The 57,671-nt window shown below is 38.4% G+C and carries 59 protein-coding genes and 1 riboswitch (2 of these 60 cut by a window edge); of the genes, 12 read left to right on the top strand and 47 right to left on the bottom strand.

Annotation, left to right across the window (positions count from 1 at the left end; all coding sequences use genetic code 11):
• The 3 genes from H3T55_RS10715 to H3T55_RS10705 form a co-directional block, all read right to left on the bottom strand.
• A protein-coding gene (locus tag H3T55_RS10715; RefSeq protein WP_225534457.1) for a DUF916 and DUF3324 domain-containing protein crosses the window boundary here: on the bottom strand, nucleotides 1–213 show its 5' end (the start). The gene continues 840 nt to the left of window position 1, outside the view; the window shows 213 of its 1,053 coding nt (coding positions 1–213); the start codon lies at nucleotides 211–213; the stop codon falls past the left edge of the window.
• Between the two features lie 88 nt (nucleotides 214–301).
• A complete protein-coding gene (locus H3T55_RS10710) occupies nucleotides 302–1,087 on the bottom strand; it encodes a WxL domain-containing protein (protein WP_225534456.1) in 786 nt (261 codons plus the stop codon).
• Between the two features lie 36 nt (nucleotides 1,088–1,123).
• On the bottom strand, nucleotides 1,124–1,915 hold the full coding sequence (locus H3T55_RS10705) for a WxL domain-containing protein (RefSeq protein ID WP_225534455.1): 792 nt from the start codon (nucleotides 1,913–1,915) through the stop codon (nucleotides 1,124–1,126).
• Between the two features lie 356 nt (nucleotides 1,916–2,271).
• On the opposite strand from H3T55_RS10705, the gene H3T55_RS10700 reads away from it, so the two are divergent.
• Complete coding sequence (locus H3T55_RS10700; protein ID WP_225534454.1) at nucleotides 2,272–3,825, top strand: helix-turn-helix domain-containing protein; 1,554 nt, start codon at nucleotides 2,272–2,274, stop codon at nucleotides 3,823–3,825.
• Nucleotides 3,826–3,853: 28 nt separating this feature from the next.
• On the opposite strand, the gene hemW is transcribed toward H3T55_RS10700, so the two are convergent.
• The 11 genes from hemW to rimP all read right to left on the bottom strand — a co-directional run bounded on the left by hemW (nucleotide 3,854) and on the right by rimP (nucleotide 15,908).
• Entirely contained in the window at nucleotides 3,854–5,020 is a 1,167-nt protein-coding gene (gene hemW / locus H3T55_RS10695) for a radical SAM family heme chaperone HemW (RefSeq protein ID WP_225534453.1), read from the bottom strand.
• Nucleotides 5,021–5,077: 57 nt separating this feature from the next.
• Nucleotides 5,078–6,916: a glycerophosphodiester phosphodiesterase family protein gene (locus H3T55_RS10690; protein ID WP_225534452.1), complete on the bottom strand. Its 1,839-nt coding sequence runs from the start codon at nucleotides 6,914–6,916 to the stop codon at nucleotides 5,078–5,080.
• A 172-nt stretch (nucleotides 6,917–7,088) separates the two neighbouring features.
• Complete coding sequence (gene ribF, locus H3T55_RS10685; protein WP_225534451.1) at nucleotides 7,089–8,033, bottom strand: riboflavin biosynthesis protein RibF; 945 nt, start codon at nucleotides 8,031–8,033, stop codon at nucleotides 7,089–7,091.
• Nucleotides 8,034–8,050: 17 nt separating this feature from the next.
• Nucleotides 8,051–8,971 (bottom strand): tRNA pseudouridine(55) synthase TruB, encoded by a 921-nt coding sequence (gene truB, locus H3T55_RS10680; RefSeq protein WP_225534450.1) that lies wholly within the window; start codon nucleotides 8,969–8,971, stop codon nucleotides 8,051–8,053.
• 174 nt (nucleotides 8,972–9,145) lie between these two features.
• Nucleotides 9,146–10,396 (bottom strand): coiled-coil domain-containing protein, encoded by a 1,251-nt coding sequence (locus tag H3T55_RS10675; protein WP_225534449.1) that lies wholly within the window; start codon nucleotides 10,394–10,396, stop codon nucleotides 9,146–9,148.
• A 201-nt stretch (nucleotides 10,397–10,597) separates the two neighbouring features.
• Nucleotides 10,598–10,948: a 30S ribosome-binding factor RbfA gene (gene rbfA / locus H3T55_RS10670; protein WP_087641453.1), complete on the bottom strand. Its 351-nt coding sequence runs from the start codon at nucleotides 10,946–10,948 to the stop codon at nucleotides 10,598–10,600.
• 35 nt (nucleotides 10,949–10,983) lie between these two features.
• Nucleotides 10,984–13,515, bottom strand: a complete 2,532-nt coding sequence (infB, locus tag H3T55_RS10665) for a translation initiation factor IF-2 (RefSeq protein WP_225534448.1) — start codon at nucleotides 13,513–13,515, stop codon at nucleotides 10,984–10,986.
• Between the two features lie 12 nt (nucleotides 13,516–13,527).
• Nucleotides 13,528–13,830, bottom strand: coding sequence for a L7Ae/L30e/S12e/Gadd45 family ribosomal protein (locus H3T55_RS10660; protein ID WP_225534447.1), 303 nt, complete (start codon nucleotides 13,828–13,830; stop codon nucleotides 13,528–13,530).
• The gene (gene rnpM / locus H3T55_RS10655) at nucleotides 13,823–14,119 is read right to left on the bottom strand and encodes an RNase P modulator RnpM (RefSeq protein WP_087641450.1); all 297 of its coding nucleotides are present in this window, start codon (nucleotides 14,117–14,119) and stop codon (nucleotides 13,823–13,825) included. The genes H3T55_RS10660 and rnpM overlap by 8 nt, the downstream gene beginning before the upstream one ends.
• Nucleotides 14,120–14,137: 18 nt before the next feature.
• Nucleotides 14,138–15,316 carry a transcription termination factor NusA gene (gene nusA / locus H3T55_RS10650; RefSeq protein ID WP_225534446.1) on the bottom strand — a complete coding sequence of 393 codons (1,179 nt, stop codon included), beginning with the start codon at nucleotides 15,314–15,316 and terminating at the stop codon, nucleotides 14,138–14,140.
• A gap of 118 nt (nucleotides 15,317–15,434) precedes the next feature.
• On the bottom strand, nucleotides 15,435–15,908 hold the full coding sequence (rimP, locus tag H3T55_RS10645; RefSeq protein WP_225534445.1) for a ribosome maturation factor RimP: 474 nt from the start codon (nucleotides 15,906–15,908) through the stop codon (nucleotides 15,435–15,437).
• A 284-nt stretch (nucleotides 15,909–16,192) separates the two neighbouring features.
• On the opposite strand from rimP, the gene rnhC reads away from it, so the two are divergent.
• Nucleotides 16,193–17,128: a ribonuclease HIII gene (gene rnhC, locus H3T55_RS10640; protein WP_225534444.1), complete on the top strand. Its 936-nt coding sequence runs from the start codon at nucleotides 16,193–16,195 to the stop codon at nucleotides 17,126–17,128.
• Nucleotides 17,129–17,249: 121 nt separating this feature from the next.
• Here rnhC and H3T55_RS10635 read toward each other — a convergent pair whose 3' ends face one another.
• On the bottom strand, nucleotides 17,250–19,469 hold the full coding sequence (locus H3T55_RS10635; RefSeq protein ID WP_225534443.1) for a glycoside hydrolase family 3 protein: 2,220 nt from the start codon (nucleotides 19,467–19,469) through the stop codon (nucleotides 17,250–17,252).
• 342 nt (nucleotides 19,470–19,811) lie between these two features.
• A riboswitch (M-box (ykoK) riboswitch) is annotated at nucleotides 19,812–19,981 on the top strand.
• A gap of 68 nt (nucleotides 19,982–20,049) precedes the next feature.
• Here H3T55_RS10635 and H3T55_RS16640 point away from each other — a divergent pair.
• The 4 genes from H3T55_RS16640 to H3T55_RS10620 are packed head-to-tail and all read left to right on the top strand — an operon-like array spanning nucleotide 20,050 to nucleotide 23,454.
• Nucleotides 20,050–20,184, top strand: a complete 135-nt coding sequence (locus tag H3T55_RS16640) for a hypothetical protein (protein WP_263866780.1) — start codon at nucleotides 20,050–20,052, stop codon at nucleotides 20,182–20,184.
• 2 nt (nucleotides 20,185–20,186) lie between these two features.
• Complete coding sequence (locus H3T55_RS10630) at nucleotides 20,187–21,113, top strand: LCP family protein (RefSeq protein ID WP_225534442.1); 927 nt, start codon at nucleotides 20,187–20,189, stop codon at nucleotides 21,111–21,113.
• A complete protein-coding gene (locus tag H3T55_RS10625) occupies nucleotides 21,110–22,291 on the top strand; it encodes an FtsW/RodA/SpoVE family cell cycle protein (RefSeq protein WP_225534441.1) in 1,182 nt (393 codons plus the stop codon). Before H3T55_RS10630 ends, H3T55_RS10625 begins: the two co-directional genes overlap by 4 nt.
• Complete coding sequence (locus tag H3T55_RS10620; RefSeq protein WP_087641443.1) at nucleotides 22,288–23,454, top strand: FtsW/RodA/SpoVE family cell cycle protein; 1,167 nt, start codon at nucleotides 22,288–22,290, stop codon at nucleotides 23,452–23,454. Before H3T55_RS10625 ends, H3T55_RS10620 begins: the two co-directional genes overlap by 4 nt.
• A 142-nt stretch (nucleotides 23,455–23,596) precedes the next feature.
• On the opposite strand, the gene H3T55_RS10615 is transcribed toward H3T55_RS10620, so the two are convergent.
• The 10 genes from H3T55_RS10615 to H3T55_RS10570 all read right to left on the bottom strand — a co-directional run bounded on the left by H3T55_RS10615 (nucleotide 23,597) and on the right by H3T55_RS10570 (nucleotide 32,453).
• The gene (locus H3T55_RS10615) at nucleotides 23,597–25,321 is read right to left on the bottom strand and encodes a carboxylesterase family protein (RefSeq protein WP_225534440.1); all 1,725 of its coding nucleotides are present in this window, start codon (nucleotides 25,319–25,321) and stop codon (nucleotides 23,597–23,599) included.
• 396 nt (nucleotides 25,322–25,717) lie between these two features.
• Nucleotides 25,718–26,032: a DUF1292 domain-containing protein gene (locus H3T55_RS10610; RefSeq protein WP_087641442.1), complete on the bottom strand. Its 315-nt coding sequence runs from the start codon at nucleotides 26,030–26,032 to the stop codon at nucleotides 25,718–25,720.
• A gap of 46 nt (nucleotides 26,033–26,078) precedes the next feature.
• Nucleotides 26,079–26,507: a Holliday junction resolvase RuvX gene (ruvX, locus tag H3T55_RS10605; protein WP_087641441.1), complete on the bottom strand. Its 429-nt coding sequence runs from the start codon at nucleotides 26,505–26,507 to the stop codon at nucleotides 26,079–26,081.
• Nucleotides 26,504–26,773 (bottom strand): IreB family regulatory phosphoprotein, encoded by a 270-nt coding sequence (locus H3T55_RS10600; protein WP_069662009.1) that lies wholly within the window; start codon nucleotides 26,771–26,773, stop codon nucleotides 26,504–26,506. Before H3T55_RS10600 ends, ruvX begins: the two co-directional genes overlap by 4 nt.
• 396 nt (nucleotides 26,774–27,169) lie before the next feature.
• Entirely contained in the window at nucleotides 27,170–28,102 is a 933-nt protein-coding gene (gene argF, locus H3T55_RS10595; protein WP_225534439.1) for an ornithine carbamoyltransferase, read from the bottom strand.
• Nucleotides 28,095–29,252 carry an acetylornithine transaminase gene (locus H3T55_RS10590; protein ID WP_225534438.1) on the bottom strand — a complete coding sequence of 386 codons (1,158 nt, stop codon included), beginning with the start codon at nucleotides 29,250–29,252 and terminating at the stop codon, nucleotides 28,095–28,097. The genes argF and H3T55_RS10590 overlap by 8 nt, the downstream gene beginning before the upstream one ends.
• A complete protein-coding gene (argB, locus tag H3T55_RS10585; protein ID WP_225534437.1) occupies nucleotides 29,249–30,001 on the bottom strand; it encodes an acetylglutamate kinase in 753 nt (250 codons plus the stop codon). Before argB ends, H3T55_RS10590 begins: the two co-directional genes overlap by 4 nt.
• A 36-nt stretch (nucleotides 30,002–30,037) precedes the next feature.
• Entirely contained in the window at nucleotides 30,038–31,069 is a 1,032-nt protein-coding gene (gene argC, locus H3T55_RS10580) for an N-acetyl-gamma-glutamyl-phosphate reductase (RefSeq protein WP_225534511.1), read from the bottom strand.
• A gap of 210 nt (nucleotides 31,070–31,279) precedes the next feature.
• Nucleotides 31,280–31,669, bottom strand: a complete 390-nt coding sequence (locus tag H3T55_RS10575) for a GyrI-like domain-containing protein (RefSeq protein ID WP_225534436.1) — start codon at nucleotides 31,667–31,669, stop codon at nucleotides 31,280–31,282.
• An 85-nt stretch (nucleotides 31,670–31,754) separates the two neighbouring features.
• Nucleotides 31,755–32,453: a DUF554 domain-containing protein gene (locus H3T55_RS10570; protein ID WP_225534435.1), complete on the bottom strand. Its 699-nt coding sequence runs from the start codon at nucleotides 32,451–32,453 to the stop codon at nucleotides 31,755–31,757.
• Between the two features lie 255 nt (nucleotides 32,454–32,708).
• Between H3T55_RS10570 and H3T55_RS10565 the strand changes: the two genes are divergently transcribed.
• The 3 genes from H3T55_RS10565 to H3T55_RS10555 all read left to right on the top strand — a co-directional run bounded on the left by H3T55_RS10565 (nucleotide 32,709) and on the right by H3T55_RS10555 (nucleotide 34,545).
• Nucleotides 32,709–33,461, top strand: a complete 753-nt coding sequence (locus tag H3T55_RS10565; protein ID WP_225534434.1) for a threonine/serine exporter family protein — start codon at nucleotides 32,709–32,711, stop codon at nucleotides 33,459–33,461.
• A 99-nt stretch (nucleotides 33,462–33,560) separates the two neighbouring features.
• On the top strand, nucleotides 33,561–34,037 hold the full coding sequence (locus tag H3T55_RS10560; protein WP_087641434.1) for a threonine/serine exporter family protein: 477 nt from the start codon (nucleotides 33,561–33,563) through the stop codon (nucleotides 34,035–34,037).
• A gap of 79 nt (nucleotides 34,038–34,116) precedes the next feature.
• Complete coding sequence (locus tag H3T55_RS10555; RefSeq protein WP_225534433.1) at nucleotides 34,117–34,545, top strand: GNAT family N-acetyltransferase; 429 nt, start codon at nucleotides 34,117–34,119, stop codon at nucleotides 34,543–34,545.
• An 86-nt stretch (nucleotides 34,546–34,631) separates the two neighbouring features.
• Here H3T55_RS10555 and H3T55_RS10550 read toward each other — a convergent pair whose 3' ends face one another.
• The 7 genes from H3T55_RS10550 to yycF form a co-directional block, all read right to left on the bottom strand.
• Nucleotides 34,632–35,480: a TIGR03943 family putative permease subunit gene (locus H3T55_RS10550; protein ID WP_225534432.1), complete on the bottom strand. Its 849-nt coding sequence runs from the start codon at nucleotides 35,478–35,480 to the stop codon at nucleotides 34,632–34,634.
• An 850-nt stretch (nucleotides 35,481–36,330) separates the two neighbouring features.
• Nucleotides 36,331–37,239: a permease gene (locus H3T55_RS10545; protein WP_087641431.1), complete on the bottom strand. Its 909-nt coding sequence runs from the start codon at nucleotides 37,237–37,239 to the stop codon at nucleotides 36,331–36,333.
• Between the two features lie 199 nt (nucleotides 37,240–37,438).
• The gene (locus H3T55_RS10540) at nucleotides 37,439–38,245 is read right to left on the bottom strand and encodes an MBL fold metallo-hydrolase (RefSeq protein WP_225534431.1); all 807 of its coding nucleotides are present in this window, start codon (nucleotides 38,243–38,245) and stop codon (nucleotides 37,439–37,441) included.
• A 54-nt stretch (nucleotides 38,246–38,299) separates the two neighbouring features.
• Entirely contained in the window at nucleotides 38,300–39,181 is an 882-nt protein-coding gene (locus H3T55_RS10535; RefSeq protein ID WP_087641429.1) for a two-component system regulatory protein YycI, read from the bottom strand.
• A complete protein-coding gene (locus tag H3T55_RS10530) occupies nucleotides 39,181–40,491 on the bottom strand; it encodes a YycH family regulatory protein (RefSeq protein WP_225534430.1) in 1,311 nt (436 codons plus the stop codon). Before H3T55_RS10530 ends, H3T55_RS10535 begins: the two co-directional genes overlap by 1 nt.
• On the bottom strand, nucleotides 40,488–42,311 hold the full coding sequence (gene walK, locus H3T55_RS10525) for a cell wall metabolism sensor histidine kinase WalK (protein ID WP_087641427.1): 1,824 nt from the start codon (nucleotides 42,309–42,311) through the stop codon (nucleotides 40,488–40,490). The genes H3T55_RS10530 and walK overlap by 4 nt, the downstream gene beginning before the upstream one ends.
• 6 nt (nucleotides 42,312–42,317) lie before the next feature.
• Nucleotides 42,318–43,022, bottom strand: a complete 705-nt coding sequence (gene yycF / locus H3T55_RS10520) for a response regulator YycF (RefSeq protein ID WP_087641426.1) — start codon at nucleotides 43,020–43,022, stop codon at nucleotides 42,318–42,320.
• Nucleotides 43,023–43,207: 185 nt separating this feature from the next.
• Between yycF and H3T55_RS10515 the strand changes: the two genes are divergently transcribed.
• Nucleotides 43,208–44,167, top strand: a complete 960-nt coding sequence (locus tag H3T55_RS10515) for a S66 peptidase family protein (RefSeq protein WP_225534429.1) — start codon at nucleotides 43,208–43,210, stop codon at nucleotides 44,165–44,167.
• A 52-nt stretch (nucleotides 44,168–44,219) separates the two neighbouring features.
• Here the strand turns inward: H3T55_RS10515 and H3T55_RS10510 are convergent, their stop codons facing one another.
• A complete protein-coding gene (locus tag H3T55_RS10510) occupies nucleotides 44,220–44,594 on the bottom strand; it encodes a MerR family transcriptional regulator (protein ID WP_225534428.1) in 375 nt (124 codons plus the stop codon).
• Nucleotides 44,595–44,680: 86 nt separating this feature from the next.
• Between H3T55_RS10510 and H3T55_RS10505 the strand changes: the two genes are divergently transcribed.
• The gene (locus H3T55_RS10505; RefSeq protein ID WP_225534427.1) at nucleotides 44,681–45,448 is read left to right on the top strand and encodes an SDR family NAD(P)-dependent oxidoreductase; all 768 of its coding nucleotides are present in this window, start codon (nucleotides 44,681–44,683) and stop codon (nucleotides 45,446–45,448) included.
• 45 nt (nucleotides 45,449–45,493) lie between these two features.
• On the opposite strand, the gene H3T55_RS10500 is transcribed toward H3T55_RS10505, so the two are convergent.
• The 8 genes from H3T55_RS10500 to H3T55_RS10465 form a co-directional block, all read right to left on the bottom strand.
• Nucleotides 45,494–46,159, bottom strand: a complete 666-nt coding sequence (locus tag H3T55_RS10500; RefSeq protein ID WP_225534426.1) for an MIP family channel protein — start codon at nucleotides 46,157–46,159, stop codon at nucleotides 45,494–45,496.
• Between the two features lie 197 nt (nucleotides 46,160–46,356).
• Entirely contained in the window at nucleotides 46,357–47,214 is an 858-nt protein-coding gene (locus H3T55_RS10495) for a DegV family protein (protein ID WP_225534425.1), read from the bottom strand.
• Nucleotides 47,207–47,776 carry a DUF1836 domain-containing protein gene (locus H3T55_RS10490; RefSeq protein WP_087641421.1) on the bottom strand — a complete coding sequence of 190 codons (570 nt, stop codon included), beginning with the start codon at nucleotides 47,774–47,776 and terminating at the stop codon, nucleotides 47,207–47,209. The genes H3T55_RS10495 and H3T55_RS10490 overlap by 8 nt, the downstream gene beginning before the upstream one ends.
• 424 nt (nucleotides 47,777–48,200) lie before the next feature.
• Nucleotides 48,201–48,830: a MarR family winged helix-turn-helix transcriptional regulator gene (locus tag H3T55_RS10485; RefSeq protein WP_225534424.1), complete on the bottom strand. Its 630-nt coding sequence runs from the start codon at nucleotides 48,828–48,830 to the stop codon at nucleotides 48,201–48,203.
• A gap of 173 nt (nucleotides 48,831–49,003) precedes the next feature.
• Complete coding sequence (locus H3T55_RS10480; protein ID WP_318652971.1) at nucleotides 49,004–49,651, bottom strand: TIGR01906 family membrane protein; 648 nt, start codon at nucleotides 49,649–49,651, stop codon at nucleotides 49,004–49,006.
• Between the two features lies 1 nt (nucleotide 49,652).
• The gene (locus H3T55_RS10475; protein ID WP_225534422.1) at nucleotides 49,653–50,423 is read right to left on the bottom strand and encodes a TIGR01457 family HAD-type hydrolase; all 771 of its coding nucleotides are present in this window, start codon (nucleotides 50,421–50,423) and stop codon (nucleotides 49,653–49,655) included.
• A gap of 6 nt (nucleotides 50,424–50,429) precedes the next feature.
• Nucleotides 50,430–51,083: a YutD family protein gene (locus tag H3T55_RS10470; protein WP_087641416.1), complete on the bottom strand. Its 654-nt coding sequence runs from the start codon at nucleotides 51,081–51,083 to the stop codon at nucleotides 50,430–50,432.
• Between the two features lie 34 nt (nucleotides 51,084–51,117).
• On the bottom strand, nucleotides 51,118–52,497 hold the full coding sequence (locus H3T55_RS10465) for a bifunctional metallophosphatase/5'-nucleotidase (RefSeq protein WP_225534421.1): 1,380 nt from the start codon (nucleotides 52,495–52,497) through the stop codon (nucleotides 51,118–51,120).
• Between the two features lie 93 nt (nucleotides 52,498–52,590).
• Between H3T55_RS10465 and H3T55_RS10460 the strand changes: the two genes are divergently transcribed.
• Nucleotides 52,591–53,049 (top strand): methylated-DNA--[protein]-cysteine S-methyltransferase, encoded by a 459-nt coding sequence (locus H3T55_RS10460; RefSeq protein ID WP_225534420.1) that lies wholly within the window; start codon nucleotides 52,591–52,593, stop codon nucleotides 53,047–53,049.
• A gap of 64 nt (nucleotides 53,050–53,113) precedes the next feature.
• Here H3T55_RS10460 and H3T55_RS10455 read toward each other — a convergent pair whose 3' ends face one another.
• The 6 genes from H3T55_RS10455 to dapA all read right to left on the bottom strand — a co-directional run.
• Nucleotides 53,114–53,539 carry an Asp23/Gls24 family envelope stress response protein gene (locus tag H3T55_RS10455; protein WP_225534419.1) on the bottom strand — a complete coding sequence of 142 codons (426 nt, stop codon included), beginning with the start codon at nucleotides 53,537–53,539 and terminating at the stop codon, nucleotides 53,114–53,116.
• Nucleotides 53,540–53,569: 30 nt separating this feature from the next.
• Nucleotides 53,570–53,803: a DUF2273 domain-containing protein gene (locus H3T55_RS10450; protein ID WP_225534418.1), complete on the bottom strand. Its 234-nt coding sequence runs from the start codon at nucleotides 53,801–53,803 to the stop codon at nucleotides 53,570–53,572.
• A gap of 12 nt (nucleotides 53,804–53,815) precedes the next feature.
• Nucleotides 53,816–54,379 carry an alkaline shock response membrane anchor protein AmaP gene (gene amaP, locus H3T55_RS10445; RefSeq protein WP_225534417.1) on the bottom strand — a complete coding sequence of 188 codons (564 nt, stop codon included), beginning with the start codon at nucleotides 54,377–54,379 and terminating at the stop codon, nucleotides 53,816–53,818.
• A gap of 158 nt (nucleotides 54,380–54,537) precedes the next feature.
• Nucleotides 54,538–55,719, bottom strand: a complete 1,182-nt coding sequence (locus H3T55_RS10440; RefSeq protein WP_225534416.1) for an AI-2E family transporter — start codon at nucleotides 55,717–55,719, stop codon at nucleotides 54,538–54,540.
• 216 nt (nucleotides 55,720–55,935) lie between these two features.
• Nucleotides 55,936–57,624 (bottom strand): ribonuclease J, encoded by a 1,689-nt coding sequence (locus H3T55_RS10435; RefSeq protein WP_225534415.1) that lies wholly within the window; start codon nucleotides 57,622–57,624, stop codon nucleotides 55,936–55,938.
• 31 nt (nucleotides 57,625–57,655) lie between these two features.
• On the bottom strand, nucleotides 57,656–57,671 hold the 3' portion of the coding sequence (gene dapA, locus H3T55_RS10430) for a 4-hydroxy-tetrahydrodipicolinate synthase (protein WP_225534414.1). 857 nt of this gene lie beyond the right edge of the window; only the last 16 of its 873 coding nucleotides appear in the window; its start codon lies beyond the right edge, outside the window; it ends in the stop codon at nucleotides 57,656–57,658.

Genomic DNA, 57,671 nt, shown 5'->3' with positions numbered 1-57,671 from the left:
AAGCTCGATCGTTTCTTTTTGTCCGGGGATCATTTTTAAATCAAAATAAGTTTTACTTTTATCCACTTGATTCTCAGGTAAGTTCGGTTTCACTGCAAAACGCATATTGTCAGCAGATGCTGTAATTCCTAATGAAAGTGAGATTATTCCTACAAATAAAATGGAAGTGATTATTTGTATACAAATCAGTGATTTATTTTTGATACTTTTCATTATGTGGTTCCTCATTTCTTTCGATTCGATCTATGTATAGAGGGAAAGTCTAAAAGGACTCTCCACTCTATAAAACCATTGATTTCTCTTATACTTCTGCTGCAGCTAATGTCCAGGTAATGTTAGACGTATATTCTTTGTCCGCAATTTTCTTAGCAGTTCCTGGAACTTTCAATGTCACATCATTATTCACTGCAGTTGGATCAGTTGACGCTGCATCATTACTTATTGGTTGACCAAATGAATAAGACCATGTCGCCATCCCTTGATTTTCCGCTGCAGTCATTACAGTCGCTGCTGAGCCGACCGGAATAGTGACCGTTTGCTGCACCACGCCTGGCGTTGTTTCTGCGGGCATATCTGAAATGGAAACGACTTCTCCATTTGTAATGACTAATTCTGCACCTGTCAGTACCTCATTTTCAGTAGTAGCAAACTCTGAACGTTCGACAGAAAGTGTCCAACCTTCATTAGAACCACGGTTATCCGTAACTTGAATAAAGTGAGGGATGTAAATTGATGTCGCATCCTCAAAATTCCATTTGACTAATGTTGGATGATACTCTTTTGAACTACCAGAGATTTTTTGTTCGCCAAAGCGAAGATTTGATACATAGTCAACTCGAAGCGGACCTTTGCTTCCACCTCCACCTGGTTCTGGATCCGGCTCCCCTGGGTTCGGATCTGGATCCGGTTCACCTGGATTTACTGGCGGTGTTGTTTCGCCATCATCTTCTTTAAATGTCACTTTTGCATCAGATTTTGCTGTTACTTCAACTGGCTCGTCTGCTGCCAAAGCTGTCGGAGCATACGCACCTAAAACCAATGCACTAAGCGTTAGTGTTCCTAAAAGGGATTTTTTTGATAATTTCATTTTGATTTCTCCTTATTGTTTTATGATTTCTATTGCTTAAATTTCTGTTTGGGACAATGTCCATGTTAACTCAGAAACATAAGTTGCTTGATCATTTTTCTTTGATTTTCCGGGCACCTCTAATGTAACACTGCTATTTTTAGCATCAGCTGTTCCATATTCTTGCGCTCCAAAAGCAATCGTATTTGTTCCCATGCCTTTATCTTGAACGGGATTGACAATTGTTTGATCGGTTCCTTGTCCATTTAATACAATCGAACCTTTTGCACTTACTTTGTGATCTGATCCGTTGTCATTTTGAGTATACACTTGATTTTTAGCACCCAAAGTCAGTACAGCACCTTCTAATATATCTCCTGTTACAGCATCTTTAAATTGAGTATTAGAAATTTCCAGTTTCCAACCATCATTTTTTCCACGATCATCTGTTACTTGTACAAAACTAGGCAAGTATAATGTTGTTCCCTCTTCATTTAAATATTCATTATAAGAAGCATGATAGACTTGTGTACTACCAGAAATTTTTCTTTTACCAAAATCAATTTTTGAAACAAAGTCGATCGTTAACGGTCCGTCAATGTCTCCGCCGCCATTTCCGCCACCATCAGGAATTTCAACATCTGGATTTGTCGGATCAACCGGATCGATTATTCCACCGCCTTCGCCGCCATCTCCACCATCTCCATCATCACTGCTGAACTTTATAGTACCTTCAGAATTCGTTTTCCCGCCAACTATCGTTTCTTCTGCAGAAGTCGGTACAGCGTTCGATAGTGCAAATATTGTTAGTACCACGCTTGAAAGTAGATACATTTTTTTAGCTTTCATAATTTCCCCAATCCTTTCATGACCTTCTTAGAAATCCTTCACTTTTTTATAAGGAATGAAAGGAAGCTTATTACTCCCTCTCAACCACAATAAAAAGCATTTTGCAACCAGCACTTCCAACTGTTGCTTCTTGATTATACAAGGTCAATTTTTAGCTTTTTTCCATTTTTTCAGAAATCCTCCCTATTTTTGAAAACAATTTCTATCTAATTTATAATTTTTGGAAAAAATATCATTTTTTTATAAGATAGATTTATTCAGATTTTTCAGTATTTGTACTATAATATCAGGTACTAAGACACAGTAGCCATACATAGAAACACTGCGATAAAATGACATAAAAAGGGGATTTAGTTATGAAGGAATTTATGGATAAATCTTTACTTAGACGGTATCAAACATTAGAATTGATTAACGATGCACCTGACCAGACGCTGCATTCTGATTTACTTTTAGACAAGTTAGGTATTTCTGTCGGCACATTATACAAAGTCATTTCTTCGATCGAAAACGACTTTATTCAATATGATTGTACAGATTCTATCAAGCTGATTTATTTGGAATCGATTCATTCTTATAAATTGGAGATCGCAGAGGATTTCTTTATTCAATTTATTCGTTTGTTCTATTATGAAAATTCGTTAAACTTCAAATTATTAAAGGGACTTCTTTTAAATAATTTAGATGATATCACAGAAACTGCTCAGCGCTTTTTCATCACCTACTCCTCCTTAAGAAGAGAATTATACACTTTAAAGAAAGAGTTTGAAAAATATGGACTGGAGCTTCAATTGAAAAAGAAGATCCATTTAACTGGAAATGAACTGCATATTCGATTATTCTACGCAGTGTTATGTTTGAACTCTTATGGAGGTTATTCATGGCCATTCCATTCAATCCACTTACACGATACGAATGAAATACTTCGGCACATGCCAAAAGAATTTTTTAATTCTGATAGTTTAGATAAAAAAATTCTAGTTGATTATTTTACAGCGGTTTCTCTAGTAAGGGGCCGCTTGAACTTTCCACTAACTGAGGAGTGTTTCAAAACCTCCCTGTATCATTCCGATACACCTGAATTTAAGAAAAGCGTAACTGACTTGAATCAGATTTTTAAACGACTGTTACCTGCTACCACAGAAAAAAAGCGAACATTAGAGATTCGAGCTTTGATCAGTTGTGTGCTAGCCTGCGGCTCTTATGCGGGAATCACTCATGCACCACGCTTCTTTTCCCTTGACAAAAAGCTACAGAAAGATCAATTTTTATCTCCACTTTTTCATATTATGGAATCCTTAAAAAAATATTCTCTTTTAAAAGATTCTGATAATGAATATATGAAAATTTTTAATAAACTTGCGACACTTCATTATCGAATTCTACTTTTTAATAATCCAGAATTACAAAATCTTCCTACTTGGTCTCAGCCAAAAAATGAGATTAGAATTTTAAGTGACCAACGTGTAGCACTATTCACTAAGATAATAAAAAAAGAACTAGAACATCCAGTATTCAATCATCTGGAAGAATATAAAGAGTATCTGGCAGGACAATACCATGAAATTTTTCTTTATTCTATTGACTGGTTAAAATATAAACCTGCTATCAATGTCTTGATCGTCTCAAAAGTCAGCAAAGACAAGTTAGATTTCCTCTTAACAACAGCCCTCCGTTCTCTCTATAATTTTCAATGTGTTTTTGAACGAACAGAGGATATAGATTTGGTGGTTAGTGATACGATCCTTTCTGATAATCTCATCCCAGCTCTTGGCTCAGAAGCAAAGCCAGTCGTTTATGTCAATCAAACATTTACTCTTTCAGATTATGACCGTGTCGGCCAAAAGCTAGCGCACCTGACTTGGTCAAAAATAGAAGAAAAGCTAAAAAAAGAAGGACTTTTAGAATAGTATTATTCTAAGAGTCCTTCTTTTAAGTTTATTTTTCATCCAATAAAAAGGCTTCAAATACATCATTCCCTACAAATAAGCCTTGTTCAGTAAGTTGAAGATGCTCATCTTGATCTGCTAATAATCCACGCGCGATAAGCTGCGGAATGACTTCCTTATAGACTTGCTCAATCGGTACACCAAATTTTTCTTCAAACTGCTGTTTAGATACGCCTTTTTTCTTACGTAAACCTAAGAAAAGCTGTTCTTCCATTTGATTGTGGATCGTCAATTTTTCCGATTCTACAACTGGTAATTGCCCATTACGTAAAGGAGTTAGGTAATGCTGAATCGGTCCGTGATTACGGTAACGAGTATGACCTAAATAGCCGCTTGCTCCCGCACCAAAACCATAATAATGTTCATTATCCCAGTAGACTAGATTATGCTGACTCTCTTTCCCAGGCAAAGCAAAATTGCTCACTTCATATTGCCGCCGTCCGCCTTTTTCCATCGCGATGATCGTTTCTTCAAACATCTGCGCCTCAACTTCTTGGTCCGGTAATTGAAGACGGCCTTGTCTCACCCAGTTCATGAACATTGTTTTGTTTTCCAGTATCAATGAATACAAAGAATAATGCGGTAAATCAAGCTCGATCGCACGTTTTAATGTATCTCTAAAGCCATCTAACGTTTGCCCCGGCAGCGCATAGATCAAATCGATACTTACATTGGAGAAATTTTCCTTTTCAAGGAACTTCATTGTCTCATAAACATCCTCCGCTGTATGCTTGCGACCAATTTTTTTCAGCAATTGGTTATCAAAGGTTTGAACCCCCATCGATAAACGATTGACTCCATATTCTTTCATCACATGGAGCTTTTCCTGCGTTAAATCGCCAGGATTGGCCTCTACAGTAAACTCATTTTTAGCGTTGAATGGTAATAATGTACGAACTCCCTCCAGTAAAACAGCAAGCTGCTTAGCAGATAAGGAAGTCGGCGTACCTCCGCCAATATAGATTGTTTCCATTTCTTGGCTAGGAAATCGACTTTTCGTCAAGTCAATTTCTTTTAATAGCGCCTGAATATATTCATCTACCGGCTGCCCTTCAAGAAATACTTTATTGAAATCACAGTAGTAGCAGATATGTTCACAAAATGGAATGTGGATATATGCTGAAATTTTATTATTTCCTTTATTTGTTTCGATCATTGCAGTCCATTCCTTTAAAATCAATATCTGTAGATTTAATTTCGTTTATTCTGTTGGCTAGTCATAATCTGTTGTTAGATTATTGATCCCCAATGCTTCCATCTTCTTGAATTCACTCTGTGGAACTCCCCACAGATTGACGGACAGTCCTTTGTTCTGAGCTAGCGCGATCAAATCAGCACGATCTGCCACACTTTCATACTTGATATCCAAACCAGAATTCCCTCCAAGCTGGCTGACTTGTTCGATCATCTGCTCATCCAGCCTATTTGCCAACAGTTGAACCTGAACATCTGGAAGTCTTCTTTTAACTTCAACTAAATGCTTATAATCGAAAGAAATAACAACTGCTGTATTCGCCAATCCATAATAATTGATCGAATTGACTAAACTATCATAATCAGCAGCGTCTACTTTGTTTGCTTTAATTTCTATAAACGGAATACTTTGTTTTGTATTCATAACAGTTAAAAAGTCTTCCAATGTTGGAACAACCAATTGTTCTTCGGAATAATTTTCTTTATTCGATCCTTGGTCGATTCGCAAAGCGTTGATTTGAGCAAGTGTCAAATCGCTAACCTTCCCTTTACCATTCGTCATTCGATCAACGGACTGATCATGCATGATCACCCATTTTTTATCCTTAGTCAAGCGGATATCGGTCTCAATGCCCCAGCTATTTGACTGTTGAAACGCTGGAAGGGAATTTTCTGGTGCAGCTTTATGATTTCCTCGATGAGCAACATACCGAATATCATCCATCATTTCGCTCACTTCAACATTGTCTGCCGGAATATAGCCCTCTGTCGTTCTGTATATTTTCTTATCATTATTAAAAACGATACCTCTAACATAGGCCATACTATGAGCAGAGAGTTGCCGAACAGCTTTTGACAACTGGCGGTTTTGGTAAAGAGCCGTCTCCTGCATCAATCGGATACGAACAGGACGGCGTAAATTGATTTCTACCGCACCAGCATCGCTCTCAGCTTTTAATCCATTCTTACCAATGAACTCGGTATTTGCATGATAAATGCCATTGATAAAATCAAAATCCTCATAATCCACATGAACCTTATAGGAATTGCCTTCTTGACGTTTAGCATCATATACTTTTTTATCACTCTGATCTTCTTTTGACCAGACAGTTGCCGTTAATTTTTCCGTATCTGATTTGCTTGATACTGAAAGATTGATTTCAAATTGGCCTTTTGAAACCTCTGTACCGTCAATTTCAGATTGAAGAGTCGGCTGATCTACAGTAAAGTTTCCAAATGGAACCGTTTCTATCTCACCATTTTCTCTAGTGATTTTTAGAGTTACTTGATAATCGCCAGCCTCTTGATGATTCTTGATCAAAACATCTGTATCCCACGTATTCGTTTCAGAATGATAAACGGCTTGATAGTTTTTTAGATCGTTCGTTCCATCTATTTCACCAAAAACACTAAATTCAACTGTTTTAAGATGATTTACACTTTCTAAATCTGCACTAAGTCTATAAGTCGTTTGTTTGTTATCCTGATTCAACAAACGAAAAGACGGACGTTCAGGCGGATAGTAGACAGACTTATTTTTCGCTAACCTCTCGATCGATGATTCTGCAAAATCAGGATTTAAACGGCTCCCATCTTCTAGGATCACATCTTCTTTCTGATTATCGACAAGAGTAATGGCTAAAGGCGATGGAGAAAATCGGAATCCTTCATATGATGGATTCGAATGATCTTGATAATCTAAATTTATATAAAACCAAATCAAAAAAGAAACACCGCTCAGAATAATGACGATCAACAAAATCGAAAGAGTTACACGCTTCTTTTTTCTTTTAGCTGTCTGCTCTTTTTTCTTTTGTTTTTTCTTTGACGGCTTCTTCTTATCTTTTTTTTCTGCCATAAACCTCTCCTTGACTATTTTTTATCCATTTTCTACAAAGTATAACGCGTACCTATCCACTCGAGCACAAATTTAGGATAGTTTATAAAAACTTTATACTATCTAATTTTCTCAAGCAAAAAACTGAACGTTCACCACATTTGCCCAAACCGTTTTTAGTTTGGTCGTTGACTCACTTCTCTTGTGAAAAGTAATCAGTTGTATCCTGCTCATCTTGTTTCAATTGCACGATCAAACTATCAGCACCATCGAATTTCACTTGGTCTCTTAAATAATGATTCCAGCTTACAGTCACTTGTTCACCATAAATATCCTGATGAAAATCTAAAATATACACTTCTACAGTCAATTCCCGACCATCACCAAATGTATCATTATGACCGATCGACCCCATTCCAACATACCATCGTTCACCGATCTTGATTTTGACAGCATAGACACCGATCCTTGGCAAACGAACCGTACTTTTTACTTTGATATTCGCTGTTGGAAAGCCCAGCAAACGACCTCTAGCATCTCCATGAACAACCGTCCCATCTGTCTCATAAACATACCCTAATAATTCAGAAGCTTCTTCCATCCGACCTTGTTCCATCAAGGAACGAATTCGAGTGGAACTTATTTTTTCACCGGCTAACTCTTCTTTGCTGACAGTGATCACTTTAAAGCGGTCTTTTGCATAGCCAGGTAGATGAGCCACATCCGCAATGTCTTTAGGACCATAGGTATAATCGAACCCTGAAACAGCTGCTTTTCCATGTAAGCCTACAATATATTGATCAATAAAATCCTGCGGTGCTAAATGAGCAAACGCAGAAGTAAACTCGATCACGTATAAAATATCAACTCCTAAGCGTTCCATCAAACGTTCTTTTTGCTCTAAGCTGCTCAAATATTTCATATTTTCGGGCAATACCTTTTGAAAAACAATCGAAGGATGCTGATTAAACGTCATAACGGCTAATTTTAAGTTGTGTTCTTCGGCGTATTTTTTACCTGTTTCAATCACCTTTTGATGTCCACGATGAACACCATCGAAAAAACCTAATACCATTACTACTTCATCTGACGGAATTTGTTCTGGTTGATAAGGATGTCGAATTGAAATCACTTGCATATTAAAACTTCTTTCTATTAATTATTTCGTAAGACTTTGCTTGGTTTTAAAACATTTGCTTTCGTTGGATGAGCCATATAAAGACTAACCACCTGATCATGATAAAATAAAGCAACTAGTTCCTTTGGCATTTCATCTAATCCTAATTCATTTTTAGTCAATCGAACACCATTTTTGACCTTTTGATAAAGCTCATCTGACAAATCGATCCGCTGAAAATCAGTAATTGCTGTCTCGATCGGTAACAATACTTGATCTATAGCTTCTTGCGCCATTTTTTCTGCGACTTGTTCCAATGTTAAACATTGGCTAGCAGTCAGCCCGCCGCTTGCTGTTCTTGTTAAGTCAGACATATGGGCCGGCACTTCTAAAAGTGCCCCTGTATCGACAGATAGCGTTCGAACATAAGTCCCTTTGCCGCAAACTACTTTAAAGCGCCAGCTCTGTGTACCGTTTATTGAATCAAATACCGGCTCAGAAGTTCGTTCAAATGAATGAATCTGTGCAGTTCGTTTTGGACGCTCTACTTCTTCACCATTTCTTGCATACTCATAAAGACGCTTACCATTTACTTTGACCGCTGAAAACATGGGCGGAATTTGCGTGATAGTACCTGTCATTTGCTGCATTGCGGCATCGATTTCTTTTGTTGTAAAAGGCGCTGCTAATTTATGTTTTTCAACTATTTCTCCACTACTATCTTCAGTTGTTGTAGAAAAACCTAAGGTGATTTCCCCTTCGTAGGTTTTCCCTGAATCAACCATATATTCGATCACTTTGGTTCCTTTTCCGATACAAATCGGCAAGACACCTGAAACATCAGGATCTAAGGTCCCGCCGTGACCAATTTTTTTTGTATGTAAAATTTTCCTTAATTTGAATACGCAGTCATGACTTGTCATTCCACGTTCTTTCCATAAAGGTAAAATACCATCCATCGATTTAGCCTCCTAATACGAAGATTACTAACTTGCTTATTATAACATAGAAGCACATGAAAATTCATTTTTTCAAGGTCAAGTAAGCTAAAGTTTGTACCGATTATTTTATGGTAAAAAAACAGTGCGATCCAAAAATGATTTTGAACCACACTGTTTCGTTATTATTTATTATTAGGCAGAGTGACCAACGATCACATCACCCGCATACCCAAAGCCGACACGTGTCATGCTCGGATTCATTTCCCAATCACGGTGTCCTGTCCCAGATGGTGAAACCATGTTCGTTTCATTATACCAAGCCATGATCACAGAGTTTCCAGGTGCAAACATAAAGGCTATTACTTCATCGCCTCTGTTCCAATGATCCGATGGAATTTGATAGTCCTGCATCATTGATGCTCTAGCTCCAGCAGAAGCAGCTAAACCTGCATCCCAGCTCACTGGATTCAATCCATTTGCAGTCCGCAAAGCATTTAATGCTTGGAAAGTAGCATCTGCAGAAGTCACTGGCGGTGTTGGTGTAGGATCTTTCGGCCCTTCAGATGGTGTTGTATTTCCTTGATCAGTTGAATTACTTTCACTAGGAGTCGTATTAGTTTGTTCAGTGCTGTTTGATTCTGGTACTTCTTCTGATGCAGAAGGCGCTGTTGGTGTTTCGCTCGCCGTTGTTTGAGTCGTCTTTTGCTCTTTGGCGGCTGCAGCTTTTTTATTTTCTGCTTGTTTTGCTTCAGCTGCGAGCTGAGCTTTTAGTGTTTCTTGCTGTTTCTTCACTAATTCATTTTTAGAATTTTCAGCCCCAGCAGTTTCTGAATCGACTTCAGCTTTCAATACATTCAAATCTGCTTGTTTACTTACAAGAGACTCTTTTTCTTGCTCAAGTTGTTTTGTTGCATCTTCCACAGCAACTAGATTTTTTTGAATATTCGCCTTTTTAGTTTCCACTAGTTTTTTATCTTCTTTTTGTTGCTTAACTAGATCATTATTTGCTGTCAAAATCGAAGAAATTGCCTGCACTCGCCCAACAGCATCAGAAATTGATTCTGCATTTAAGATCATATCCAAGATTTGAGCTCCCTGCCCATTCACTTGAACATTTCGTCCTTGATTTTGGATCGCTTCTGTTCGTTTATTGATTCGAACATCCAGTGCTGCAATATCTTTTTTCAACTGTTCTGATTCTTGCGTCAGACTCGTTTTTTGTCTGTTCAATTCTATCCCTTTATCATAAATAGAAGAAATTTCCTCTTCCAAGCTAGCGATTTGAGTGGTTACACTTTTTTGTTTTTCTTTTAATGCAGAGATTTCTTTATCTTGCTGCTCTATTTTTTTATCGGCTGTTTCGGCCATTGCACTGATTGGTGCCAACGCTCCGCCAGCTGTCATTAATCCAACGATCAATAAGGTCAAGCTTTTTTTCTTCACTAATACCCCTCCGATTTCTCAAATAAATCTTATGCTATAAAATAGTACCATATTTCTTCTCTTTATAATCGATAAAAAGATTACAGTTGCTTTCAATCTAGTTACAATGAAATAATTTTGTTACAAAGGAAAAACAAGAGCCATACCTTTACATAGATAATAAAAAAAGATCCGGAAGAAATATCTTCCAGATCTTTTCTATTAATCCCCTTGATTCAATTTGCGGATCAAATCGTCAATATGATTGCCATATTGTACAGATTCATCTCTTTCAAAAATCAGCTCAGGCGTCTTGTATAATGTTAAAGCTTGACCTAGTTCTTTACGAATCAAACCTTTTGCTTTATCTAATCCTTGCTGAGCTTTTTGTTGGTCAGAAGCTAGATCAGATAACAAGCTATAATAGATCGTTGCTTGCTGCAAATCACCTGTTACACGAACATCGGTGATCGTAATATCCTGCACACGAGGGTCTCTTACGCGTTTTCTCAAGATGTCATTGACTTCCCGCATGATTTCTTGACCCACTCGGCGGTCACGATAATTTGCCATACTGTTTCTCCTTCTTTCTTACTAATGAGAACTTTTTATTTTTTTACTTCTTCCATGATAAAGCCTTCGATCACGTCATCAACTTTAAGGTCGTTGAAGTTTTCGATCATCGCTCCACATTCAAAGCCAAGTTTCACTTCTTTTGCATCATCTTTAAAGCGTTTCAAGCTGGCTAATTTGCCTTCAAAGATCACGATGCCGTCACGGATCACACGAACACCACTGTCGCGGCGGATAAATCCTTCTGTAACATAACAGCCGGCGATCGTTCCAACTTTAGATACTTTATACAGCTCACGGACAGCCATTTGACCAGTGATTTTTTCTTCAAACTCTGGATCGAGCATCCCTTTCATCGCTGTTTCGATTTCTTCGATCGCTTTGTAGATGATGCGGTGTAAACGAATATCCACTTCTTCTTGTTCAGCTTGTTGTTTCGCTTGCGGTGTAGGTCGTACATTAAATCCAATGATGATCGCATTACTTGCTGCGGCAAGTGTAACGTCACTTTCATTGATCGCACCTACTGCTGAGTGAACGATTTTCACACGAACGCCTTCAACATCGATTTTTTGTAAGCTTGCAGCTAAGGCTTCAGCAGTTCCTTGTACGTCCGCTTTGATGATCACATTGACATCTTTCAATTCGCCTTCTTTCAGGCTTTCGAATAAGTTGTCTAAAGTAACACGGTTATTAGCTGAACGTTGTTCAAGAACCGCACGTTTACCACGTTCTTCACCTGCTTGACGGGCTGTTTTTTCATCTTCGAAGACGACAAAACGGTCACCTGCTTGCGGTACATCGTTTAACCCTGTGATTTCGACTGGTGTCGCAGGACCTACAGCTTTATCACGACGGCCAATATCATTGGTCATGACACGGACACGTCCAAAGGTATTACCAACAACGATCGGATCTCCGACTTTCAACGTTCCTTGTTGAACAAGCAATGTTGAAACCGGTCCTTTTCCTTTGTCTAAACGAGCTTCGATGACTGTACCGATCGCACGCTGTGTTGGATCTGCTTTAAGGTCTTCGACTTCTGCGATCAACAGAATATTTTCTAATAATTCATCGATATTTTGATTGAATTTCGCAGAAATGTTGACGAAAATCGTATCTCCGCCCCATTCTTCCGGAATCAAGCCATGTTCACTTAGTTCTTGTTTTACATGATCAGGATTAGCTCCTGGTTTATCTACCTTATTGACTGCTACGATGATCGGTACTTCTGCTGCTTTTGCGTGGTTGATCGCTTCGATCGTTTGCGGCATCACACCATCATCTGCTGCGACAACTAAAATTGTGATATCTGTGATACCAGCGCCACGTGCACGCATGCTAGTGAAGGCCGCGTGTCCTGGTGTATCCAAGAATGTGATCGGTTTACCGTCGATATCGATCTGGTACGCTCCGATATGCTGAGTGATCCCGCCTGCTTCCCCAGAAGTCACACGTGAGTTACGTAATGTATCAAGCAATGTTGTTTTCCCGTGGTCAACGTGGCCCATGATCGTCACAACTGGCGGACGAGTCACAAGATTTTCTTCCACTAAAGCTTCTGGTTCAAAGAATTTATCGATATCAGCCACATCAACTTGGACTTTTTCTTGCGGTTCCATTCCATAATCGACCGCTAAAAGTTCAATTGTTTCTTTATCCAATGATTGGTTTTGATTGACCATAACCCCCATCATAAAGAGTTTTTTGATGATTTCTGCTGGTTCGCGGTGAATTTTCTTCGCGATATCTGCTACGTTCATTCCTTCTGTGTATTCTAAAACATCAGGTAATTCACGGAATTTACGTGCTGGCACTGCAGGTTTTGTTGATTCTTGGTATTTCCCTTTTTTGCCTTTTTTGTTGAAACGATTGCGGTTTTGATTGTTGTAACCACCGTTACGATTGCGGTTTTGGCCACCGCCGCCAAAGCTGTTGTTGCGGTTTTGATTATTGTTGCGATTTTGATTGCCTTGGTTGTTACTTTGTCCTTGGTTTGGACGATTTTGGTTTGTATTTTGTGTATTACGTTGTTGTGTATTGTTACGGTTTTGATTATTTTGTTGCCCAGACTGTGCAGGACGATTTTGATTATTGTTTTGTTGTCCTGATTGTGCAGGACGATTTTGGTTATTGTTTTGTTGTCCTGATTGTGCAGGACGGTTTTGATTATTGTTTTGGTGCGGACGTTGTTGCTGTCCTTGGTTTGGACGATTTTGTGTCATATTTTGGCTGCTTCCTTGCGTATTTCGATTTTGGTTATTACGATTTTGTTGTTGCCCTTTATTGTGATTTTGTGTTGGTTTATTGCTATTTTGGTTAGCTGGTTTCGGATTTGCTGGTTTTGTTTGACCGCTTTGTGTTGGTTGCGGTTTTGCTGCTGGTTTTTGTTGTGGTTGTGCAGATTTCTTTCCTCCAAAAGCTTGACGAAGTTTTGATTCATCATCTGAAGAAATTGCGCCCATGTGATTTTTCACATCCATACCTAATGCATGTGCTTTTTCCACGACATCTTTACTCGATTGATTGATTTCTTTCGCTAGTTCATAAATTCTCTTTTTCCCCATGCAATCACCTTCCTAACCTTTGATTAATTCCTTGAACTTTGTCGCAAAGCCCTGATCATTAATCCCAATAATCATGCGCGTTCTGCCAATTGCATGACTGATTTCTGATTGGGTAAACGACTCGTCTGTCGGAATCTTATAATAAGAACATTTGTCCTTGATTTTCTTTCTTGTATTTTCACTAGCATCTGCCGCGACAAAAACAAATTTCGCCTTATTGCTGCGAATATCTGCTAAAGTCAACTCTTCACCAGTCACTAGTTTTCCAGCTCTCATAGCCAAACCTAATAAATTTAAAATCTTTTCTTTATCCATTTCCGAACAACTCTTTACGGGCTTTTTGATGTTCCACATAATCTAACAATTCTTGATAGAATTCGTCAGTCAACGTTGTTTCCAGAACACGATCTAAAATGTGCTTATCCCATGCATCTTGAACTTCTTTTGGTTCAAGAGCGACGTACGCACCTCGCCCCGGCATTTTTCCAGAAGGGTCGATCGATACGACACCTTCTTTAGAACGAGTGATTCGGACTAATTCTTTTTTTGGTTTCATCTCGCCTGAGACAACAGATTTACGCATCGGGACTTTTCTTTTTTTCATTTTGTTCCCTCCAAATCGTTAGACTTGTTCTTCGTCTTCTATTGTTTTTTCTTCAAACGCAATTTCTTCATACTCATCAGCTGTTAAATCAGACTCTACGATCGCTTCATCAAAAACTTCTTCTGCGGCATCTTCTTGTGTTTCTTGTTGAGCGTAGAATTCTTCCATTTCTGATTCTGGTTTGATATCGATTTTGAAGCCTGTCAATTTAGCTGCTAAACGTGCATTTTGACCTCTTTTACCGATAGCAAGTGACAATTGATAATCTGGTACAACAACTGTACAAGCTTTGTTATTGGTAGGATCAAAAATAACATCGACAACTTGTGCTGGATTCAACGCATTGCTGATGAAGATCGCTGGATCTTCATTCCATTCTACGATATCCATATTTTCACCTTTTAATTCATTCACGATCGCTTGAACACGTTGGCCTTTAGGACCTACACACGTACCAACAGGATCGATATTTGGATCTGTTGAACGAACAGAGACTTTTGAGCGGTCTCCTGCTTCACGAGCAATGCTGACGATTTCTACAATTCCATCATACACTTCCGGAATTTCTTGTTCAAACAATCGCTTCAATAAATCTGGATGACTGCGGCTAACAAAAACCTGAGGCCCTTTAGATGTATTTTCAACACGTGATACATACACTTTGATTCGATCATGCGGTTGATAAAATTCATTTGGCATTTGGTCTTGTTTTGATAAGACAGCTTCGATTTTTCCTAAGTTCACATAGATATAACGGCGGTCTTGTCTTTCAACGATTCCTTGCATGATATCATTTTCGTATGCACTGAATTCATTGTAAATAATGTTTCTTTCAGCTTCTCTCACACGTTGTAAAATAACTTGCTTCGCTGTTTGTGCCGCAATCCGGCCAAAGTCTTTTGGTGTCACTTCAAAACGAATTTTATCGCCCAGCTCATACGCCTTATTGACTTCCATCGCTTCTTTTAATGAGACTTCCAATTGGGAATCCATCACTTCTTCAGTGACTTCTTTTACTGCATATACATGGATATTGCCTTTTTTGCCATCGAATTCTACTTCAACGTTTTGGGCCTGTCCATAATGTCTTTTATATGCGGAAACTAATGCTGCTTCCAGCGCATCAATCACGATATCCTTAGAAATACCTTTTTCAGCTTCTAATGCATCCAATGCATTCAACATTTCTTTGCTCATTTTGTTGTCATTTCCTCCTACTTGTTTAAATGAAAGATAAACGGAATGGCTTTTCTTTCGGAAAACACCTTTCCGTAATAAGCAAAAACTAGATTGTTTTGCTCTACGAATGTCTGGGTTAAAACTGGATTGCTAAACGAGCTTTGGCAATGTTTTTCCGTTCAAATGTATACTCTTTGACTCTTGTTTTGATTTTGACCGTCAAGACCAATTGTTCTTTGTCTACAGTTTTTAACGTTCCTTCAAATTGCTTTTCTCCCTCAACTGCTTGATAAAGAGAGATATGGATATATTGGCCAACGGCTTGTTCATAATCGCTTTCTTTTTTCAACGGACGTTCAGCTCCCGGAGAAGAGACTTCCAAAAAGTACGCTTGTGGTATCGGGTCAGGATCCATAGCATCAAGTTTTTCGCTGAGTTGTTCACTGACAAAGGCACATTCCTCAATATCAATGCCGCCGGTTTTATCAATAAAGACACGGAGAAACCAGTTCTTTCCTTCCTTGACAAACTCTACTTCTACAAGTTCAAAATTTTGTTTTTCTAAGATTGGTGTGACTAACTCGGTAACAGTTTCCACAACACTACTCAAAATTTTCGCCTCCTTCAGGAATTATAGAATGAGGACTAGCGTAGAAGTAAAACAGCCGTACTTTTCCTGCCTTACTCCATTAAAAAGAGTGAGCAGAAATCCGCTCACTCCGACTAGTATCATTACTTGTAAAGTATTATATCATAGAGTTTCTGAAAACTCAAATGAAGGTGATTATGAAGCCGTTTCTCATCATCTATTTGCTTCATTTGAGCAGGAAATACGCTTCACTTTTCCAACTTTTTGTTTTACTATAGAAAAGAACTCGCGAAAGGAGCCGTCTAATGTCTCAAACTCAAGTTATCAAAGTATCCAAAGATACCATCAAAAAAATGAAGTCTTTTTATGAGCGCTCACTCTTAAATAAACAGGTTCCGTATACAGAATTCGTGGCAAAATCAGGGACGACAACGATCACTGCCTACACCTCAGGAAAAGTTGTTTTTCAAGGGTTAGAAGCGGAAAAGATCGCTGCAAAGTGGGGCGCACCTAGTTCGAACAAAACTGCTTCCACCTCTAAAGCTAAAACGACAACTTCTACAGCACTGCCAGATAATTTCAGTCAGCTTTCTGTTTTAGGCAGCGATGAAGTTGGTAACGGCAGTTACTTTGGTCCAGTAACAGTTTGTGCTGCTTATGTAGAAAAAACAATGGTAGCAAAATTAAAAGCGCTCGGAGTCAGAGATTCCAAGGAGTTGACTGATCCGCAAATCAGGCAGCTTGCAGCAGTGATCAAAGAATTGATCCCATTCAGATTGCTGATCGTTGAACCGGAAAAATACAATCAGATCCAGCCAAAATATAACGCAGTCCATATGAAAGTTGCACTGCATAACCAAGCTATCCACTTATTATTGGGTGACATCGCACCTGTTAAACCAGAGGCCATTTTGATCGATCAGTTTACTCCTGAAGCTAATTATAAAAAATATGTACGCTCAGAAAAAAATCAGGTACGTGAAAAGCTTTATTTTATAACCAAAGGTGAGCAATATCATGTGGCAGTCGCTGCTGCTTCGATCATTAGCCGAGCAGCTTTTTTAGATGAGCTGGAGAAAGAATCACAAGAATTAGGCTTGAAGGTTCCATCCGGCGCAGGTAGCACTGCCGATCAGATTGCTGCAAAAGTCTTAAAAAAAGGCGGTATCGACTTACTGAGCAAATACGCAAAACTCCATTTTGCGAATACCGAAAAAGCGAAAAAAATCGCGGCAAAATAAACAAAAAGAGAGTCCTACGCAATGTGTAAAGCATGTCTACGTAAGACTCTTTTTTGATCAACATTATAGAACGAATCAATAAACTGATTTTCAGCCCTCAACTCTTGATACATCGCCTTAACTATTCATAAAATTTTCTCCTCTCATCAACGATCGGTTCGTCGAAATCCATGCCAAATCCAAAATCATACATATGTCCAAACTCATCTGAGTAACACTTCATATCAAGAGGGACATCTTCTTGTTGTTTTTCAACTGTTTCCATATCTGCCGGCATTTGGAACGGCAGCAACCCAGAAGGAGTGAAAGCGCCGCTTAGAACACTAAGTATCGCTTGTGTTTGTACACCAAAATCGACAATAATCGCATCGACATACGGCTCGAATTCTGCAACGATCGTTGGGTTTTTCAATGTCAAGCTCACAATGATCGGTACATTAGGATGTTGTTCCTTTAATCGTTGCAGTGTTTCGATATCCTGCCCATTACTTGCCGTATTTTTCTTTCCATGGTAAGAACGATCACCGCCAGCAAGACTTTTTTTTCGGGCAAAGTGTGCAGTGTATGGCTTGTATTGTAAACTGATCGGTAAATAGCCATTGCCACGATCTTCATTCGAATAGCCATATGTTTTAGGCGACTCTAAAAATAGCCAAATCGCATCTGCTTGTTCAGGCGAATCCACAACTTGAAAATATTTCTCGACGAGGCTTCGATTGACAGGATTTTTTTCAAATGCAGGTTGCGGATGACCAAACCAATCCTTTGAAGCACCAATGCGCTGCTTAGGAATATACAATTTAGCCGTCTTTTCTAAAGGCAATAGCCTATGCTTATTTTTTAGCAGTACTAAAGATTTTTGCTGTGCTTTAAATCCTGCTTCCATAAATTGTGGCTGCCCAACGATTTCTTCAGATTTTTCTGATATTAGATATGGATTTTCAAATAAACCTGTTTGAAACAGATTCTTCAACAATCTGCGAGCCGAAACTTGGAACCTTTCTTTCATTGCTTGTGTCCCATATTCTTTAGCGCCCAATTCAAAAGCAGCCAAAACGGGGGCAATTTCATTATTTCCTCCAAACTGATCAACTCCTGCTAACAGTGCTTTGTAATGACGCTGCTCCACAGTCAGCTCCTCTACTCCCCAGCTTTTTCCGCCAAGAAATTGATCGATTTGTACTGGATCAGCTGTGATCGACCAGTCTGTACAGACAACGCCATCATAATGATATTTCTTTCGTAATAGATCATTGAGGATAAATTGGCTAAAACCGTTTCCAACATTTTCTCCATGTTTCTGATCTTGATCATAAGATATCGTATAGTACGGCATGACTGCTGCCGCTTTCTTTGTCCCTTCCTGTAAATCAAATGCTCCTTCTAGAAATGGTTTTAGATGCTCGTTAAAATTATTTCCAGGATAAACGGCATATTTTCCATAACCATAGTGGCCATCTCGTCCAGCCTCACCACTGCCACCCCCCGGCCAATGTTTGACCATCGCATTCACACTTTCCTTGCCCCAACCGTTTGCTTCTTTAGTTGTTTGAAAACCATCACAATAAGCTTGAGCTAAAGCAGTGACTAATTTTACCCCTTCACCAAAGGTACCCGAAAAACGCATCCAGCGCGGTTCAGTGGCCAAATCTATCTGCGGTGACAAAGCGGTCGTAATTCCTAATGCCCGATATTCTTGACTAGCGATTTCTCCAAATCGTTTCACCAGCTCAGGATCAAAAGCTGCTGCTAACCCTAACTGCTCCGGCCACATAGAAATCTCTCCGCCTGCCCCGGCATTGAATTCTGTGTCTGCACTTGTGCTGTGACGCGGATCTGAGCTGATATTTACTGGGATGCCCGAGTCCAAGCTTTCGGCCATCGCCTGAATTTTATTCGTCCATTGTGCGGCTGCTTTTGGTGATTCTACCCTCGTCAAAAGCACATGGCGGATATGATCCTTCGTTAAAAATTCCTTTTGCTGGTCCGTCAATTCAGAAATCGGTCCGTCATAGTCTGCTAGCGCCTTTCCCGCATATGTACCGGAAAACATCTGCACAAAATGATTGTCACTTCTTGATACTGTTTGATGGCGACTATACAACATCAATCCAGCCATTTCTTCCACACTTAATCGTGTAACTAAATCTTCGATTCTCTCTTCAATTGGCAAGCGCCAGTCTTCATATGGATCCAAGCAGCCATTTTTATTCAAATCTTTAAAAGCGAATCCATCCTGCTCAATCAATGTTACTCCCGAATCTGCTGCATAACCTAAGGCTGCTCCTTGATCATTTTCAACGAGTATCCAATTTTCTTGCTGTATTATTCTATAGCTCATTTACCTTCCCCCATTTCTAAAAAATGCAAGCGCATTCTTCTACAATTCTATCTTACTCTGTTTTCAAGTTGGATGCGACATAAAATTTAAAACTTCTCTTAAACAAATGATGCTAGCTGTTATTTTTATTAAAAAAATCTAAAGAAAAGAGGTTCTTGATTTTCTATTAGTAAAGATACTTAAATCAATTTTTTCTTAGTTCTTTTATGAAATGGCTTGATCTAAACGTATTCTCGACCGATCTCGGAAACGATATTCTTTCAACCTTTCTTTTTACTTAGGAAAAAATTAACTTTTGAACGATTGACTTCCGTTATTGAATTGATTATAGTTGTGGCGATCTAAATAACTTGTTAGGTGAGGCTCCTATGAAAACACAGGCTACTGCTCAAAAATGTCGAAAGACAGGCATGGGTAGGACAGGAATTGTCGAATTAAGGCTTTTCACAAAGTAGCTAAAAGCAATGCTTTTTACGTTTCATAGTGCTAAAACTCAACGATGAGAATGATGACCCTTTTTTATGCTGGAATCAATCCCCTTCGCTGAGTCTTTTTCAGCGAAGTTTTTTGTTTTGGATCAGTGAACTATTTGGAGGTGAAAAATCAGCTCGGTCTAAACAACCTAGTCAGCAAGAAAACGGTCATCCCGACGTATATGTCGATTCCTAGCGCCGCAATTTATTTGATGATCAATAAAATGATTAGCGAGGAATAACAATGAATCTAGTAAAAAAGAGTTTGATTTGTATTAGTCTTATCACTGTTTTGATTTTTACTGCTCTTGGCTGTTATGCAGTCATTGGCTTTCATCATGGTAAAAAAACAGCCCAAACACACGTCACTAAACGAAAGAATTTGACTTTTTCTGCAGATGCACAAACAAATTTAAAAGAAATCACGATTCTATTGATCGGTGATGACGGACGCGAAGATGACGAAGACGGTGGACGGGCAGATACGTTGATGGTGGCGCATTATAATAGTGAAACCAAACAACCAAAGCTGCTGTCGATCATGCGGGATTCTTACGTTCAAATACCTGGACATGGAGCAGAAAAAATCAATGCTGCCTACGCTTACGGTGGAGCTGAGCTGACTAAACAAGTCTTGAATAGCTCCTTTGATCTGCCCATCAATTATTATATAGCCGTTGATTTTAACCATTTTATTCGTTTGATCGATGATCTTTACCCCAAAGGTGTCCAAATCAATGCAGAAAAAGAGTTGAACTTAGATAACGTCGATATAAAAAAAGGTAATCAAACAATGGATGGGAATACTTTATTGCAGTACGCCAGATTCCGCATGGATGGCGAAGGAGACTTCGGTCGTATCAGAAGACAGCAGCAAGTCATGGACGCTTTAGCAAAACAAGCTACAAACGCGGTCCCGCTTTTACAGCTGCCTCAAATTGCTGGAGAAGCCGTTGGTTATCTAGACACGAATATTCCAGCCGAACTTCTGATCGATTTAGCCAAGGACTTTTTAGGTGGGAAAGTAAAACCTCTTCAAACCTTATCTGTTCCAGTTGAAGGGAGCTGGGCATTTAACGATTATACGGAGGCAGGCAGTGTTTTAGAAATCGATGAGAAGCAAAATGCACAGGCGATAAATGACTTTTTAACTGACGGGGCAGATGAATGAAGACGCTGCGGAAGCCTTCCAAAATAGTTTATCTAGATTTTTACCTCCTTCTCCCTTATCTTATTTTGTGTGTGATCGGCATTTTAATGGTATATAGCGCTAGTTCTTATCAATTGCTTGATAGCCAATTAAGTCCGGCACATAAAGCATTCAAGCAGACCTCTTATTTTATTTTCAGTCTGGTTTGTTTAGCTATCGTCTATCGGATCAATTTAGCTGTTTTGAGAAAGCCTACGATTATTCACATGTTGCTTGGCCTGACATTTCTTTCCTTAATTCTATTACCAGTCATCGGAACAAGCGTTGGCGGTGCCAAACGTTGGATCAATTTAGGAATTCTTTTGTTTCAGCCTTCAGAGTTGGTCCCATTTATTTTAGTGCTTTATCTGGCTCTTGCATTATCAAAAACAGAAACTGTCACGCCTTTCTCTTTCAAACAGTACAGACAGCCGATAATCGTTTCGATCAGCTTGATGTTTTTCGTTGCTTTACAGCCAAACATCGCTGGTGCTTCCATGATTTTTATTCTAGTATTGATTTTATTTTTGACAAGCGGACTATCACCGTGGTTCATGTCATTTGCTTTGATCGGGTTCGTCATCGCAAAAAAATTGGGAACAATGCTCTTATTATCTTTGCCCACAGAATGGCTGCCGCAAAAATTCAGTTACTTAGTGACACGTTTTGAAGTCATGCAAAATCCTTTTATCGATCCTATGGGCAAAGGCTTTCAAACATCCAATGCCTATTATGCGATCCATAATGGCGGATTTTGGGGCTTAGGTTTAGGAAACAGTATTCAGAAAAAAGGCTTTTTACCTGAGCCTGATACAGATTTTATTTTTGCGATATGTATAGAGGAACTTGGCTTGATTTTTTCTTTGGGCATTCTATTTTTGGTCTTCTTTATGGTCGCCCGCTTGCTTTTATTAGGGATAAAAACGAATCGTCTTTATTATTCTTACCTGTACATTGGCTGCGGTGTCTTATTGCTCTTGCAGGTTTCTGTCAATGTCGGCAGTCTTTTGGGCTATATCCCGATGACTGGACTGACCTTTCCATTTATCAGCTATGGCGGATCTAGTCTATTGATCTTGAGCCTTGTTCTCGGTGTTGCGTTGAATGTTCGCGCAAGCGAGCTGAGAGAAAAACAACGATCACGAGGTGAAAGCCAATGAAACGAATTCGGAACAGATCGAATGAGCTGATCAATTACGGTCTTTTACTCCCAGTTTTGCTACTGATCTTAGTTGGCTTTGTCGCACAATACGGTGCTTTCAAAGCTGATCCTACGATCACTGCTGTCACTCCATTGCTAATAAAACAGCTGTTGTGGACACTCTTAGGAATCATCACTATGTTTTTGACGATGCTGATTCCAATCAAGATTTTATGGAAAGCTGCTCCCTATCTTTATCTTTGTTCCCTGATTTTGATGGGCTTGTTAGTAAAATTCCATGATCCTGTGATGGCTGTTGCTACCGGAACCAAACGCTGGATTCGCCTTGGTCCGCTTGCTTTTCAGCCTTCTGAGTTTGCAAAATTGGGCTATATTCTGATGCTGGCTTATCTCGTGACAAAATATGGTAAGACCTTCTCTTCGCTAAAAGAGGAGCTGTCACTTTTAGGAAAACTATTACTTGTGAGCATCCCCATTTTTGGACTGATGTTTTATCAAAAAGATTTTGGGACTAGTTTAGTTTTTCTATCGATTTTATTTGGTATTCTACTTGTTTCAAGCTGCTCTTGGAAACTTTTGGTTCCTCTTTTTGGCGGTTTGAGTTTGATCGGCATCAGTGCGATCTTGTTGGTTTTAACGGAGCAAGGACAAAAAATACTTGCCTATTTACACTTTAAGCCTTATCAATTCGACCGTATTCACGCTTGGCTGGATCCATTTGCTTATGCGGATTCGATCGCTTTTCAGCAAGCTAGAGGGTTGAGCGCGATTGGGTCAGGAGAATTAGCGGGAAAAGGACTGACCAATTTACAAGTCTACGTCCCAGTTCGGGAATCCGATATGATCTTTACTGTTATCGCTGAAGCCTATGGATTTATCGGAAGTTGTTTCCTGCTTTTACTTTTCTTCTATCTCATATATCAAATGCTGATCTGTACTTTAGCAGCTAAACGAGAATTTTATGCTTATATCACGACTGGGATCATCATGTATTTTTTGTTTCATATCCTAGAAAATATCGGTTCAAATATTGGTTTATTGCCTTTGACTGGTATTCCGTTGCCTTTTATCAGCCAGGGAGGAACTGCTTATCTAGCGAATTTTATTGCTATCGGGTTGATACTTTCCATGTTCTATCAAAATGAAAAACAGGCTCTTTGATTCGCAAATGTTTATACGAATAAAGTGACTTATCAAATTTAGTCTAAACCCGCTAAAAATGATAAGTCACTTTTTTACCGTAAGGTATCGAGATTATTTCCAACGTTTCTCGACCTTATATTTATACCGACAGCAAATCTTTCTATTCTTTATCAAAATCAGAAAGCTGCTCATACTTTTCATCCAGCCGTTTGCTAAACCAGCGGCCATTCATTACTTTGTTCAACAACTCTTGCTTTTGATTCTCTGACACTGTTGTATCCTGATCGATTGCTTCCAAAACTTTTTCATAATCATAGGTTTTATGCCCCATTTTTGCTGATGCTTGTTTTTTGTCCGCATTTACAAATAAGAGATTGTCTTTCGATCCAGCTTGCCATTCTTCCCACTTCGGCAGATCCGAACCATTTGGATCACCGTTTTTAATAAACTCAAATAAATAATTTTGGAATACTTTGCTTAAATCCTTCGCTCCTTCACTATCATAACCTGCTCCAACTAAGCCTGCATAATTTTTACTTTCCGTATCAAGCAATGGGACAAAAACACCATGGAATGCACCAAGTTTAGCCATTTCTTCTCCTACTACAGCTTTATCTGCACCGAATTCGATTTCCATGCCATAGATAGCTGCTTGATAATGCTGATTCATTTTTTCTGCAGACTCTTGAACATTGAACAAGCTGTATAGTTGTCCGCCATAGTTATTAATAAACGCATATTGATTCGCAATTTCAGGATCAGCATCAATTTTTCCGCCTTCTAAATATTGAGAAAAATACGGATCAAAGCGCCCAAATAAGGAGAATTCCTGCTCTCCAGTCAGCATCATCAGAGGAACAGAATGATAGTTTTCTGTGTCAAACCCTTCTTTCGGAAGCACATATCCATCATTAAATAAATGCGGGAACACACTCATCCGAATCCCTGCATTGCTCATCAGTCCAACTAAACGATCTCCATCAAGTGCATACAGATAATCCTTTACCTCTTGATCTGTGCTCAATAGCCAGTCCTTTGCTTGAGTTTCATTTTCTTTTAGACCATCTTCTACAACCAATGGAGCAATTGCCTGCGCATAGACTTCTTGACTTCTTTTTTCATCGGCAATCGTCATTCCTCCGCTAAATGAGATCGCTTTATCGAATTTCCCTTCAAATATTGGTGAAATCAGCATAGCCATCACATCACGCCCGCCAGCAGAAAAGCCACTGACTGTGATATTATTTTGATCTCCACCAAAATTTTCAATATTTTGCTTTACCCAATCTAAAGACTTACTTAAATCCAGCAATGTGTAATTTCCGGAATTCTCTTCTTTGGTTCCATTTTTTAAAGCTGGCAGTGGATTGAATCCAAGTGGACCCAAACGATAATTGACGGAAACGACAATCGCATCATGCCCCGTCACAAAAGAAACGCCGGAGATTTCTTCCGCTGTCCCCGTTTGATTATTCCCACCATGGATATAAACAAGAACCGGTAAGTCTTTCTTATCATTATTAGGACGGTAGATATCCAGATTTAAGCCATCTTCTGAACCTACGATACCATCTGCACTCGTTTGTAAAGCAACACTTCCGGCCTTTGTTGCATCACGTTCGCCTTCCCAAGGCTGTGGATCTGTTGGTGCTTTCCAGCGCGCTTCTTTTGCGGTCTCACCGCCGTATGGGACGCCTAACCATACAAGCGCTTCTTTCTCTTCATACCCTTTCACCTTGCCAAAGGCTGTTTCCCGAACAACAGATGTCTCCTCATTTTTATCAGCATTTGTCTTTTCTGTTTTAGCTGACTGAGTACACCCTCCCAATGTGATTACTGCAAGCAACAAGCCAACCCAACTAATCGTTCTTCTAAATTTCTTCAAATCCCTTCCTCCTTCATGTTTTGTTCAACATTCTAGTAAATCGTAAAAACTCCTTTCTTGCTTTTTAAACAAAAAAACCTAAACTAGCCCATAGATATGAGTAGTTTAGGTTATGCCCAAAAGGTTACATTCCTGTTTTCATTTTAGCATAAAAAAGCAAGCGTTTTCAACATATTGTTTTAAATCATCTTTTATTTATACTATATTTATCTTCATTTTTTATAATAAGATAAAAATATGATGATCATATTTCATAGTATTGCCTCTCTTGTCATTTGGTAATTTGTAAGAAGAAATATAGCATAGGCAATTACTGAACATCATTAAACACTTTGATACTGGTATTCATAAAAAAACTGAATCCTCATATATGAGGATTCAGCTATTTCTTAAATTCTATTCTTCTTCTTCAGCCATGAATGTATTGAAGACCTCTTCGATCATATCCCACTCAGCATCTGTTTCGATTTGTTGTAATTCGCCTTCTGTTCCTTCGCTATTTTCGATGTAGGCATAAGCTTGTAATTCTACATCTTCCTCTTCAGGAACTCCTGCTGGATAAAGAAGTACGTAATTTTTACCGAATTCTTCTTGCCCATCAACTGTTAGCAAGATTTCATATAAGGTTTCATTCCCTTGTTCATCAACTAAAGTGATATGTTCATGTCCCTCGTGATCATGATCGTGATTATGGTTATGCTCTTCTGCCATTTGCTTTGCTCTCCTTTTTGCTTATATTCGTGAAACTATAAGCCATTTAAATTTTATTGCCAGCGCTGTCTAAATAATTTTGTAGAATCATGACTGCAGCTACTTTATCGATAACTTTCTTTCTCTTAGCTCTTGATGTATTCGCCTGTTCGATCAACATCCGTTCTGCCTGAACAGTAGTCAGGCGTTCATCCTGATAGCTAACTGGGAGTTCAAACAGCTCTTCGATTTTTTTTCCATAAGCCATTGATGCTTCTGCTCTTGGCCCAATCGAATTATTCATGTTTTTTGGCAGGCCAACGACAAAACGGGTAACTTCGTATTCTTTCACTAACTCTGCTAATCGGTCAAAGCCAAATTCTCCCTGTTCTTCGTTGATTCGAATGATTTCTACACCTTGGGCTGTCCAGCCTAATAAATCACTGACAGCAACACCGACGGTTCTAGAACCGACATCCAGTCCCATTACTCTCATCGAAGTGTGATACCATGATTAGATAAGTAAAATTTAACCAGCTCTTCCATGATTTCATCCCGTTCGTGACGACGAATCAAATTTCGAGCGTCCTGATAACGAGGAATGTAGGCCGGGTCTCCTGAAAGCAAATAGCCCACAATCTGATTGATTGGATTATATCCTTTCTCTTCTAAAGCCTTGTACACAGTTGCCAGAGTCTCACTTACTTCTTTCTTGCGACTGTCATCAAAATCAAAACGTACAGTTTCATCTGTAAAACCCATTTATCTACACCTCACTTTTCTTCTATTCATACAGCTTCATTCTACTAAAAAGTAAGCAAAACTACAAACAAAACTTGATATTTTCACTGATAAATTAAAGATTTCCTTTAATTTGATGGAAAAACTCTGATGATTATCCAGTAAGCCAGTCAAAAAATGTCATTCATTTCGATCTGCTACCTTAGATTATCTATATTAGCAGTACCAAAAACCAACGAATCCTCCCTTTATTTTTGAAGAATCTCATAGATAAATTGATATGTACCAACAGAAAATCAGCTACTTCGACAATTTTGCAAAAAAAAGAGTGCCGTACAAAACTAAAAAACAGTTTTGCTTCACACTCTAAAACTTTATAAATGATGAAATCAGAAACAACTTTTGTCGGATTCTTATTTATTCCTTCATCACTTTCAACATCAATGCTTTTTGTGCATGTAGACGATTTTCAGCTTCCTGATAAATCGCAGAATGAGCTCCGTCGATAATATCAGTGGTCACTTCTTCTCCCCTATGTGCAGGTAGACAATGCAAGAAATTATAATCCTTTTTAGCCAAGACTGCTAGACGATTATTGATTTGGAATGATTTAAAAGCTTCTGCTCTTTCCGCTTGCTCCCCTTCATCACCCATGCTTGCCCATACATCCGTAATCAAAATATCAGCATCTTTCACTGCTGATGCAGGATCATTCGTGATATCGATTTTACTACCGCTTTCTTTTGCGTTTTCTAAAGCAATATCGATAAACTCTGATTTAGGTTCATAGCCTTTTGGTGCAGCTATAGAAACATCCATTCCGACAAGGCTTCCACCAATCAAAAATGAATGGGCCATATTGTTCCCGTCACCAACATAGGCCAATTTAATTCCTTCAAGTTTTCCTTTCAGCTCATAGATCGTCTGAAAGTCTGCTAAAATCTGACACGGATGATGGTTGTCCGTTAGACCATTGATAATAGGAATCGTTGCTTCTTCCGCTAACTCTGCGACCATTTGATCCGAATAAGTCCGAATCATGATCGCATCAACATAACCAGACATGACTTTTGCTGTGTCCTTGACTGGCTCTCCTCGTCCCATTTGAGTATTTTTTGAATCAAGAACGATTGCTTGTCCTCCTAGCTGGATGATTCCAGCCTCGAATGAGACTCTTGTCCGTGTACTGTTTTTCTCAAAGATCATCGCCAAAATTTTTCCTGATAACGCACCTTTGTAATCTTCTGGTTTCTTTTTAACGGCAATTGCTAGTTCAATGATCGATAAAAATTCTGATTTTGTCAGCTCGGTTAAATCTAAAATACTCTTTCCATATATTGAATTAATCATTTTTCTGCTCCTTACATAACACTTTTTCTAATAGTTCTACTCCTCTATTTAACTCTTCGTCAGAAATCGTTAGCGGGGGCAACAATCTAAGAACTGCTTGCCCTGCTTTTAATGTGATCAAACCTTCTTCTTTTAACTGCTCCATTATACTGGCAAGTACATCTGCATCAGTTAGCTCGATCCCCGCCATCAGCCCTTTTCCGCGAACATCTTTGATCAGCGTTGTTTTAAGCGCCAGCTGATTCAACCCCTTCATCAAGAGATTCCCTTTTCTTTGTACCTCTAATAAAAAATCAGGCTGGTTGATTCGCTCAATCACTTCACTTGCGACACGCATGGCTAAATTATTGCCGCCAAACGTAGATCCATGACTTCCTGGACCAAAAGCTTGTGCGAATGATTTTTTCCCAAGCATTGCTCCTACAGGAATACCATTTCCTAATCCTTTTGCCAACGTGAAAATATCTGGTTCGATCTCATATTGCTCATAGGCATACAGACTTCCTGTTCGACCGATCCCCGTTTGGATCTCATCTATGATCAATAGAGTCCCAGTCGTTCGACAAAGCTGTTCTATCTGTTTGACCCACTCCTGTTTAGCTGGAATCACGCCGCCTTCTCCTTGGATCAACTCAAGAATGACCGCCGCCGTTTGTTTATCGATCTTTTGTTTTAAAGAATCCAAATCATTGAACGGCAAGTAATCGAAATCAGGTACTAAAGGCTGGAACCCCTGATGAATGCTTTCTTGTCCTGTTGCACTCATTGCGCCATAGGTTCTTCCATGAAATGAATTGACAAAGCTGATGATTTTACTGCGTCCCGTCGCTTTCCTTGCAAGTTTTATCGCCGCTTCATTCGCTTCAGCACCACTATTGCAAAAATAAGCGACATAGTCCCTTCCATTAGCAAGCTTTTCAGCTGTTTCTTCTTGGAATTTACTTTCGTACAAGTTAGGTGTGTGCCATAAATTTTCTGCCTGATCACTCAATACTTCATTTAAGCTCGAATCACCATATCCTAAATTCATTACACCGATTCCACTAGTAAAATCCAGATAACTTTTTCCATCTTGATCGATCAGGGTATTATTTATTCCTTTGACCCATTGAATCTTTTTTCTTTGATAGTTTGGAAATAAATAGCTCATGCATAGACCTCCGTCTCTTGAATCTTCGTACCTGAAACGTACAGCTGATTCGTAATGTGAACTTCTTTTACGCCACCGCGGATCGCAGTTACTGCACTTTCGATCTTAGGTAACATACCACCTTTAATGACGTTTGTTTTCTTTAAATCATTGATTTCTTTGATAGTAAGTTCCTCTAGCCATTGATTTTCCTTTTTGACACCTGGAACATCCGTCAGTAAATAAAGTTTTTCAGCCTGTAGCTCTTCTGCAACCTTACAAGCTACTTGGTCCGCATTGATATTGAGCCAATCCCCTGTTTTAGTTAGTCCAAGTGGTGCAATGATCGGAATATGGTTTCGTTCAAGTAAATGCTCCAGCAACTCTGTATCGACCTGTTCAACCTCACCAACTGCTCCTAAAGTTTTTTGATTCAAATAGCTTCCCGTAATAATTTGCCCGCAGGAAGCATTCAATCCTACGACAGAAAATCCCTCTTGTTGAAAATGCGTCGTGATCATTGGCTGAACTTGCCCGATCAAAACCATTTGAGTGATTTTTAGTGTTTCCTCTGTCGTGACCCTTAAGCCGTTTTGAATGTTGACTGGAACGCCTAACCGCTGCATCATCTCTGAAATATAATGGCCGCCGCCATGAACAATCACAATTTTATTCCCATCTTTTTGCCATTGTTCTACTTGACTAAAAAAAGATTTCGTCAAGTTGTCACTTGCTACTCCGCCCATCTTAATAACAATAACCTTCTTCATTGTGGTCGCTCCTTTTTTATGTACTTCGTATTTCTTTTATGGATAGATAGGTAAAAGATCCAAGCCGCATTGTTCATCGAACCCAGCGAAAATATTCAAATTTTGAACTGCCTGTCCAGCAGCTCCTTTACCCAGATTATCGATGACCGTAACGATCGTGATCATCTTCGTTTTAGGATTATAAGCCAAACCGATATCACAGTAATTAGACCCGATCACTTGCTTGAGCACTGGAAAGCTTCCAACCTCTTGAATTCGGATAAACGGTGCTTGTTTATATTCCTCTTGGTACAACTCAACTAGTTTCTCGTCAGAAATCGGTTGAACTACTTTAGCATATGCGGTCAAAAAGATACCTCTTGTAACTGGTATCAGTGAGGTCGAAAATTGAATTGCCTCTAATTCAGGTGACCACGCGTTTAATTGTTGCATAATTTCCGGAATATGCTGGTGACTGTTCATTTTGTACAATGACATATTATCGTGGCTTTCAGGAAAATGAGTCGCTTGAGACAAGCCTTTGCCTGCACCTGAAATGCCTGATTTTGCATCAACTACAATTGAATCTAGCACGATCAAGTGATTCTTTAACAAAGGAGCAAGAGATAATTCAGCCGCGGTTGCATAACAACCTGGATTTGCGATCCATTTTGACTTAGGTTCCTGTCTATATTCAGAAAGTCCATAATCAAATTTATGAATAGCCTCTAACGGAGCTGCTTTTTTTCCATACCAAGTTTCATATGCGCCTTCTGTTTTTAATCGAAAATCACCTGACAAATCGATCACTGGAAAATCAGCTTCAATAAAAGGAAGAGCTAACTCCTTTGAAATACCTGAAGGAGTCGCTAATAAGACTAATTCACTTACAGCCATTATCTTGCTGGGATCAATTGCTTCTAAAGGTAGTGCTGTAAGTTGTTTTACATGCGGATAATGTTGTTCTAATGATTTTTTATTCATAGAATGACTATGGATAGAAACAACTTCCACAAAGGGATGATGCTTCAGATAACGAAGGAGTTCCAACCCACTGTACCCAGTAACTCCTATAATAGAAACCTTCAAACTGATCACTTCTTTTCTTTTCATTTTTACTTCTTACATTTTCTTTTCATAAGTATACGTTCTATACTCGCGCAAGTCAATGGTTTTTTATTAAATTAATTAATAAAAATAAATATTTATGCAAAACCAGGACGGAATTATACAAAAAAAGACTGAGACATCGCTATACTCGCGCATCTCAATCCTTTTTAAATCAATGAAAAAGAAGAATCAAACAGAAAGATAAATCATTATTGTTCCATCTTTCTGGTAATGTTCAACATCTGTTTGATAGGTTCGTCTTTTTTCCAGTCCTTCATCTTGCCAAATCTGCTGCCAAGCCTGACCGACCGCTTCAGGTGACTGTCCGTTGACCTTAATTGCAACATACTCACCAGAATTGATCACGACCTTTTGACTACATTCTGCCTGCTCACTACCTACTAACAAATCATAATCTCCTTTAAAATTTGATTCATAATTTGTATAAACTGCATATAGTTCCCCAGATAAATTCATTGCAGGAACTATATTCCATAAGGCAATGATATCTTCTATCTGCTGATTGTTGGTTCGAATCATTTTTCCTGCGATCATTTTTTCATTCAAGTGAATGCTCATATTTGTCCACTCCTTCTCAGATATGAGTTGACTATAACATGTAAATGATGACATCATTTAGTCATCATTTACACCTTTTTTATCTTTACATAAAAAATTGAACTGTCACGATGCCGATCAAAATAATGATCCCAGGCAAATAATTCGATACTCTAATTTTTGTTAATCCCATAATATTCAAGCTGATCGCTAAAATCATCAATCCGCCAATCGCACTGATCTCATCCATCAATAAGTCAAGTAGTTCGCTAGGTATATATCTCATCAATACGCTTGCTAGAAGTGCGATCGCTCCTTGATAAAGAAAGACAGGAACTGCTGAAAACAGGACCCCGACACCAAATGTTGCTGTCAACATGATCGACATGAACCCATCCATGACAGCTTTTGTCAAAAGCGTTTGATGATTGTTTGCCACACCGCTTTCAATAGCTCCAATGATCCCCATCGAACCAATCAAAAAAATCAATGTAGCTGTCACAAAGCCTTCAGCGAAATTGCTACCAGGCTTTGCATACTTTCTTTCTAATTTCAAGCCAAAATCATTCATCTTGTCTTCGATCCCTGCTGCCTCTCCGATCATCGCTCCAAGACACAAACTAATCAAAATGACGATGAAAGAAGATGTCTTAAATGCCATTTGAATTCCTAAGACTAAAACACCCAGTCCGATCCCCTTCGTAACAGTGTCCTTCATCTGTTCAGAAATATTACGTAAAATAGAGCCCATCAAACTGCCTGCAATAATCGCTATACCATTCACTAACGAACCAAATAATATCATACTTTCCACTCCAACCATTTCATTTTTTCTGTCTCAATGATAACTAAGCCACATTGTTGTTCTATTATACGACAAGAAGCTAAAAAACGATATTTATTATTAATCATCCTATTAAAAATAGGTCAAATTTCTCTCTAATAAACCTTGCTTCAGTTAATTATCGTCAACTTTTTAGTGTTCTGGCTATTTTTTCAGAGTGGAATCAACTATACTTAATCTAGAGAAAGAGAAACGACTAAAAAGTGAGGTTTGCTAATGGCAACTGTTGATATAGAAAAAGTTTTAGAGACCTGTCTTTTAGCAGGAAAAATCATGTTGGAAAGTGATGCTGAAATGTATCGTGTGGAAGATACGATGAGTCGGATCGCTTTAGCATCAGGAGACTATCGCCTTGTTAGCTACGTAACACAAACCGGGCTGTTCGTAGGACTGGATGGGACTTCCACCATTCGGATGGTACAGATTTTAAATCGTTCAATAAACTTAGAAAAAGTCTCTAATATCAATCAATTATCACGTGAATATGTGATGGGCGACTATACACTGGATGAACTTTTAACAAAATTAAAGGAATTGGAACAGGAACGGAAATTTTTTCCTTTATGGCTGCGCTTCATTAGTGCTGCGGTAGTCAGCGGAACAATTATGATTTTATTTGGTGGGGTTTGGTCAGACTTATTTCTGACTTGTCTTATTGGCGGTCTTGGGTATGTCCTTTATTACTCAAGCTTGAAGGTTTTGAGAATCAAATTTCTCTCTGAATTTCTTGCTGCCTTTTTCATTGGTTGTGCAGCTCTTTTGAGCAGCCAAATTGGTCTGGGAACGGATCAGGATATGATCATTATCGGCTGTGTTATGCCGCTTGTACCTGGCGTTCAAATGACCAATGCTTTACGGGATTTATTGGCTGGACACTATCTTTCCGGCGTTTCCAGAGGAACAGAAGCAATGATGACAGCTTCAATGATCGGATTTGCGATTGCTTTTGTTTTCCAATTATTTTATTGATGGTTCTACTACTTTTAATGAATCTATAAAAAGAAATATGTCCTATTTCTTTCAACACTGAAAACAGTTGATTCATTCTTACTTTTAAGGAGTCTTTTTATGATTACTATACTTATTCAATTTTCTTTTAGTTTTTTAGCTTCTAGTGCTTATGCGATCATCACCAATGTTCCCAGACGTTCTTTGATCGCTTGCGGTCTATCAGGTGCAGCTGGTTGGATGGTGTACTGGGTAGCGATACAACTGGGTGCTAATGCCGCTTTGGGTTCTTTATTAGGCGCTTTAAGTGTGGCCGCTGTCAGCTTTATCTGTTCACGTACACTGAAATTACCAGTAACGATCTTTAATATTCCAGGCATGGTGCCTCTAGTTCCCGGAGGTCTAGCCTACCAAGCTGTTCGTAACTTAGTGATCGGTAATTATCAAATAGCGATCGATGCTGCCGTACAAGCAATTATGATTGCTGGAGCGATTGCTTTAGGTCTTGTCTTGTCGGAGGTCCTGAACCACAATATACGTAATTTTAGAGAAAAACGAGAAATACTAAGCTTGATTCGTAAAAAAGAGGAAAAATAATTAAATGATTTGAGAGGTGGATCGATGAGTGTTTAACTAATTCTTTCAGCTATTTATAATTAGAAAGGATAACAAAGAGATGATCAAAAAAGTTGAAAAGCTGACCTCAAAAGAACTAGAAGAAATCTTAGAAATTTGGTTAACTGTCAATATTGAGGCGCATTTTTTTATTCCGAAAAACTATTGGCTTGAGCATTTAGAATCTGTGAAAGAGCAATTACCTCTGGCCGATCTTTATCTTGCGATCGAAAATGATACGATCGTCGGATTCTTGGGATTGAGTAACACATATATTGCTGGTATTTTCGTTTTAAGTGCATACCAAAATCAAAAAATTGGAGAGTCTTTACTGAACGAAGTAAAATCAGTGAATAATCAATTGAGCCTTTCAGTTTATCAAAAAAATCAAAAAGCATTGACCTTTTATCTTAAGCATGATTTCCAAATTATCGATAAACAAATAGATGCGAATGATGAATTAGAGTATCAGCTTATTTGGGAAAAGTAATCAATAACTAAAAATGTCCGAAACTAAACCAAAAAAAGGTTTTGTTTCGGACATTTTTTATAAACGATAAGCACTCATCAGATTTTTTAAAAGGACCGATAGACGTATTGATTTTTTGGTTCCTGAATTTCTTTTACTTTTCCTACTTCAACCACAGGAATTTCTCGTTTAAAAGGTGCATAGTATTCTGAATGAATGGTTCCAGTCAATTTTACCCACTCATTATTTTTAAAAGCTTGATCGCTCGGCATATGGGTCAATAAACCAAACACACCTGAATCTGCAACGCAGTGAATGATCCCAAATCGAAAAACAAAAATATCTTCCTGCTCTTTTTGTGCAGAATTGAATATAAAGCCTTCATAGGTGATCGTTTTTCCAACAAATTCGCTAGGGTAAGTATAGATCAGTTCCATTATTTCTAAATAATTTTCTTCTGAAACATTGACTTGATCATCTTTGATATACTTCGATAATGCTTGTTTCATTTGAGCTTCATAATCAGTTTTATCAAAATAGATGCTCGTATCAGGTTTTAAATACTGCGTTTCTACATCGGGATCTCCAACTGATTCCTTACTCAAAGGAAAATTGAAGCCCTTTGCCTCAACGATCGATGTATCCAAGCTAACGGTGGGAAACAAAAAACCGACAACTAAAGGTAAAACTAAAAGTACATAAGCTAGCGCACGTTGATAAGGTTTATCAAGTCCGTGATCATGCTCTTCGTGACTATGACTATGATCATGTTCAGCTTTTTGTCCATCTTCTTTATTCCATAAAATCAACTGAACAATTGCCAACACGAATGAAAGGACCATAGATAAAACAGCCAAATAACGATAATGAACATTTATATATTGATTTAATCTACCTGAAACTTGCAAATACATCATCAAGGTACTATAACCGACGAGTATTAAAAAACGAATCATGTATATTCCTCCTTAAAATAAAAGCGGAATGAGCCCGTTTAGGCTCAACTAGAAAATAGGAAAACATGACTGAGGTGCTTTTGGCCTCATTCAGGTTTTATCTTTTTCTCGAGAGACTGGCTCATGCAGCTGGATAAAGTAAAAGCGGAATGAGCCCGCTTAGGCTCGACTAGAAAATAGGAAAACATGACTGAGACGCTTTTGGTCTCATTCAGGTTTTATCTTTTTCTCGAGAGACTGGCTCATGCAGCTGGATAAAGTAAAAGCGGAATGAGCCCGCTTAGGCTCGACTAGAAAATAGGAAAACATGACTGAGACGCTTTTGGTCTCATTCAGGTTTTATCTTTTTCTCGAGAGACTGGCTCATGCAGCTGGATAACATAAATGAACAACACTTTCTTACGAAAGTCTTGTACTGTTCAACATCAGTTCATTTCATTCACTGTGTTTCTCAGCAAAAGCGGAATGAGCCCGCTTAGGCTCGACTACAAAATAGAAAAACATGACTGAGGCGCTTTTGGTCTCATTCAGGTTTTATCTTTTTCTCGAGAGACTGGCTCATGTAGCTGGATAAAGTAAAAGCAGAGCAAACCGCTTAATCCTGTAGAAAATCAGGAAATTGACATTGTGACGCTCTTTGTCACACTGGCAGTTTATCTATTTTCCTAAGGATTGGTTTGTATAGCTGGATAACATAAATGAACAACACTTTCTTACGAAAGTCTTGTACTGTTCATCATCAACTCAAATCCTTTCGTTGTGATTCTCAGCAAAAGCAGAACAAATCCATTGAAACAGATTTTACTACCCTGAATAAATCTCTTCTACGCTCAGTCAAAAACCGCCGCATTTACCCAGGAATTGCTAAAGCGTAAATAGTAACAACTACTGTCACAATGCCCACAAATTTCATCATAAACGATGTTTTGAAGTAGCGCTTCATCATTAATAAATTTTTGATATCGACCATTGGTCCAAAGACTAAGAAACCGACGATTGGTCCATTGCCGAATAAACTCAACAAAGATGAGCCGATAAAGGCATCTGCTTCAGAGCACAGAGAAAGTGTTGCAGCTAATACAAGCATGACTAAAATAGCTAAGATTTTTGTATGCCCTAATTGTAAAATAGCACCCGTTGGCAAATAGGTTTGCATCGCAGCAGCTAAAAGAGAACCAAAAATCAAATAGCGGCCTGTATCAAAAAATTCATCGATCCCATGCGTCAAGACTGACCAGCATTTATTCAAAAATTTTATATTCTCAGTCTCTTCCTCTTCACCGTGTTCACATGAAAATGAACTAATTTCCTGTTTTAAAATAGATTCTTTATTCACATAAGCTAACCAAAACCCGATAACTAAAGCAACCAGCATACTCCCTAAAACACGCCAAAGAACAAACTTCATCGAATTTCCAAAGGCAATATAGGTTGAAAACAATACGATCGGGTTGATGATCGGAGCTGTTATCATAAAGGCAAATGCGGTATATGTCGGTACTTCTTTTTTTACAAACTGATGGACGATCGGCACAATGCCGCATTCACATGAAGGAAAAAAGAACCCTAAAAAACTACCGACCAAAATCGATAATATTTTATTTTTCGGCAACAATTTTTTCACTCGCTCTGGTGTCAAAAACACATGCAATGCACCAGAAATCACACATCCTAACATAACAAACGGCAATGCTTCTATCACGATCGATAAAAAAATCGTCCCCATTTGTAAAACAGAATGCGGCAAAAATTCAAACATACAATTCCTCCTACTGCGACAAAAATAACCCGAACCAAAACATCTCATTTTTCATTCGTCCAAAATATAGTTAACTATACTGCACATTATCTAAAAAAACAAGTCAGAAAAAAATTTGATCCATCTCTAAAAACTAAATATAAAAAGAGACTGAGAAAAAACTAAAAATCAGTTTTTTCTCAGCCTCCCTCAATGTAAATCAAAGGGGAAATAACTCAGAAGCCGTTTCAGGATCTGTGTCATAAACATTAAAATCAAAATTAACGCCTAAGCCTTTTTCTGCTAAAATCGATTCCATCGCCATTCTAGCATGCTCTTTTGTATTATTTTCTTTGCTCAAATGCCCTAGATAGATACGTTTGGTCCGATCACCGATCACCTCAGCCATTGTCAAAGCGCCGTCATCATTAGATAAATGTCCTTTATCTCCTAAAATCCGTTGTTTTAGGCTCCAAGGATACGGACCCATTCGTAAGATTTCCAGCTCATGATTGCTTTCGATCAAATAGGCATCTGCATCTTTGATCGTCCCGCGAACATGATCGCTACAATAGCCCGTATCCGTCAGCATCACAAATGAACGATTATCTTTATAGAACCGATAAAACTGAGGCGCTGCTGCATCATGAGAAACACCAAAGCTTTCAATGTCCATATCGCCAAAGGTCAACACTTTTCCCATATCAAAGATATGTTTTTGCTCCGTTGCAACATTGCCGATCATAGGATCCATCGCCGCCCAGGTCTTCTCATTCGCGTAAACATCTAATTTATACTTTCTAGCAAGAACACCGACACCATGAATATGATCACGATGCTCATGTGTGACCAAAATTGCATCCAAATCTTCTGGTTTACGGTCAACTTCCGCTAATAATGATGTGATTTTCTTTCCGCTTAATCCAGCATCCACAAGTAGCTTTTTGTTTTCTGTTTCGATAAAAAGGGAATTACCTGTACTGCCGCTGGCAAGAATGCTGATGTTAAAAGCTGTTTCTTGACTCATCTTTTCTCTTCGCTTCCCTTCTTTAGTCTACAGCTACTTATTATACAACCATCACTACTGATTTTCCACCTTTGGAACCGTATTATTTGTAATGATCGTATTACTCATGGCATTGACTTGTTCAATTTGCAAGTTACTTCCCTTCGCTTTGATTCCAACGAACCAAACAGGCACATAAACGTTTTTTTCACGAATTTTATAAATTCTTGTATATGCTAATTCCATGAACGTGATTTTTGAACTGCTTGGAATCTTATTGTTGATATACAACGTTTCGATCGCATCCCGATCAGAAAACAAATCCATTTTATCCCGTAATTCTTCTATTCCTTGGATATGCGTCTGTGTATATTTATTGATTTTGTGAATGCCGTCAGACTCGCCTGTATTTTCTAATTTCAATGAAATTTGGGCGGTATCATCTTTAAAGGGAATATTTTTATAGACTTGAGACGCAACCAACTCTGGAAAATCTCCTTCCAAATTGGAAAAATCAGGCATATAATGGTACTCCGTACCAAATAAAACACTATCTTGATCTTTTAAAAACGTCTCTAAAGACTTCTCGATATTTTTCTCATCAATGAAATAACTGGTTTGCGTATAATTCATTTGAGGATATACAGTGATTGAATTATCGATCAACTCTACTCCGTTTTTAAAAAAATTTCGATCTCTCGTTTCCCGTTCATTTTGAATCGCATCATAAAAGTTGGTTTGTTCACCACTTAGATAATAGCCTTCTTTTTTCTCACCTGTCAGTTTTTCTTTGTAGGTGATATCATCTTTAGCTAATCGTTTCTCGATACTATCCGTTTGATCAGAAAAGGATACATTGTTTTCTTCTTTTATTCCTTCTTGATAAATGCCAAAAAGAAACATATTCAATCCTAAAAAGGCTAGGAAAAAAATCCACTCGATTCGTTTAAAGTCCATTATTCCACCTCCGCATTCGCTAAGTGTTCCAATAGCTCAGGCACAGAGGACCACTGACCATCATAACGGATATACCACTCAGGAGTTAAGTCAACGACTTGAGTGACTTCTTCGATCTTATGCCAAGTATAGCCGATCACCATCGAGTCGATTTTTTCTGGATCAGCGCCATTCAACGTTAGCTGCTCAAGCAAGCTTTCTGTACTTTGCAATTGAACTTCTTCTTCTGAAGGAATAGGAACTTGAATAGTATCAACACTTGTCTCGATCACCACACTACTTTTTTCAGCCTTATCGTTGCCAATAGTGATATGCACCTGTCCTTTATCATTTTCACTAAACACTGGGAAGCCTTCGACAAACGTTCGGTAATTGATTTCGGATTTTGTACGGTCAAAATAACGTAAATTCCCCATACTCGTTCCCAATTTTTTGATGTAGGAAAAACTGTCAGAAAATATGTTATCTTGAGCTGTTCTATTCTCGATATCTCCACTAAAATGAATCGTTCCAAGCTTTTCATCTGCAATCAAACGCTCATTACGGCTAGCATAGGATAAATCCTGACTGTCTTCGTTCGTTTGGATATCTTCCGTGTTTGTGAAAAAAGCATTTCTGAATTTAGTTACAGGCTGTGAAGCTAAAATATAACTATATTTTTTCATCTTCAAATCATCAGACAAATAATAGTGCTTTTGTGAAAGAGACTGTTGTTCAGAGATCGGATTATATTGAACGCCAACCTTGTTCATCAAATTCAAGACTTTTTCATTATCCATAGAAATCGGTGTTTCATAAATATCATTTGAGCTAAAATTTAGAAAGCGCAGTTTATTTTGCTTTAAATTGACCTGTATACAGGTGAAATGAATATCATCACTATCTGCGATATCTTCTAAATCGATACTCAAATCATAGACAGACATATATTCACTTAGCAAAAACGGCCCTTCATACAAGAGTTCAAACCCTTGATCCATCGTCAGATAATTCTCAAACTGACTCGCATCATCTTTAACGACCTGAGTCAGCTTACCAAAGGTTGCTTGTCTGATTTCATTTTGAATATTGGTGATCAGGTTCTCACTATTATTCATTTCAGACACACCATTTTGCATTCGGATCAGGCGCAATGGTAAAAAGACATCTGTATCAAGACGTTCATTGACTACTGCAGTTGCAAGTTGCTGATCATTTTTGATGGGCTGTTCTTTTTTTGCAGAGCTGAGCCAAATACTAAATGAAAAATATAGACTAAGCAGCACTAAAAAGATCAAGCCGATTCGAATGATTCTTTCTGTTGTTTTCATTCCCACCAATCCTCCTCATAAGGTTCATAAGGCAAGGATATATAAAAGGTTGAGCCTTGACCTTCCTGACTTTCTACCCAAATTGCACCATTATGGGCCTTGACCACTTCTCTCGAAATAGCCAAACCGAGCCCCGTTCCACCCTGTGCTCTAGCACGAGCTTTATCAACACGATAGAAACGATCAAAGACTTTATTGATATCCTTTTTAGGAATGCCCAAGCCCTGATCCGTTACACTAAATACAACATTGTTGTGTGTTTCAAGCAAGCGGCAGGTGATCGCTCCGCCATCTGGAGAGTATTTAATCGCGTTGTTTAGAATATTATCCAGCACTTGGATGATTTTATCCGTGTCTAGCTCTACCCATAGATCACGTTTTGTAAATTCACGATGGATCGTATATTTTTTTTCATTAGATTCCACCATCATATCAAAGCGATCTAAAACAAAATTGATCAACTCATTGAAATTGACGTATTCCAGCTGTAATTCATTATTGCCCGAGTCCATCCGTGAAAGATTCAAGAGGTCATTGATCATTCGAATCATTCGATCGGTTTCTTCCAAAGTCACATTTAAGAAGTTTGGTGCGATTTCCGGATTCTCCCAAGCACCTTCACTTAACGCTTCGATATAACTGCGCATACTTGTCAACGGCGTTCTAAGTTCATGAGAAACGTTGGATACAAATTCACGACGCTCCCGCTCATTTTTCTCCTGCTCTGTCACGTCATGAAGCACACAAACCAAGCCCGTAATAAACCCTGATTCACGGCGGATCATCGCAAAATCGACACGAATGATCATTTGGTCTTCAGGTGAAGTCGAACGATCGATCAAGATTTCTTCTGGTTCTTCTAATAATTTACGTAACGTATAGTCTGTTTCAATATCTAATAATTCTAGCAATGATGAACCGATCACATCTTCATCTTTTACATTTAATAGAGACAGCGCCATTTCATTGATCGTGATTACTTTTCCTCGTCGATCAGTCGCAATGACACCATCTGTCATATGAGCAAGCACACTATCTAGACGATTTCGTTCTGCTTCCATCGTTTCTTGCGCTTCTTCGATTCTTTCGGATAATTGATTGAAGGTTTCCGCCAACTGTCCAAGCTCATCTTTCCCATAGACTTGGACTTTCCCCGTATAGTCTCCTTTAGCGATCCGCAGAGCCTGTTCTCTCATTTCACCGATCGGCTGTGTAATCGAACGAGCAATCAATAGAGTGACGATGATCGAAATAGCCCCCGCAATCAAAGAGGCCGTAAAGAAGATTCTTGCGGTATCCGTGATCTCCTGATATTTCCCTTCTATATTACTTTTAACATAAAGAACCCCGATGACTGTATCGCCAGTCGGGGATTGAATAGGCACAACGTTGATGTATACGCGTTTATCCTGATCCATTGCTGAATATTTCTTTGCACTAAAATCATTCAAATCACGGTAATCATTTTTCTTGCCGACGATGCCTTGACGATTCAGGTCACTTGTCGCACGAACGATTCCTTTATCGTCAACAACTCGCGCTTCAATTGTTTCAGAACCAGCAAAATCATTGAGCGTTTTCTTCAAATTCGCATCGATTTCTGTTCGGTCTTGATTTTTTTCACCTAATTTGCTGCTGATCGTGCTAGCGAGCTGTGTTGTTTGGGAATCAACATTTTGTTTATAGTCATTGATTGTGGTCGACTCTAATTCTCGGATAAAATAGCCGCCAATGATTTGGATCGCAATCAATAACAAAAGGATAAACGATAAGGCGATCTTAAAGTTTACCGATTGAAAAAAGTGAACTTTTTTCCTCATAGATCACTACTCCTGTTCAGGGTTACGAAGGTAATAACCAACACCACGGCGTGTCACTAAATAGGTTGGATGACTTGGACTATCTTCGATTTTCTCTCTTAAACGACGAACGGTTACGTCAACTGTTCGAACATCACCAAAGTAATCATAGCCCCAAACGGTTTGTAGCAAATGCTCTCTAGTCATGACTTGGCCGATATGTTTGGCTAAATAATAAAGCAGTTCAAATTCACGGTGAGTCAGCTCGATCTTACCGCCTCTTTTTGACACCATATAGGCATCTGGATGAATCGTTAAATCACCGATCATCAATTCCGACTGCGTTGTCGTTTCAGCTTCTTTTGCGCTCGTTGCTCCTCGACGCAAGTTTGCTTTTACTCTCGCAACAAGTTCACGATTTGAGAATGGTTTTGTGACGTAATCATCAGCACCTAACTCAAGGCCTAAAACTTTATCGATCTCAGAGTCTTTTGCCGTCACCATAATAATTGGCATATCGTATGTTTTACGAACTTCTCTAGCAACTTCCAGCCCGTCCATTTTTGGCAGCATCAAATCAAGGATTATCAAGTCAGGCTCTACTTCTTTGACTTTCTCTACTGCTTCTTCTCCATCATATGCTGTAAAAACTTCATAGCCTTCTTTGGTAAGATTATACTTTACAATATCTGAAATTGGTTTTTCATCATCTACAACTAAGATTTTTTTCATCTAAGAGGCACCTCTTTTTCATTTGTCTTTTTATTAATCAAATACATTTTCTCTTATTATACCTTATTTTGTCCACTGTTTCATCTCTAGCTCATAAGGCGCTATTTTTTAAGACTCAGATATTGCTAAAATAATGAAAGAATGACTATAATAAAGAATAAGTTTTTTTAAAGGAAGCGATCAAAATGAAACCACCTAGATTAAAAAAAGGGGATCAGATTCGTGTTGTTGCCCCCTCCAGCAGCTTTGCCCGTTTAAATGATTTCGGGATCAACCTAGCAGAAAAGAAATTGACCGAATTAGGCTTTATTGTCACATATGCTGAGCATACGAATGAAGAAGATGTCCTAGGCTCTTCCTCTATTTTGAGCCGTGTCAAAGATTTACATGAAGCCTTTTTAGATCCTGAGGTGAAAGGTATTTTAACGGCGATCGGCGGTTTTAACAGCAATGAGCTTTTACCTTATATCGACTTTGAATTGATTAAACGCCACCCAAAAGTGCTTTGCGGTTATAGCGACATTACTGCCTTATGTAATGCGATCACGACGAAGACTGGTCTTTTGACCTATGTTGGTCCTCATTTTTCTAGTTTCCAAATGGATGAGCTGCAAGACTATCAGACAAAAAATTTTGAATTAGCAACCATGAAAGAAGAAGCTTTTGACGTTCGTGCATCGAAATCTTGGAGTCAAGATGAATGGTATTTGCCTCAGCCTAAAAGAGAGCTGCATAGAAATCAATGGAAGGTTTATAGCCAATCGACACCTGTCACTGGCATCTGTTACGGCGGAAACTTAGGAACGTTTCAACTACTATTCGGTACATCGTTTCTTCCAGAGCTTGAACAATCGATTTTATTTGTAGAAAATGCAGAAGAGAATGATTACCATGACTTTGCGCGTGGTTTAGCCTCTTTGCTTCAAGTAGTAAGACATCCAAAAGCATTATTGATTGGACGTTTCCCAAAGGAAACTGACATGACAGAAGAACGTCTTTTAGCTATCTTAGGTAAGTATCCTTTGTTAAAGGAAATACCAGTGATCTATGATATGAATTTCGGGCATACACAACCAATCTTTACTATCCCGATCGGTGATCGTGTGACCGTTGACACTACAACAAAACAATTGACCTTTTTTTAACAATAAAATCCACTGCCGATTTCTGTTACCGAATGAAATCGACGGTGGATTTTTATTGGTTGTACTTCTCTTCCAGCTCCTCGTATAAAGAAATTTTATCGTCCAGTAAATGTAAATGATTTTGAACTTTTTCATATTCAGCTAGAATCTTTGAGCGATGCTTCAACAATAATTCTTTTCGGGCTGTGATCGTAGCATCACCTATTTTCCTTAATTGGGTATATGTCTTGATTTCCTTCAAAGAAATTCCAGTATTTTTTAGTTTGATGATGAATGTAGCCCATTCAATATCTTCTTTACCATACAGTCGATAATTATGTTCATCTCTAAATGGTTCAATCAATCCTTCTTTTTCATAATAACGTAGTGTATGCTCACTAATGCCGATTTTTTTAGCAAATTCACTGATCGTATAAATATCTAGCACCTCCTTTTAAATTGTTCTTGCATTAGAGTCGTCTCTAAACCCTATACTTTCATTGTACCACCAAAAAAATTTAGGAGGAAAAAAAGATGAACTATGTTGTAATTACAGGAGCAAGCTCTGGTATCGGCTTAGAAGCCGCCAAAGCATTTGCTTCTTTAGGAAAAAATCTAATCTTGGTTGCTCGAAGAAAAACACGTCTCGATCAATTGAAGGCTGACATTCTGGCTGAACATCCTGAGCTGGATATCGTCCTCAAAGTGGTTGACTTATCTCAGCGTAAAGCTGTTTTTAGTCTATACGATCAATTGAAAAAGTATGAGATCGACACATGGATCAATAATGCAGGCTTTGGCTATTATCACTCTGTTTCAAATCAGGATTTAGAAAAGGTCGATCAAATGTTGGCGGTCAATATTGAAGCTTTAACGATTCTTTCTACTCTTTTTGTAACTGATCATGAAAATAAAGAACACGCACAGCTGATCAATATCTCTTCTGCTGGAGGATATAAAAATGTTCCTAATGCAGCTACTTACTGCGCATCAAAATTTTACGTAAGTGCCTTCACTGAGGGGATCGCTTTAGAATTAGAACGAAAAGGAGCCCCGCTTCGAGCCAAAGTCCTCGCTCCTGCTGCGACAGAAACTGAATTTGCTCAAATCGCCAATGACTCGAAAACCTATGACTACTCAAAGGCTTTTTCCATGTATCATACATCCAAAGAAATGGCACAATTTTTATTGACTCTTTATCATAGTCAGGAAGTTGTCGGCGCAGTTGATCGTGATACGTTTCAGTTTCAATTATCAGGTCCATTGTTTGCACATTATCAATCAGGCATGAAAAATATGTAAACAAAAAACAGTCTAACGATATTCGATCGCTAGACTGTTTTTCATTTATGCTTCTGTATCAAGCAAGTACTTAGCAACTAATGCTGCAAGCGCGCCACCAATCAGAGGAGCTACGATAAATACCCAAAGTTGAGATAAAGCATCTCCACCAACAAAGATCGCTGGTCCTAAACTTCTTGCTGGATTCACAGATGTTCCTGTTAATGGAATACCCACTAAATGAATCATTGTTAAAGTCAAACCAATAACGACTCCTGCAAGTTTGGCATTGCCTTTTTTAGCACTTGTAACGGTCATGATCACTAAAACAAAAATAAATGTTAAAATAATTTCTACTAGTAATGCACCGACAGCACTTAGATCACCAAAACCATTTTGACCAAGGCTTGTTGTTTCATATCCTGCTGCATTTAAGATAGACAATAATGTAAATGAAGCAAGGATCGCTCCCACCACTTGCCCTACGATGTAGTAAATGAATTCCATTGAAGAAATTCGTTTATTGACCCACATACCTAATGAAACAGCTGGATTTAAATGTGCACCAGAAACAGTCCCAATACTGTAAGCCGCTGCAATGATCGTTAACCCAAATGCCAAAGCGATTCCAGTTGTACCGATTCCTTCCATACCATTTCCTAAAACGGCAGTTGCGGTACCAAAGAAAACTAAAATGAATGTTCCAAGACATTCTGCAATTGCTTTTTTCATAACTTTTCCTCCCTTAATTATGTTCATTATTACATTATCACAAAAAATGAAATATTTCATGATAGTTTCAATTAAATTTCAAAAAAAGAGTCATGAGTAAAAAGAAATATAATTGATAAACATAATCATAAAAGGAATATAAAAAAAATACCAACATTAGGCACTGCAATACGTGCATAAATGTTGGTATTTTTTAATCAATCTAACAATTGAATACCGATCCCTAAAAGTCCTGGTCCAGTATGAACAACTAAAGCTGGACTGATCGTCCCAAAATAGATTTTTTCAGCTTGTGGAAAATGCGCTTGCAGCTTTTCATAAAACTGTTCTGCTTCTTCCACGGCTTGCCCTTGAGCTACTGCCAGCACAAATTTTTTATGCTCTCCAATAAATGATTTGACCAGCTCAAATGTTTTATCCAAGCTTTTCTTTCTACCGCGTGCTTTCGCAACTGTATGGTAGATTCCTTCTTCATTACAGGAAATAATTGGATTCAGCTTTAAAGCATTTCCAAGAATAGAAGCCACTAAACCGATTCTTCCACCTTTTTGTAAATACTCCAATGTCGCTACGTTGAAGAAAACTTTCGCTTTTTGAACATTTTTTGAGATCGCAGCTATAAGTTCTTCCCATGTTGCTCCAGCATCAATCAATTTTGCGGCTTCGATCGCTTGTAGGCCGCTGCCTATTCCAATATTTTTTGTATCTAAAACGAATGTCTCCAAGCCTTCTATATCTTCGCCGATCAGCCTAACAACATTAAATGTTCCACTTAACCCACTCGAAATAGTGACTGCTAAAACTTTTTCATAGCCATCCGCTTTGATTTGCTCAAAAATTTTTGTAATCGTTTCTCCATCAGGTAATGATGTGCTTGGAATTTCTATTGGTAAACGTTCATAGACTTCTTCTGGCGTGATATCCACTTTGTCCGTATAAATTCGATCTTTATAAATGATTTGTAATGGAATCATATACATGCCGTATTGTTCGATCAGCTCCTGCGGTACATCTGTCCCTGAATCAACTAATAAAGCGATTTTCTCTTTATTCATAGGTTTGTTCTCCATTTTCTTCTAAATATTTTTGTTCTAGTTCAATGACTTTTTCAGTAAATAGTTTCGTTGCAAAGGACAATGTTGCCCCTTTTACAGCTAAATAGTCCACTGTGATCGGCTGATCAAAAGCTGCGATCGGCTGCTTCCCTATCGCTTGAGAAATGACCACGGCCAGTGCCGCTTCTTGCTCATCACAAAAAAGATCATAAGCTTCTCTGATCCCAACTGCCGAACCCTGATAGAGAATCCCTTGTTTTATTTCTGGAATGGTCAAGACCTGTTTTAATAAAGTGATAGCAATCAGAAAAGCTAAATGCTTTTGATTGTAACGTTTTTTCTGGGGCGCTGGAATCAGTCCTAGTTTGACATAATTATTGACCATCGATGAGGTCAGCAATGTGTGTTTTTCTTTCAAAATAATGGGCGATAAATAGCGTTCTACCAACGTGATCACCTGATCCATATACAGATCTATCTCTGGTAATTCATGCCACCTTGGCAAATGAACATCCACTAATTCTTCTCCCCATGTTTGTAAAGAAGATTTTATGTTATTCACATTATTCCTCCTTCTTATTACAAAAACAGTTTAACATTATTTTAAAAAACATTCAATCTAGTTGTCATAACTAGATTGAAAATAATAAAAAAAAGTGACTGAGACAAAACTCTACGAGTCAAATCCCAGTCACCTGTAATCCAGATAAACGGTGAGAGCAGAAGCAATCCCACTACGTTGCACTCCGATCTCATCAAATGCTAAGGGCTAAAGCCCTAAGCTTTGAAGGTCGGAAATAAGCTAGAATTCACAAAAATTTGCAAAACAATTTTCGTGAATTCTTTCTTATTTCTCGGGATTAAACACTTCTGTCTCAACCTCTTCTAATCCTACTAAATAGCGGTCAAAAAATCAGGCTCTTCAGCAATCTCACTATAACCTAAACGCCTTTCATTGCATCCTTCTTCCTGTCTTTTGCTAATTATTAAAAATCGTTAAAGCCGTCGTCTTCTCCATCACGTGTAAAAGGATTGAAACTGAATTTATCTCTTTTTGGAAAGCCGTTTGGATTAAAGTCACCATGAGGATCAAACCGTTCTGCATTTGTTGGATCGACTTTTCCAAAGCCGCCAAGTCCCCGACCAGGACCGCGATGCATATGAGGACCGCCAAATCCTCTTTCCTCTTCTGGAATTTCTGCTTCTAAAGCTCCTAGAAGTTTATCCATAATAATTTTGAAAGATGCTTGTTCTTCCTCTGACAAAACATCAAAAATCGTTTCTTCCTCACTTCGACTATTATCTGCAGCAGTCATCCCTGCTTCTGTAAGACGAATAACCATGACACGTCGGTCACTTTCAAGCGGTTCACGATCGATATAGCCTTTTTTCTCTAATTTTCCTAGCAGCTCACCTAACGATTGAGGACGCATATCTAATAAATAAGACAATTCTTTTTGAGTTGTTTCAGGTTTCAATTTTAACAAATTCAACACACGCCCCTGACCTCTATGAGGGTTACCAAATGGTCCGTGATCTCTCCGACGTTTCATAAAATACCGCTGCATCATTGCTTGTAATCTTAGAAACTCTTCCATCAATGTTTGTTCTTCCATAATTGATTCCTCCATAAAAATAGTTATATATCAGGTACCTGAATTATATTATAAAGGTACCTGATATAAATGTCAAGAGTTTAAATGAATCTATTGTAAATCGACATCGACAGCTACCTGTATAAAAAAATATCGGAGATTACTTTCGCAGCAATCTCCGATGATCATAACGATCATATTTTTTTAAGTTCACGTTTACCAATGATTATCCCGATCAAGAAAAATACTTCCAGCAAGATAAAAAATAGAATAAAGCTATGCATGAAAAATTCTTCTGGTAAGACATTTATGATCGGATCTGTTGCTGGATCAAACAACCAATCATCGTTGTTAAAAAAAACACCATGAAAAGCCACAAAAAACTGATCAAAGCCAATCGCCATCAATAGGCCAAAAAATACTGGAATGATCATCCCCCATTGAAATGGCCGAATCAAACGCCATAGTCTTTTTACTTTGAACAAACGATAAATAAACAAGCAGCTTGGAATGATCGTCACAAGCAAGACTCCATAGCATAAGAGAAAAAGCCGCTTGACTTCATAAAAATGAAAAGCTCCGCTTGCAGAAACTGGAAAGTCAGAGAGCTGTAATGTTTGGTTCCAAGGATTGTTCAAATAAGACATCAACTGACCAAAATTCTTTAAAAGTTCCGATTGACTGATCGTTACTTGATCAAGTAGATTCAACGCTTTGATGTCCCAAACATAAAGGGGTCTAAAATTGATCGTCAATGTGATACTCAAGGAAAGGATCGTTAAAATCACACATAGAATCCCCAAGCGTTCCAGCCAAATCCAGCTGGTTTCCTTTCTCCTCATATCAAAATGTCCATTCATCTAACGAATTTAAAATATACGTTGGTTTTGCTGGTAGATCAGGAACAGCTTCTTTTGGAGTAAAACCTGATAACACAAGTAAGCTATCGATGCCATTTTGAAGACCTGACTGAATATCTGTTTCATAGTTGTCACCAACCATGATCACTTCTTCTTTCTCAAGCCCCAATACTTTCAGTGACTCATTCATAATGATCTTATTTGGTTTCCCGATCATGACCGGTGTCGTTTGGGTAGCTGTAGCAACCAATGAAATAAATGAGCCTGCTCCAGGTAATAAACCACGTTCTGTCGGGATACTTTTATCCGGATTTGTTCCTATAAAGACAGCACCATTTCGAATAGCAAGTGCAGCGATAGCAAATTTTTCATAGGTAATTTCAGTATCCAACCCAACAATTACATAATCTGGTTTTTTTTCATCCCAGATAAATCCAGCTGCTAAAATCAAATCAACTAAGCCTGATTCTCCGATGACGTAGACTCGCTGACCTTTTTTCTGCTCCTTCATATAATCGGTCGTCGCAAGACTAGCCGTATAGACTGTTTCGATCGGCACATGAATATCGAATTCCTGTGCTAATCGATCCACGACCGCTTGTGGTGCTTTTGTTGTATTGTTTGTGACGAAAAGAAATGGTAAGTTTAGCTCTTGTAATCGTTCTACGAAACGTTTACCAGCCGGGATCACTTCTTTTCCAAGATAAATCGTACCATCTAAATCAATTAAATAGCCTTTGTAATGTTTTTCCACAAATGATTACTCCTCACGTTGACGAATCGTAAATGAACGGCCTTGACTGCCAGTACTTTCTTGTTTACCGACCGTTGTTTTTTTCTGTTCATTTTCTTTACGGTTTTTGATCACTGGTTTGGTTTTATTTGGCACTGGTGTACGTTTTTCTTCTGTATGTGCCTGATTTTTATTTGCAGGTTTTTTATTGTTCTTTTTACGACGTGTTTGTTGTTTTTCTCTTTTTCCGCCGATGCGTTCGATCACAAAATAAGCGCAGCCGAAATTGCAATACTCATAAAGATAATCCTCTAAGGTATCGATGCGCTGCTCTGGTGCAGCTTTACGATTTGAATCACTAAAGAACCCTTTTAATCGTAGCTGATCATAGCCCCAATCGCCAACGATATAGTCATATTTTGACAAAACATCACTGAATCGTTCACCTAAACGCTCACTGTCGAACGCTTCACGATGGTTCTTGACCAGTTGATATTGACGATCTCCGATCGTTAAATGATCATCGTCGATAAGCGTTACGATCTCGCCTTTTTTCTTTTCTTTAACTGGTTCTTCTTTTATCTCTTCGAGAACTGCTGTAAGTTCATCGGTTAAGGTTGCTTCTTCTTTATGCTTTACCGGCTTTGCCGACTTGTATGGTTTCTTTGTTTTTTCTGTCATATTTACACCACCTGATTTTTATTATACCTTGTTTTTACTGGATTGGATAGTGGGCAGCTAAGTAGTCTCCCAAAACCGTTCGCAAAAATTCTGGGAAGATAAATTCAATTTCTCCAGCTATTTCGATGGTTGGGAAAAATGGGATAAACATAAAATGATCGACTGTCGTAAACGTATAATTTTTTTGTGGATCAATTGGTCGATTTTGCCAAAAGCCTTGTCGCGTTTGTTTATCATAAGAAAATCCATCATAATATAATTCCCCGAAAACCTTTCCGCGAAAACCCATTCCAGAAATAGGAAATTTACGTAAATAATGTCGGTTTTTCTCCATTTCTTGAAGCATCCGAACAAAATCAGCACCTGAAAGAGTCACTCGAATCAAATGCATAGGATGCGGTAAGCTTTCATGCAACTGATCTTTGTCAACGATTCCTTTTGGTATATCTGTTAAAAATAGACCATTATTCAATACAGCAGCCTCTGTTCCGCCTTTTTCTTTTAATGCGCTTAAAGCGGTCGTCATCAATGAATGTTCTGTATTTAGGTCGATAGAGAGTGAATATGGCATCTCGGCGATCTGCTCTGCCTGTAATAGCTGGTGCCCTAATGTCAAGTAATCCTGAATTTCTTTTTGATCCTCTACTTCTTCCGGTAGATCCGCTGTCGGTAAGGCTTTTGCTGTACTATGAACGATCTTGTTTTGTTCAACTGTTACATGGACCTCTCCAATATAATGCCCGAATTTCCCTGCTGCGGATAACTGTGTCTGATTGATTTTTTCTCCATGCCTAAATAAATGATGTGTATGTGAGCCTAATAAAATATCGATTTCTGGAAATTCATTGGCCAGCCTGATATCTTCATCAATCCCTAGATGGCTCATCAAGATCAAAATATCACACGAGGGACGAACCTTTGTAAGTAACGATGGCAAGACTGATTTAGCAGTATGGATCGTCCAGCCATTCGGTTCATAAGTCAAAGGAAAAGGAGCCGTTAAAGCAATAAGTCCAATTTTAGTATTATCTGCTGTTTCTATGAGTTTGAATGGCTCAGACCACTCCGGAGTTTCCCCGGTTTCTTTATCTTGTAAATTTGCCAGCAACACATCGAAATTTCGATGATCATACAAATGATTCAGCTGTTCTTTAGAATTCCCTACGCCTTCATTATTCCCGATCGTTGCTGCATCATAGCCGATCGTATTCATCAGCTCAATGTTTGCCTGCCCATCAGTCGCTTCAGTCAGTGGGTGCCAGCGATCGACAAAATCCCCAAGATCAACTGTTAGAACTGTTTTTCCTGTACGGAGATACTTCTCTTTTTGACTCGTCAGATAACGTCTGATCTTTGGCCAGTTTTCTAGGTGGGAATGTAGATCATTTGTGTGAAAGATGACGATTTCTTCCATCATAGCACCTCCAAAATTCAGTATATAAAAGTATAGTACCATATTTAGACTTGAAGTATAATAAAGTAACAACGAAAATATAGGAGGCTCGAAATGAAAGTACAAGCACCTTTTGGTTTCATTTGGCTCGATGCGAATGATCAAGGCCTGACAAATATTTCTTTTACTGAACTGACAGATCACCATGACAATCGATATACACGACAAGCGGCAGATGAATTGGCTGACTATTTTTCAGGAAAGCGAACATCATTTGACGTACCCTTATCGATTCAAACCGGCACAGTCTTTCAACAAAAGGTTTGGCAAGCTCTCACTAGGATTCCATATGGTGAAACGCGCAGTTATTTAGATATTGCTACTGCAGTAGATTCTCCAAAAGCCGTTCGTGCAATAGGACAAGCGAATAGTAAAAACCCACTTCCAATCATTATTCCCTGTCATCGTGTAATCGGAAAGAACGGCAAACTGACAGGCTACTTAGGTAGCGCACAACAAGATGGATTAAGCATCAAACAAGATCTTTTAGCGATCGAGCACATTATTTTTTAACAAAAAAACGTGTGGAACCTGAATTTTCTAGGTTCCACACGTTTTGCCATATCATTATCTTAGCTTAGTTTGCAGCTTTTGCAGCATCAGTAGCATCTTTTCCTCGATATTTTTCCAAGTATTGTTCTTTGGTCATGACATCACCGACATTCATATTGAATTCCACAAGATCCAATCCGGTCATATAATGGATCGCTTCTTTGATTTTCTCAACCGTTTTGTCGAATAACATAGAAATATCAACGTCATACTGACAAATAACAGAAACATCAACGGCTACTTGTTTTGTTCCAACCTCAACATCGATGCCTTTTGTTAAGTCTTCATTATCTCTAAAACGTTCCGCAAAGTCCGTGAACAAGTTTCCACTCAAGCCTAATATACCGTCGATATCTGAAATAACAACACCTACGATTTTTTTGATCACCACGTCATCAAAAGTCAGCTTTGATTTTAATCCACCTACAGTTTCTTTCATTTCTTCTGTCATTTTTATTTTCTCCTCTCAAATTTTTTTTGTTTAAATTCCTATCATTCCGCGTACTGCATCGATCAAGGAATAGATATCTAAGTCTTCATCCCGCATTTTACCGATAAGATAACCTACTGTACCAAAAATCAACAAAACCAAGGTTTTCCCAAAGCCGATCCAAAGAAAAAGTATTGCCAATAGGAAAAACAAGGTTGTCCAAATAATTCTAAAGCGGTACGGTTTAAGTTGTTTGAACCACTCTTCTTTTTGTTTTTGATCCATCATTTTTCCCTCCTAAACGACTCGTGAATGTTTTTTTCCAAAAGAAGCAGAATCTGTAGGAGCCTTTTCTTTTACAGTAACGATCACACTACTTTCGATCGATTCTAAAGCTTTAGACAACGCTTCTTCTACTTGCCATTTGATTTTATCTGCCATTGGTGCAAAGTCTTCCTTACTGCGAACATCGATCTTCAGTTTAACAAGTACCTTTTCTTTTCCTTTGATCTTGACAGTCACTTTTGTTTTATCTGGATGGATCATTGAATCATAGGCATTTTGCACAATTTGGACAAGCGTACTTCTAAGAATTTCCGTACGATTCGATCCATCTTTTACGACTAACCGCTTGCGGCGTGCAGAAACGGATAAAACAAGCAATAAAGTAAGAGTCAATAGACCGCCTAAAATCAACAAAATCCATTCAAAAAATGAGAATAGCCATAAATGACCAACGATAAAACGCCCAACTGTTGAAGATAACCAAGGAATTTGAACCACTTGACTAAGCAGGCCCAGTGTTCCAATGAAAAGTACTAATGCGATCAATCCAAATAAGGTTTTTACTAATCGCCTCATAATTATCTCTCCTCGTAAATCCACATTTTTTTACCTTAATTAAATTGTACCGCCTAAAAATTTGTATTACAAAAGATACGAACTCTATTTGAATAATTAAAAAGAAAAAGTGAACAAGTCTATTCTTTTCATACGTTTGACTAATCCACTTTTTCCGTTTATTCATCTAGATATTCTTCTTTAGAAAACTCTGTATCCTCATATTCTCCACTATCTCCATAATACTGATTATAGCGTTGTTTAAATTTACGAAATAGGTACGTCACAAGTACTTTAGCAATCGCATAAATCGGAATTCCAAAAATCAGACCAAACATGCCGAGTAGATCGCCCATCACTAATAAAACGATCACAATGGTCAGCGGATGCACAACAAGACGTTTTCCCATCACTTGCGGCGCAATTAAATGACCATTCAGCATTTGGACGATCATCCAAACAATACTCATTTTGATAAACATCCCGAATGAAACCATCAAAGCAACGATCGCAGCTGGAATAAATGCAATCACTGGACCAATATAAGGAATCACAGCTGTCACACCAACAATGATCGATAAGGTTCCAGAATAAGGAACTTTGATCAACCAAAAACCAATAAAAGTCAAAATACCGATTGCGATCGATACAAGGATCTGACCTTTTAAATAGGCACCTACTTGACTGCTCATCGTCGCACCGATCTCTTTCGCATCTTTTCTAAAGCGTGGTGGAATAATACTTAATACGAATGAAAAGAATTTTTGATCATCCTTCAGCAAAAAGAAGGTGATGATCGGTGCCGTGACCATAACAAGTGCAAATCCAGTCAATGTTGAAAACACAGTCGAAGCTCCTTCAACTGCTTTAGAAAAATAACTGCCGATTTTATCCGACACATTGTCGAACCAATTTTGTACACTCGCTAATGCATTCGCCAAAGGTTTTTCAAAAGCGGAATTATGGAAAAAGTCTGCAACCATTTTGTTGAGATCATCCATATATTGAGGAAAACTTTTAACTAGCCCATCCACCTGCTTTTGAATGATCGGCACGACTAAAATAATCCCAACAACGAACAATGTGATCAGGACAATAAATATAGCAGATACACCATATACTCGTTTTACCTTATGCTTTTCCAGCCAGTTTACTACAGGGTTAAATAAATAATATAAAATCAATGCTAAAATTGTTGGCCCTATAGTTGTCTTAAAGACGACCCCGATCGGACCGAAGATAAAACCAACTTGATGGAAAATGAAAATCACTGCCCCTACTAGAAGCAGGGCTACAAGCGTAAATAGTAAATTTTTCCCTCCAAGAAATTTGATCCAGCGTGTTTCTTGTTTCTTTTCCAAATCTATACCTCCCCGTCATCCCTTCAATTGTATCTAAAAAAAGTCTATCTGTAAAAAATTCGGTCATGATAAAGAAAAGAGTGCCTGACAAAACTAAAAATCAGTTTTGTTTTGCACTCTAGAACGTAATAAGTAGCGGTCAAAAGTCAGGTTCTTCGGCAATTTTTGAAAAATTGCTCGAACCTAGGCGACTTTTGCCTCAACCTCTGTTAGATATTAATTTGACGCTTTGCGTCCTTTTCTTTGTGTAGCTTCCATGATAACTGGTAAAATCACCGGACGGCGTTTCGTTTGTTCAAACAAGTAACGGCTTAATTGCTCCCGGATATCTTGTTTTAATTTACTCCACTCAAAATCGCTGCTTTCGAGATGTTTTTCAACGATCTCCGTCACGATATTGCTGCTTTCTTTCATCAAATCTTTGCTTGTTTTTACATAAACAAAGCCTCTTGAGGTAATTTTTGCAGGAGAAACGATTCGTTTTTCACGTCGATTGATCGTCACAACAGCAACGAAAATGCCATCTTCAGATAAAATTCGGCGATCACGTAATACGATATTGCCGATATCACCGACACCGATCCCATCGATCATAATATTTTCAGCAGTTGTACTGCCAGCTACAGTCATTTTCTTTTTCGTGTATTCCAAAATATCTCCACGCCCAGTGATAAAAATATTCTTATATGGAATACCTAATTCATGAGCTAAATCAGCATGTGCTGCTAATTGTCGATATTCTCCTTGTACAGGAATAAAATATTTTGGTTTGATCAAGTTTAACATCAACTGCAAATCTGTCGGACTGGCATGACCAGACACACGCATATTATCTGAGATTTGTTTGACAACGCCGCCAGCTCGGTAAACGATATCTTCTGTTTTAGCTACAGCTGTTTCCATTGCTGTTGTTGGCGTAGTCGTGATATAAACTAAATCACCTTCCTGGATTTTAATGGTACGGTGAGTTTTATTCGCCATTTTCTGCAGCGATTTGATTGGTTCACCCATCGTTCCTGTTTCCAGAATGATCAGTTGTTCTGCTTGATATTTCTTCATTTCTTTTACGCCGATAATCAAGTCTTCACTTGGTAATTTTAACTTGTCCAACTTGATCGCTGTGTTGATGATTCGTTGAAAATCTTGTCCTGTCAAGACGATCTTACGATCAGAACGATGGGCAGCGTCTAAAATTTGCTGCACACGCTGTAAATTACTTGCCACACAAGCTACGATAATACGGCCTTCCCAATAACGGATCGTATCGAATACTTCATCTGCAATTTGAAGTTCAGAAACAACTTGTGAAGGATTTTCAGCATTTGACGAATCACTCAATAAGGCAAGAACACCCTCGTTTCCGATTTCTGCTAAACGCCCAAAATCAGTTTGATACATCGGTATGGCGCTTTGATCAAATTTGAAATCACCCGTATAAACAATATTACCTTCTTTGGTTTTTAAATTGATCCCAATCGACTCTGGTATCGTATGAGTGGTTCTAAAAAAGCTGATTGTCGCATGCGCAAAATCGATCTCCGTATGTGCATCAACTACGTGAAAATCATCAAAGTTCTTTGACTCTGCATGATCCCCCACGTTTAATTTAGCTAACTCGATCGTTAACTCTGTACCAAACACTGGTACATGGACTTTGGCTAACAAATATGGTAATGCTCCAATCGCATCTGCATGTCCGTGTGTTAAGAAAACCCCAGCAACACGATCGATGTTTTCTTCCAAATACGTAAAATCAGGAATGACTACATCAATCCCCAGCAGTTCATTTTCTGGATATTTTAATCCGCAATCCAGCACAAAAATTTCATCTTCCACTTCTGCGATGTACATATTTTTACCATTTTCACGAACGCCGCCTAAGGGAACGATTTTTATTGTACTCACTAGTTTCACCTCTCTATATTCTCATACTGGATCATAGATCCAATATG

It is taken from the genome of Enterococcus sp. S22(2020) (assembly GCF_020295385.1).
GTDB classification, from domain to species: domain Bacteria; phylum Bacillota; class Bacilli; order Lactobacillales; family Enterococcaceae; genus Enterococcus_L; species Enterococcus_L dunnyi.
Note: the sequence above shows the minus strand (reverse complement) of the source record. Positions and strands in the feature narration are given on the sequence as shown.

What these genes read in the sequence shown, in the direction of transcription:
- H3T55_RS10575 (WP_225534436.1), bottom strand. Translation starts at nt 31,669, where the DNA reads ATGAGCATTCACTTGAATGAAAAAATGATCGCAGGAAAAATGATTCGA.
- H3T55_RS10540 (WP_225534431.1), bottom strand. Translation starts at nt 38,245, where the DNA reads ATGAGTCAAGAAACAGCTTTTAACATCAGCATTCTTGCCAGCGGCAGT.
- H3T55_RS10635 (WP_225534443.1), bottom strand. Translation starts at nt 19,469, where the DNA reads ATGAGCTATAGAATAATACAGCAAGAAAATTGGATACTCGTTGAAAAT.
- H3T55_RS10505 (WP_225534427.1), top strand. Translation starts at nt 44,681, where the DNA reads ATGAACTATGTTGTAATTACAGGAGCAAGCTCTGGTATCGGCTTAGAA.
- H3T55_RS10630 (WP_225534442.1), top strand. Translation starts at nt 20,187, where the DNA reads ATGAATCTAGTAAAAAAGAGTTTGATTTGTATTAGTCTTATCACTGTT.
- nusA (WP_225534446.1), bottom strand. Translation starts at nt 15,316, where the DNA reads ATGAGCAAAGAAATGTTGAATGCATTGGATGCATTAGAAGCTGAAAAA.
- H3T55_RS10550 (WP_225534432.1), bottom strand. Translation starts at nt 35,480, where the DNA reads ATGATTCGTTTTTTAATACTCGTCGGTTATAGTACCTTGATGATGTAT.
- H3T55_RS10625 (WP_225534441.1), top strand. Translation starts at nt 21,110, where the DNA reads ATGAAGACGCTGCGGAAGCCTTCCAAAATAGTTTATCTAGATTTTTAC.
- rnhC (WP_225534444.1), top strand. Translation starts at nt 16,193, where the DNA reads ATGTCTCAAACTCAAGTTATCAAAGTATCCAAAGATACCATCAAAAAA.
- rbfA (WP_087641453.1), bottom strand. Translation starts at nt 10,948, where the DNA reads ATGGCAAATTATCGTGACCGCCGAGTGGGTCAAGAAATCATGCGGGAA.
- H3T55_RS10555 (WP_225534433.1), top strand. Translation starts at nt 34,117, where the DNA reads ATGATCAAAAAAGTTGAAAAGCTGACCTCAAAAGAACTAGAAGAAATC.
- H3T55_RS10705 (WP_225534455.1), bottom strand. Translation starts at nt 1,915, where the DNA reads ATGAAAGCTAAAAAAATGTATCTACTTTCAAGCGTGGTACTAACAATA.
- infB (WP_225534448.1), bottom strand. Translation starts at nt 13,515, where the DNA reads ATGGGGAAAAAGAGAATTTATGAACTAGCGAAAGAAATCAATCAATCG.
- hemW (WP_225534453.1), bottom strand. Translation starts at nt 5,020, where the DNA reads ATGATCGAAACAAATAAAGGAAATAATAAAATTTCAGCATATATCCAC.
- H3T55_RS10565 (WP_225534434.1), top strand. Translation starts at nt 32,709, where the DNA reads ATGGCAACTGTTGATATAGAAAAAGTTTTAGAGACCTGTCTTTTAGCA.
- H3T55_RS10600 (WP_069662009.1), bottom strand. Translation starts at nt 26,773, where the DNA reads ATGGGTTTTACAGATGAAACTGTACGTTTTGATTTTGATGACAGTCGC.
- rnpM (WP_087641450.1), bottom strand. Translation starts at nt 14,119, where the DNA reads ATGAAAAAAAGAAAAGTCCCGATGCGTAAATCTGTTGTCTCAGGCGAG.
- H3T55_RS10570 (WP_225534435.1), bottom strand. Translation starts at nt 32,453, where the DNA reads ATGATATTATTTGGTTCGTTAGTGAATGGTATAGCGATTATTGCAGGC.
- H3T55_RS10690 (WP_225534452.1), bottom strand. Translation starts at nt 6,916, where the DNA reads ATGGCAGAAAAAAAAGATAAGAAGAAGCCGTCAAAGAAAAAACAAAAG.
- H3T55_RS10535 (WP_087641429.1), bottom strand. Translation starts at nt 39,181, where the DNA reads ATGGACTTTAAACGAATCGAGTGGATTTTTTTCCTAGCCTTTTTAGGA.
- H3T55_RS10620 (WP_087641443.1), top strand. Translation starts at nt 22,288, where the DNA reads ATGAAACGAATTCGGAACAGATCGAATGAGCTGATCAATTACGGTCTT.
- H3T55_RS10590 (WP_225534438.1), bottom strand. Translation starts at nt 29,252, where the DNA reads ATGAGCTATTTATTTCCAAACTATCAAAGAAAAAAGATTCAATGGGTC.
- H3T55_RS10700 (WP_225534454.1), top strand. Translation starts at nt 2,272, where the DNA reads ATGAAGGAATTTATGGATAAATCTTTACTTAGACGGTATCAAACATTA.
- H3T55_RS10515 (WP_225534429.1), top strand. Translation starts at nt 43,208, where the DNA reads ATGAAACCACCTAGATTAAAAAAAGGGGATCAGATTCGTGTTGTTGCC.
- truB (WP_225534450.1), bottom strand. Translation starts at nt 8,971, where the DNA reads ATGGATGGTATTTTACCTTTATGGAAAGAACGTGGAATGACAAGTCAT.
- H3T55_RS10485 (WP_225534424.1), bottom strand. Translation starts at nt 48,830, where the DNA reads ATGGAAGAACAAACATTGATGGAAGAGTTTCTAAGATTACAAGCAATG.
- amaP (WP_225534417.1), bottom strand. Translation starts at nt 54,379, where the DNA reads ATGAGGCGATTAGTAAAAACCTTATTTGGATTGATCGCATTAGTACTT.
- argF (WP_225534439.1), bottom strand. Translation starts at nt 28,102, where the DNA reads ATGATTAATTCAATATATGGAAAGAGTATTTTAGATTTAACCGAGCTG.
- H3T55_RS10495 (WP_225534425.1), bottom strand. Translation starts at nt 47,214, where the DNA reads ATGAATAAAGAGAAAATCGCTTTATTAGTTGATTCAGGGACAGATGTA.
- H3T55_RS10610 (WP_087641442.1), bottom strand. Translation starts at nt 26,032, where the DNA reads ATGGCAGAAGAGCATAACCATAATCACGATCATGATCACGAGGGACAT.
- H3T55_RS10460 (WP_225534420.1), top strand. Translation starts at nt 52,591, where the DNA reads ATGAAAGTACAAGCACCTTTTGGTTTCATTTGGCTCGATGCGAATGAT.
- argB (WP_225534437.1), bottom strand. Translation starts at nt 30,001, where the DNA reads ATGAAGAAGGTTATTGTTATTAAGATGGGCGGAGTAGCAAGTGACAAC.
- H3T55_RS10465 (WP_225534421.1), bottom strand. Translation starts at nt 52,497, where the DNA reads ATGGAAGAAATCGTCATCTTTCACACAAATGATCTACATTCCCACCTA.
- ruvX (WP_087641441.1), bottom strand. Translation starts at nt 26,507, where the DNA reads ATGAGAGTAATGGGACTGGATGTCGGTTCTAGAACCGTCGGTGTTGCT.
- H3T55_RS10500 (WP_225534426.1), bottom strand. Translation starts at nt 46,159, where the DNA reads ATGAAAAAAGCAATTGCAGAATGTCTTGGAACATTCATTTTAGTTTTC.
- ribF (WP_225534451.1), bottom strand. Translation starts at nt 8,033, where the DNA reads ATGCAAGTGATTTCAATTCGACATCCTTATCAACCAGAACAAATTCCG.
- H3T55_RS10560 (WP_087641434.1), top strand. Translation starts at nt 33,561, where the DNA reads ATGATTACTATACTTATTCAATTTTCTTTTAGTTTTTTAGCTTCTAGT.
- H3T55_RS10710 (WP_225534456.1), bottom strand. Translation starts at nt 1,087, where the DNA reads ATGAAATTATCAAAAAAATCCCTTTTAGGAACACTAACGCTTAGTGCA.
- H3T55_RS10545 (WP_087641431.1), bottom strand. Translation starts at nt 37,239, where the DNA reads ATGTTTGAATTTTTGCCGCATTCTGTTTTACAAATGGGGACGATTTTT.
- H3T55_RS10480 (WP_318652971.1), bottom strand. Translation starts at nt 49,651, where the DNA reads ATGAGGAGAAAGGAAACCAGCTGGATTTGGCTGGAACGCTTGGGGATT.
- H3T55_RS10450 (WP_225534418.1), bottom strand. Translation starts at nt 53,803, where the DNA reads ATGGATCAAAAACAAAAAGAAGAGTGGTTCAAACAACTTAAACCGTAC.
- H3T55_RS10660 (WP_225534447.1), bottom strand. Translation starts at nt 13,830, where the DNA reads ATGGATAAAGAAAAGATTTTAAATTTATTAGGTTTGGCTATGAGAGCT.
- H3T55_RS10455 (WP_225534419.1), bottom strand. Translation starts at nt 53,539, where the DNA reads ATGACAGAAGAAATGAAAGAAACTGTAGGTGGATTAAAATCAAAGCTG.
- yycF (WP_087641426.1), bottom strand. Translation starts at nt 43,022, where the DNA reads ATGAAAAAAATCTTAGTTGTAGATGATGAAAAACCAATTTCAGATATT.
- H3T55_RS10470 (WP_087641416.1), bottom strand. Translation starts at nt 51,083, where the DNA reads ATGACAGAAAAAACAAAGAAACCATACAAGTCGGCAAAGCCGGTAAAG.
- H3T55_RS10530 (WP_225534430.1), bottom strand. Translation starts at nt 40,491, where the DNA reads ATGAAAACAACAGAAAGAATCATTCGAATCGGCTTGATCTTTTTAGTG.
- walK (WP_087641427.1), bottom strand. Translation starts at nt 42,311, where the DNA reads ATGAGGAAAAAAGTTCACTTTTTTCAATCGGTAAACTTTAAGATCGCC.